The sequence below is a fragment of the Pseudomonas orientalis genome (genome assembly GCF_002934065.1).
GTDB lineage: Bacteria > Pseudomonadota > Gammaproteobacteria > Pseudomonadales > Pseudomonadaceae > Aquipseudomonas > Aquipseudomonas orientalis_A.
The window spans coordinates 813,338-869,137 of record NZ_CP018049.1 but is presented as its reverse complement, the minus strand read 5'-3'; the positions used below and the strand labels follow the sequence as shown (position 1 = coordinate 869,137).

59 protein-coding genes and 1 tRNA gene (2 of these 60 only partly in view) are annotated in these 55,800 nt (G+C 60.1%); 36 read left to right on the top strand and 24 right to left on the bottom strand.

The features are described from left to right. The 6 genes from ispH to murJ form a co-directional block, all read right to left on the bottom strand. Positions 1-16: the beginning of a 4-hydroxy-3-methylbut-2-enyl diphosphate reductase gene (ispH, locus tag BOP93_RS03810; RefSeq protein WP_057725850.1), read on the bottom strand. The gene continues 932 nt to the left of window position 1, outside the view; only the first 16 of its 948 coding nucleotides appear in the window; it begins with the start codon at positions 14-16; its stop codon lies beyond the left edge, outside the window. Positions 17-116: 100 nt separating this feature from the next. Then, complete coding sequence (locus tag BOP93_RS03805) at positions 117-557, bottom strand: FKBP-type peptidyl-prolyl cis-trans isomerase (RefSeq protein ID WP_205885811.1); 441 nt, start codon at positions 555-557, stop codon at positions 117-119. 7 nt (positions 558-564) lie between these two features. After that, entirely contained in the window at positions 565-1,077 is a 513-nt protein-coding gene (lspA, locus tag BOP93_RS03800) for a signal peptidase II (RefSeq protein WP_104501606.1), read from the bottom strand. Continuing rightward, a complete protein-coding gene (ileS, locus tag BOP93_RS03795) occupies positions 1,070-3,901 on the bottom strand; it encodes an isoleucine--tRNA ligase (RefSeq protein WP_104501605.1) in 2,832 nt (943 codons plus the stop codon). The genes lspA and ileS overlap by 8 nt, the downstream gene beginning before the upstream one ends. A gap of 14 nt (positions 3,902-3,915) precedes the next feature. Beyond that, positions 3,916-4,854, bottom strand: coding sequence for a bifunctional riboflavin kinase/FAD synthetase (ribF, locus tag BOP93_RS03790; RefSeq protein ID WP_065888011.1), 939 nt, complete (start codon positions 4,852-4,854; stop codon positions 3,916-3,918). Between the two features lie 119 nt (positions 4,855-4,973). After that, on the bottom strand, positions 4,974-6,512 hold the full coding sequence (gene murJ / locus BOP93_RS03785; RefSeq protein ID WP_104501604.1) for a murein biosynthesis integral membrane protein MurJ: 1,539 nt from the start codon (positions 6,510-6,512) through the stop codon (positions 4,974-4,976). A gap of 253 nt (positions 6,513-6,765) precedes the next feature. Here murJ and rpsT point away from each other — a divergent pair, with 253 nt between their 5' ends. Further along, positions 6,766-7,044 carry a 30S ribosomal protein S20 gene (rpsT, locus tag BOP93_RS03780; RefSeq protein WP_003171647.1) on the top strand — a complete coding sequence of 93 codons (279 nt, stop codon included), beginning with the start codon at positions 6,766-6,768 and terminating at the stop codon, positions 7,042-7,044. Between the two features lie 281 nt (positions 7,045-7,325). Here the strand turns inward: rpsT and BOP93_RS03775 are convergent, their stop codons facing one another. Further along, positions 7,326-7,811: an FKBP-type peptidyl-prolyl cis-trans isomerase gene (locus tag BOP93_RS03775; protein WP_003171645.1), complete on the bottom strand. Its 486-nt coding sequence runs from the start codon at positions 7,809-7,811 to the stop codon at positions 7,326-7,328. Here BOP93_RS03775 and BOP93_RS03770 point away from each other — a divergent pair. The 3 genes from BOP93_RS03770 to BOP93_RS03760 all read left to right on the top strand — a co-directional run bounded on the left by BOP93_RS03770 (position 7,810) and on the right by BOP93_RS03760 (position 11,179). After that, complete coding sequence (locus tag BOP93_RS03770; protein WP_104501603.1) at positions 7,810-8,100, top strand: DUF3565 domain-containing protein; 291 nt, start codon at positions 7,810-7,812, stop codon at positions 8,098-8,100. The genes BOP93_RS03775 and BOP93_RS03770 overlap by 2 nt on opposite strands. 79 nt (positions 8,101-8,179) lie before the next feature. Beyond that, on the top strand, positions 8,180-10,279 hold the full coding sequence (pta, locus tag BOP93_RS03765; protein ID WP_065888013.1) for a phosphate acetyltransferase: 2,100 nt from the start codon (positions 8,180-8,182) through the stop codon (positions 10,277-10,279). Further along, positions 10,280-11,179, top strand: coding sequence for an acyltransferase (locus BOP93_RS03760; RefSeq protein ID WP_104501602.1), 900 nt, complete (start codon positions 10,280-10,282; stop codon positions 11,177-11,179). A 381-nt stretch (positions 11,180-11,560) separates the two neighbouring features. Here the strand turns inward: BOP93_RS03760 and cysN are convergent, their stop codons facing one another. The 3 genes from cysN to BOP93_RS03740 all read right to left on the bottom strand — a co-directional run bounded on the left by cysN (position 11,561) and on the right by BOP93_RS03740 (position 15,404). Beyond that, the gene (gene cysN / locus BOP93_RS03750; RefSeq protein ID WP_104501600.1) at positions 11,561-13,459 is read right to left on the bottom strand and encodes a sulfate adenylyltransferase subunit CysN; all 1,899 of its coding nucleotides are present in this window, start codon (positions 13,457-13,459) and stop codon (positions 11,561-11,563) included. 9 nt (positions 13,460-13,468) lie between these two features. Then, entirely contained in the window at positions 13,469-14,386 is a 918-nt protein-coding gene (gene cysD, locus BOP93_RS03745; RefSeq protein WP_003171640.1) for a sulfate adenylyltransferase subunit CysD, read from the bottom strand. A 259-nt stretch (positions 14,387-14,645) separates the two neighbouring features. Further along, a complete protein-coding gene (locus BOP93_RS03740) occupies positions 14,646-15,404 on the bottom strand; it encodes a Nif3-like dinuclear metal center hexameric protein (RefSeq protein ID WP_104501599.1) in 759 nt (252 codons plus the stop codon). A gap of 101 nt (positions 15,405-15,505) precedes the next feature. Between BOP93_RS03740 and algW the strand changes: the two genes are divergently transcribed. Both algW and BOP93_RS03730 read left to right on the top strand, forming a co-directional pair. Continuing rightward, positions 15,506-16,666 (top strand): Do family serine endopeptidase AlgW, encoded by a 1,161-nt coding sequence (gene algW / locus BOP93_RS03735; RefSeq protein WP_057725862.1) that lies wholly within the window; start codon positions 15,506-15,508, stop codon positions 16,664-16,666. Positions 16,667-16,777: 111 nt separating this feature from the next. Continuing rightward, the gene (locus BOP93_RS03730) at positions 16,778-18,874 is read left to right on the top strand and encodes a TonB-dependent siderophore receptor (protein WP_104501598.1); all 2,097 of its coding nucleotides are present in this window, start codon (positions 16,778-16,780) and stop codon (positions 18,872-18,874) included. Between the two features lie 436 nt (positions 18,875-19,310). Here the strand turns inward: BOP93_RS03730 and hemH are convergent, their stop codons facing one another. After that, positions 19,311-20,336 (bottom strand): ferrochelatase, encoded by a 1,026-nt coding sequence (gene hemH / locus BOP93_RS03720; RefSeq protein WP_104501596.1) that lies wholly within the window; start codon positions 20,334-20,336, stop codon positions 19,311-19,313. A gap of 14 nt (positions 20,337-20,350) precedes the next feature. Continuing rightward, positions 20,351-21,250, bottom strand: a complete 900-nt coding sequence (locus tag BOP93_RS03715) for a TIGR01777 family oxidoreductase (RefSeq protein ID WP_104501595.1) — start codon at positions 21,248-21,250, stop codon at positions 20,351-20,353. A 212-nt stretch (positions 21,251-21,462) separates the two neighbouring features. Between BOP93_RS03715 and BOP93_RS03710 the strand changes: the two genes are divergently transcribed. The 12 genes from BOP93_RS03710 (at position 21,463) to BOP93_RS03655 (ending at position 31,474) form a co-directional block, all read left to right on the top strand. Next, complete coding sequence (locus BOP93_RS03710) at positions 21,463-22,449, top strand: NAD(P)/FAD-dependent oxidoreductase (RefSeq protein WP_104501594.1); 987 nt, start codon at positions 21,463-21,465, stop codon at positions 22,447-22,449. Next, a complete protein-coding gene (locus tag BOP93_RS03705) occupies positions 22,446-22,661 on the top strand; it encodes a TIGR02450 family Trp-rich protein (protein WP_065932425.1) in 216 nt (71 codons plus the stop codon). The genes BOP93_RS03710 and BOP93_RS03705 overlap by 4 nt, the downstream gene beginning before the upstream one ends. 113 nt (positions 22,662-22,774) lie before the next feature. Further along, on the top strand, positions 22,775-23,734 hold the full coding sequence (locus BOP93_RS03700) for a YbgA family protein (RefSeq protein ID WP_104501593.1): 960 nt from the start codon (positions 22,775-22,777) through the stop codon (positions 23,732-23,734). A gap of 3 nt (positions 23,735-23,737) precedes the next feature. Next, positions 23,738-24,667, top strand: coding sequence for a MerR family transcriptional regulator (locus tag BOP93_RS03695; protein WP_104501592.1), 930 nt, complete (start codon positions 23,738-23,740; stop codon positions 24,665-24,667). Then, positions 24,668-26,110: a deoxyribodipyrimidine photo-lyase gene (phrB, locus tag BOP93_RS03690; protein WP_104501591.1), complete on the top strand. Its 1,443-nt coding sequence runs from the start codon at positions 24,668-24,670 to the stop codon at positions 26,108-26,110. Beyond that, positions 26,103-26,525, top strand: a complete 423-nt coding sequence (locus BOP93_RS03685; protein WP_104501590.1) for a nuclear transport factor 2 family protein — start codon at positions 26,103-26,105, stop codon at positions 26,523-26,525. The genes phrB and BOP93_RS03685 overlap by 8 nt, the downstream gene beginning before the upstream one ends. Then, a complete protein-coding gene (locus BOP93_RS03680; protein ID WP_065891711.1) occupies positions 26,522-27,304 on the top strand; it encodes an SDR family NAD(P)-dependent oxidoreductase in 783 nt (260 codons plus the stop codon). Before BOP93_RS03685 ends, BOP93_RS03680 begins: the two co-directional genes overlap by 4 nt. Further along, a complete protein-coding gene (locus tag BOP93_RS03675; RefSeq protein ID WP_104501589.1) occupies positions 27,301-28,548 on the top strand; it encodes an NAD(P)/FAD-dependent oxidoreductase in 1,248 nt (415 codons plus the stop codon). The genes BOP93_RS03680 and BOP93_RS03675 overlap by 4 nt, the downstream gene beginning before the upstream one ends. Continuing rightward, positions 28,545-29,354: a DUF1365 domain-containing protein gene (locus BOP93_RS03670; protein ID WP_104501588.1), complete on the top strand. Its 810-nt coding sequence runs from the start codon at positions 28,545-28,547 to the stop codon at positions 29,352-29,354. Before BOP93_RS03675 ends, BOP93_RS03670 begins: the two co-directional genes overlap by 4 nt. Beyond that, positions 29,341-30,612 (top strand): SAM-dependent methyltransferase, encoded by a 1,272-nt coding sequence (locus tag BOP93_RS03665; protein WP_104501587.1) that lies wholly within the window; start codon positions 29,341-29,343, stop codon positions 30,610-30,612. Before BOP93_RS03670 ends, BOP93_RS03665 begins: the two co-directional genes overlap by 14 nt. Further along, positions 30,605-31,114, top strand: coding sequence for a DUF2878 domain-containing protein (locus BOP93_RS03660; protein WP_104501586.1), 510 nt, complete (start codon positions 30,605-30,607; stop codon positions 31,112-31,114). Before BOP93_RS03665 ends, BOP93_RS03660 begins: the two co-directional genes overlap by 8 nt. A 54-nt stretch (positions 31,115-31,168) precedes the next feature. Further along, the gene (locus BOP93_RS03655) at positions 31,169-31,474 is read left to right on the top strand and encodes a YkgJ family cysteine cluster protein (RefSeq protein ID WP_065891716.1); all 306 of its coding nucleotides are present in this window, start codon (positions 31,169-31,171) and stop codon (positions 31,472-31,474) included. Between the two features lie 152 nt (positions 31,475-31,626). On the opposite strand, the gene BOP93_RS03650 is transcribed toward BOP93_RS03655, so the two are convergent. The 6 genes from BOP93_RS03650 to hemA all read right to left on the bottom strand — a co-directional run bounded on the left by BOP93_RS03650 (position 31,627) and on the right by hemA (position 36,980). Beyond that, positions 31,627-32,145, bottom strand: a complete 519-nt coding sequence (locus BOP93_RS03650) for an acyloxyacyl hydrolase (RefSeq protein WP_065888032.1) — start codon at positions 32,143-32,145, stop codon at positions 31,627-31,629. Between the two features lie 99 nt (positions 32,146-32,244). After that, a complete protein-coding gene (gene murI / locus BOP93_RS03645) occupies positions 32,245-33,039 on the bottom strand; it encodes a glutamate racemase (protein ID WP_104501585.1) in 795 nt (264 codons plus the stop codon). After that, the gene (locus tag BOP93_RS03640) at positions 33,032-33,787 is read right to left on the bottom strand and encodes a molybdopterin-synthase adenylyltransferase MoeB (protein WP_104501584.1); all 756 of its coding nucleotides are present in this window, start codon (positions 33,785-33,787) and stop codon (positions 33,032-33,034) included. The genes murI and BOP93_RS03640 overlap by 8 nt, the downstream gene beginning before the upstream one ends. Then, entirely contained in the window at positions 33,781-34,611 is an 831-nt protein-coding gene (prmC, locus tag BOP93_RS03635; protein WP_104501583.1) for a peptide chain release factor N(5)-glutamine methyltransferase, read from the bottom strand. The genes BOP93_RS03640 and prmC overlap by 7 nt, the downstream gene beginning before the upstream one ends. Next, positions 34,612-35,694, bottom strand: a complete 1,083-nt coding sequence (gene prfA / locus BOP93_RS03630; RefSeq protein WP_065891721.1) for a peptide chain release factor 1 — start codon at positions 35,692-35,694, stop codon at positions 34,612-34,614. Then, complete coding sequence (gene hemA / locus BOP93_RS03625; protein WP_104501582.1) at positions 35,691-36,980, bottom strand: glutamyl-tRNA reductase; 1,290 nt, start codon at positions 36,978-36,980, stop codon at positions 35,691-35,693. The genes prfA and hemA overlap by 4 nt, the downstream gene beginning before the upstream one ends. A 319-nt stretch (positions 36,981-37,299) precedes the next feature. On the opposite strand from hemA, the gene BOP93_RS03615 reads away from it, so the two are divergent. The 18 genes from BOP93_RS03615 to BOP93_RS03525 all read left to right on the top strand — a co-directional run bounded on the left by BOP93_RS03615 (position 37,300) and on the right by BOP93_RS03525 (position 51,652). After that, positions 37,300-39,024, top strand: a complete 1,725-nt coding sequence (locus BOP93_RS03615; RefSeq protein ID WP_104501580.1) for a tetratricopeptide repeat protein — start codon at positions 37,300-37,302, stop codon at positions 39,022-39,024. Between the two features lie 4 nt (positions 39,025-39,028). Further along, a complete protein-coding gene (lolB, locus tag BOP93_RS03610; RefSeq protein ID WP_065891723.1) occupies positions 39,029-39,646 on the top strand; it encodes a lipoprotein insertase outer membrane protein LolB in 618 nt (205 codons plus the stop codon). Positions 39,647-39,695: 49 nt separating this feature from the next. Continuing rightward, positions 39,696-40,499 (top strand): 4-(cytidine 5'-diphospho)-2-C-methyl-D-erythritol kinase, encoded by an 804-nt coding sequence (ispE, locus tag BOP93_RS03605; protein ID WP_237140421.1) that lies wholly within the window; start codon positions 39,696-39,698, stop codon positions 40,497-40,499. A 37-nt stretch (positions 40,500-40,536) separates the two neighbouring features. Next, positions 40,537-40,611 (top strand) — tRNA-Gln (locus tag BOP93_RS03600). 46 nt (positions 40,612-40,657) lie between these two features. After that, positions 40,658-41,599 carry a ribose-phosphate pyrophosphokinase gene (locus tag BOP93_RS03595; RefSeq protein ID WP_003208392.1) on the top strand — a complete coding sequence of 314 codons (942 nt, stop codon included), beginning with the start codon at positions 40,658-40,660 and terminating at the stop codon, positions 41,597-41,599. A gap of 136 nt (positions 41,600-41,735) precedes the next feature. After that, entirely contained in the window at positions 41,736-42,338 is a 603-nt protein-coding gene (locus BOP93_RS03590) for a 50S ribosomal protein L25/general stress protein Ctc (RefSeq protein ID WP_065888041.1), read from the top strand. A 167-nt stretch (positions 42,339-42,505) separates the two neighbouring features. Further along, complete coding sequence (gene pth, locus BOP93_RS03585; protein WP_003188350.1) at positions 42,506-43,090, top strand: aminoacyl-tRNA hydrolase; 585 nt, start codon at positions 42,506-42,508, stop codon at positions 43,088-43,090. Between the two features lie 21 nt (positions 43,091-43,111). Beyond that, positions 43,112-44,212 (top strand): redox-regulated ATPase YchF, encoded by a 1,101-nt coding sequence (gene ychF, locus BOP93_RS03580; RefSeq protein ID WP_104501578.1) that lies wholly within the window; start codon positions 43,112-43,114, stop codon positions 44,210-44,212. Positions 44,213-44,514: 302 nt separating this feature from the next. Next, entirely contained in the window at positions 44,515-45,432 is a 918-nt protein-coding gene (locus tag BOP93_RS03575; protein WP_104501577.1) for a sigma 54-interacting transcriptional regulator, read from the top strand. A gap of 185 nt (positions 45,433-45,617) precedes the next feature. After that, entirely contained in the window at positions 45,618-45,800 is a 183-nt protein-coding gene (locus BOP93_RS03570) for a hypothetical protein (RefSeq protein WP_104501576.1), read from the top strand. 102 nt (positions 45,801-45,902) lie between these two features. Continuing rightward, positions 45,903-46,268, top strand: a complete 366-nt coding sequence (locus BOP93_RS27755) for a type III secretion apparatus protein RspB (protein WP_232790508.1) — start codon at positions 45,903-45,905, stop codon at positions 46,266-46,268. After that, positions 46,253-47,074, top strand: coding sequence for a type III secretion system inner membrane ring lipoprotein SctJ (sctJ, locus tag BOP93_RS03560; protein ID WP_065950597.1), 822 nt, complete (start codon positions 46,253-46,255; stop codon positions 47,072-47,074). Before BOP93_RS27755 ends, sctJ begins: the two co-directional genes overlap by 16 nt. 570 nt (positions 47,075-47,644) lie before the next feature. After that, on the top strand, positions 47,645-48,220 hold the full coding sequence (sctL, locus tag BOP93_RS03550; RefSeq protein ID WP_104501574.1) for a type III secretion system stator protein SctL: 576 nt from the start codon (positions 47,645-47,647) through the stop codon (positions 48,218-48,220). Positions 48,221-48,328: 108 nt separating this feature from the next. Next, positions 48,329-48,544 (top strand): hypothetical protein, encoded by a 216-nt coding sequence (locus tag BOP93_RS03545; protein WP_101218170.1) that lies wholly within the window; start codon positions 48,329-48,331, stop codon positions 48,542-48,544. 1 nt (position 48,545) lies between these two features. Beyond that, on the top strand, positions 48,546-48,938 hold the full coding sequence (locus BOP93_RS03540) for a type III secretion protein (RefSeq protein WP_065950594.1): 393 nt from the start codon (positions 48,546-48,548) through the stop codon (positions 48,936-48,938). 13 nt (positions 48,939-48,951) lie between these two features. Further along, a complete protein-coding gene (sctC, locus tag BOP93_RS03535) occupies positions 48,952-51,084 on the top strand; it encodes a type III secretion system outer membrane ring subunit SctC (protein ID WP_104501573.1) in 2,133 nt (710 codons plus the stop codon). Beyond that, the gene (gene hrpT, locus BOP93_RS27750; protein WP_082632091.1) at positions 51,081-51,284 is read left to right on the top strand and encodes an HrpT family type III secretion system protein; all 204 of its coding nucleotides are present in this window, start codon (positions 51,081-51,083) and stop codon (positions 51,282-51,284) included. The genes sctC and hrpT overlap by 4 nt, the downstream gene beginning before the upstream one ends. After that, positions 51,281-51,652 (top strand): transcriptional regulator, encoded by a 372-nt coding sequence (locus tag BOP93_RS03525; RefSeq protein WP_104501572.1) that lies wholly within the window; start codon positions 51,281-51,283, stop codon positions 51,650-51,652. Before hrpT ends, BOP93_RS03525 begins: the two co-directional genes overlap by 4 nt. Here the strand turns inward: BOP93_RS03525 and sctU are convergent, their stop codons facing one another. The 6 genes in view from sctU to BOP93_RS03495 are tightly spaced (at most 10 nt apart) and all read right to left on the bottom strand, a layout consistent with a single transcriptional unit that may run on beyond the window. Continuing rightward, positions 51,653-52,750 (bottom strand): type III secretion system export apparatus subunit SctU, encoded by a 1,098-nt coding sequence (gene sctU, locus BOP93_RS03520; RefSeq protein WP_104501571.1) that lies wholly within the window; start codon positions 52,748-52,750, stop codon positions 51,653-51,655. Further along, complete coding sequence (gene sctT, locus BOP93_RS03515; RefSeq protein WP_104501570.1) at positions 52,747-53,535, bottom strand: type III secretion system export apparatus subunit SctT; 789 nt, start codon at positions 53,533-53,535, stop codon at positions 52,747-52,749. The genes sctU and sctT overlap by 4 nt, the downstream gene beginning before the upstream one ends. A 10-nt stretch (positions 53,536-53,545) precedes the next feature. Beyond that, positions 53,546-53,809, bottom strand: coding sequence for a type III secretion system export apparatus subunit SctS (gene sctS / locus BOP93_RS03510; RefSeq protein ID WP_104501569.1), 264 nt, complete (start codon positions 53,807-53,809; stop codon positions 53,546-53,548). A gap of 7 nt (positions 53,810-53,816) precedes the next feature. After that, a complete protein-coding gene (gene sctR, locus BOP93_RS03505) occupies positions 53,817-54,470 on the bottom strand; it encodes a type III secretion system export apparatus subunit SctR (protein ID WP_104501568.1) in 654 nt (217 codons plus the stop codon). Next, on the bottom strand, positions 54,467-55,480 hold the full coding sequence (locus BOP93_RS03500) for a FliM/FliN family flagellar motor switch protein (protein WP_104501567.1): 1,014 nt from the start codon (positions 55,478-55,480) through the stop codon (positions 54,467-54,469). Before BOP93_RS03500 ends, sctR begins: the two co-directional genes overlap by 4 nt. Beyond that, positions 55,477-55,800: the 3' portion of a type III secretion system HrpP C-terminal domain-containing protein gene (locus tag BOP93_RS03495; protein WP_104501566.1), read on the bottom strand. The gene runs 135 nt beyond the window's last position; the window shows 324 of its 459 coding nt (coding positions 136-459); its start codon lies beyond the right edge, outside the window; its stop codon occupies positions 55,477-55,479. The genes BOP93_RS03500 and BOP93_RS03495 overlap by 4 nt, the downstream gene beginning before the upstream one ends.

Below are 55,800 nucleotides of genomic sequence, written 5' to 3'. Positions count from 1 at the left end.
CGAGTTTGATTTGCATGCTGTGCCTCGTGTCTTGCAGCCACATTGAGTCAATATTAACGCTGACTCAACAGATAATGGAGATCAAGGTGGGAGGGGAGCAAGTCCCCTCCCACATTTCAGACCAGCGCCTTGACGTTGATGATCTCGACGTCAAAGGTCAGCGTCTTGCCGGCCAACGGGTGGTTGAAATCGATGGTCACTTGCGTGTCATCGAAGGCTTTGACCACGCCGGGCAATTCCGTATTCGCCGCGTCATTGAAGATCACCAGCAGGCCTTCCGACAGCTCCATGCCTTCGAACTGCGAACGCGGGATGATCTGCACGTTTTGCGGGTTGGGCTGGCCAAAGGCGTTTTCCGGCAGGATCTGCAGGTTGCGCTTGTCGCCGGCCTTGAAGCCGAACAAAGCCGCTTCAAAACCCGGCAGCAGATTACCGTCACCGACCTTGAAGGTCGCCGGGGCTTTGTCGAAGGTGCTGTCGACCGTGTCGCCATTCTCCAGGCGCAATGCGAAATGCAAAGTGACTTCCGTGTTCTGGCCGATGCGTTGCTCAGCCAATACCTGATCAGTCATTGACGGTCTCTCCGGTTTTCTTGCTCTTGAACATGTCCAGCGCCAGCATGATTGCGCCGACGGTGATAGCGCTGTCGGCAAAGTTGAACGCCGGGAAGTAATGGCGGTTCTGCCAATGCACCAGGATGAAATCGATCACGTGGCCCAGGGCAACGCGGTCGTACAGGTTACCCAGCGCGCCGCCCAGCACCAGGGCCAGCGCGATGGCCAGCCAGGTGTCGTCCCGGCCCAGGCGCTTGAGCCAGACCACCAGCACCGCACTGACCACTACGGCGATCAGCGCGAACAACCAGCGCTGCCAGCCACCGCCATCAGCGAGAAAGCTGAAGGCCGCGCCGGTGTTATAGGCCAGGGTCCAACTGAAGTAATCCGGGATCACCACAATTTGCTGGAACATCTCCAGGCTGCCCTCGAAATGAGCCTTGCTGACCTGGTCGATGACCAGCACCAGGACGCTCAATACGAGCCAGCCCAGACGTCCGAAACGACTGGCAGCGTTAGGCATAGTGACGAACCTCGCCTTCACCGCTGATGTTATCGACGCAACGACCGCAGATTTCCGGATGCTCGGGGTTCACGCCGACATCTTCACGGCAGTGCCAGCAACGGGCGCATTTAGGGAAGGCCGACTTGACCACCTTGAGCTTCAAGCCCGGCACATCGGTGGCCACGGCATCTGCCGGAGCCTGGGCGAAGGGCGCCAGGCTTGCGGTGGAGGTGATCAACACAAAGCGCAGTTCGTTGCTCAGCTTGGCGAGGTCGGCGGTCAGGCCGTCCTCGGCAAACAGGGTGACTTCGGCTTGCAGGTTGCCACCCACGGCCTTGGCCGCGCGCTGCACTTCCAGCTCCTTGTTCACCGCAACCTTCACGGCCATCACGCCTTCCCAATACTCGCGGCCCAGTTCGAAGTCGGCCGGCAGTTCGGTCAAGCCTTCATACCAGGTGTTGAGCATGACGGACTCGTTACGTTCGCCCGGCAGGTACTCCCACAATTCGTCGGCGGTGAACGCCAGGATCGGTGCGATCCAGCGCACCAGCGCTTCGCTGATGTGGTACAGCGCGGTCTGCGCCGAACGGCGCGCCTTGCTGTTGGCACCGGTGGTGTACTGGCGGTCCTTGATGATGTCGAGGTAGAAACCACCGAGCTCCTGCACGCAGAAGTTGTGGATCTTGGAGTAGACATTCCAGAAGCGGTACTCGCCGTAGTGTTCCTGCAACTCGCGCTGCAGCAACAGGGCGCGGTCCACGGCCCAACGGTCGAGGGCGAGCATGTCCTCTGCCGGCAGGATGTCGGTGGCCGGGTTGAAACCGGTCAGGTTCGACAGCAGGAAGCGCGCGGTATTACGGATACGCCGGTAGGCATCGGCGCTGCGGGCCAGAATCTGGTCGGAGACGGCGATCTCGCCCGAGTAATCGGTCGAGGCGACCCACAGACGCATGATGTCGGCGCCCAGGGTGTCGTTGATCTTCTTCGGCTCGATCACGTTCTTCAACGACTTGGACATCTTGCGGCCGTTTTCGTCGACGGTGAAGCCGTGGGTCAACAGCTCCCGGTACGGCGCGTGGTTGTCGATGGCGCAACCGGTCAGCAGCGACGAGTGGAACCAGCCGCGGTGCTGGTCCGAACCTTCCAGGTACAGGTCGGCACGCGGGCCGGTCTCGTGGCCCATCGGGTGCGAACCGCGCAGCACGTGCCAGTGAGTGGTGCCCGAGTCGAACCATACGTCGAGGGTGTCGCTGATCTTGTCGTACTGCGGCGCTTCATCACCGAGCAACTCGGCAGCGTCCATCTTGAACCAGGCTTCGATGCCTTCCTGTTCAACGCGCTGGGCCACGAGTTCCATCAACTCGACGGTACGTGGGTGCAGTTCGCCGCTCTCCTTGTGCAGGAAGAACGGAATCGGCACGCCCCAGTTACGCTGGCGGGAGATGCACCAGTCCGGACGGTTGGCGATCATCGAGTGCAGGCGCGCCTGGCCCCAGGCCGGGACGAACTTGGTGCCTTCGACGGCCTTGAGCGAGCGTATGCGCAGGGTTTCGCCGCTGGTCGGCTCTTTGTCCATACCGATAAACCACTGCGCGGTAGCGCGGTAGATCAACGGGGTCTTGTGGCGCCAGCAGTGCATGTAGCTGTGCTGGATGGTGGCGGTTTGCATCAGCGCACCGACTTCACGCAGCTTTTCGATGATTGCAGGGTCGGCCTTGAAGATGAACTGGCCGCCGAAGAACTCCAGTGACGGCACGTACACGCCGTTGCTCTGCACCGGGTTGATGATGTCATCGTTGACCAGCCCGTATTTCTTGCAGATCACGAAGTCGTCCACGCCGTAGGCAGGCGAGCAGTGAACGATGCCGGTACCCGAACCCAGTTCGACGTAGTCAGCCAGGTACACCGGCGACAGGCGGTCGTAGAACGGATGACGGAAGTTGATCAGTTCCAGCGCGGAGCCGGTGGCGGTGGCGATCACCGAGCCTTGCAGCTCGTAACGCGCCAGGCACGGCTCGACCATTTCTTCGGCCAGCACCAGCAGGCGATCGCCAACGTCCACCAGCGCGTAGGTGAACTCGGGGTGCACGTTCAGCGCCTGGTTGGCAGGGATGGTCCATGGCGTGGTGGTCCAGATCACGATGGAAGCCGGCTTGGCCAGCGATGCCAGGCCAAAGGCCTCGGCCAGCTTGGCCTCATCGGCAATCGGGAAGGCCACGTCGATGGTCGAGGACTTCTTGTCTTCGTACTCGACTTCCGCCTCGGCCAGGGCTGAGCCGCAGTCGAAGCACCAGTTCACGGGCTTGAGGCCCTTGAACACGAAACCGCCCTTGACGATTTCGGCCAGGGCGCGGATTTCACCGGCCTCGTTCTTGAAATTCATGGTTTTGTAAGGGTTGTCCCACTCGCCCAGGACACCCAGGCGGATGAATTCGGACTTCTGCCCTTCGATCTGCTCGGTGGCGTAGGCACGGCACAGTTCGCGGGTTTTATCCGCGCCCAGGTTCTTGCCGTAGGTCACTTCGACCTTGTGTTCGATCGGCAGGCCGTGGCAATCCCAACCCGGGACATACGGCGCGTCGAAGCCCGACAGGGTCTTCGAACGCAGGATCATGTCCTTGAGAATCTTGTTCAGCGCGTGACCGATGTGAATGGTGCCGTTGGCATAAGGAGGGCCGTCGTGCAGGACGAATTTCGGACGATCCTTGCCAATTTCGCGCAACTTTCCGTACAGGCCAATACTGTCCCAGCGCTGCAGGATCTGCGGTTCGCGCTGTGGCAGGCCGGCCTTCATTGGGAAGGCGGTGTCCGGAAGGTTTAGCGTGGCTTTATAGTCGGTCATTTAAGGCTCTTCGGTTAGCGATGGGCGCTAGGTGCGGCTAGTGCACGGGCGGCGGCGACATCCGCATTGATCGCCGTTTTCAACGCCTCAAGGGAGGCGAAACGCTGCTCTTCACGCAGCTTCTGGTGGAAAACCACCGTTAAACGCCGGTCATACAAGTCACCGGCAAAATCCAAAAGATGAACTTCCAGGTGGGCCTTGCCATCACCTGCAACCGTGGGCCTGACGCCTATGTTGGCGACTCCCGGCCACGATTGGCCGTCGATGTCGACACTCACCAGGTAGACCCCGGTCAGCGGCACACGACGGCGCTTGAGTTGCACGTTGGCGGTTGGCGTGCCCAGTTGGCGCGCCAGCTTCTGGCCGTGCAGTACCCGCCCGGCGATGCGGAACGGGCGACCGAGCAAACGCTCGGCCAAGGCGAAGTCGGCAGCGGCCAGGGCGTTACGCACCTGGGTACTGCTCACGCGCAGGCCGTCCAGTTCGACGGTTTGCGCGGCTTCTACGGTAAAACCCTGGTTGACGCCGGCGTGTTGCAGGAAATCGAAATCGCCGACCCGGTCGCAACCAAAACGAAAGTCGTCGCCGACCTCCAAATGCTGCACGCCGAGACCATCGACGAGGATGCGGTCGACAAACTCGGCGGCGCTGAGGCTTTGCAGGCGCTGGTTGAAAGCCAGGCAGAGGACGCGGTCCACGCCTTCTTCAGCCAGCAGTTGCAGTTTGTCTCGCAGGCGGGCCAGGCGGGCCGGCGCCGTTTCCGGGGTGAAGAACTCCCGCGGCTGTGGCTCAAAAATCACCACGCAGCTGGGCACGCCCAACTCGACCGCACGCTCGCGCAGCCTGGCCAGGATAGCCTGGTGGCCACGGTGAACACCGTCAAAGTTGCCAATGGTGGCGACGCAGCCCCGGTGCTCGGGGCGCAGGTTGTGGAGACCTCGAACCAGCTGCATAACGCGCTTCTTGCTCATAAAGTGGTCGATTATAACCACACCCGGCCCCGGACGACAGGCAACAGCGCAGGCCAAATGGATCGATTCGGTAAAACAGCCGTTTTATCGCGGCAAACTCTCTACCCCAGTGACTTGCGATTGAAATCGCGCAGGCGGAAACCCTGCAGCAGCAACATCCCGAAGTACACCACCACGCCAGCCACTACCAGCACGCCCAGGCGCATGAAGCGCTCCAGCATATGGCCCTGGTCCCAGGCCGGCATAATGTGCATCAGCCCAAGCAGCACGGCCGACATCGCGGCGACCGCCACGAGCAACTTGAGGGTGAACGCGCCCCAGCCAGGCTGCGGTTGGTACATCTGCTGCTTGCGCAGTTGATAAAACAGCAGGCCGGCATTGATACAGGCGCCGACACTGATCGCGAGCGCCAGGCCGGCATGGGCCAGCGGGCCGATAAACACCAGGTTGAGCAATTGCGTGACGACCAGTGTGAAGATCGCGATCTTCACCGGTGTGCGGATGTTTTGCTGGGCATAGAAGCCCGGCGCCAGCACCTTGATCACGATAATGCCGAGCAACCCCACGGAGTACGCCACCAGCGCATGCTGGGTCATCAGGGCGTCGTGCGCGTCGAATTGCCCGTATTGAAACAGCGAGACCGTCAAGGGTTCGGCCAGGATTCCCAGGGCCAGGGAGCACGGCAGCACCAGCAGGAAGCACAGGCGCAGGCCCCAGTCGAGAATGCGCGAGTATTCCTGGCGGTCCTTGCTCGCATAGGTGCGCGCCAGGGTCGGCAGCAAAATGGTGCCCAAGGCCACCCCGAGCACGCCGGACGGCAATTCCATCAGACGGTCGGCGTAGTACATCCACGACACCGAACCGGATACCAGCAACGACGCGAACGCCGTATTGATAATCAGGGAAATCTGACTGACGGACACACCGAGGATCGCCGGCAACATATTGCGCATCACGCGCCAGACGCCGGTGTCCTTGAGGTTCAGGCGTGGCAGCACCAGCATGCCGATCTTTTTCAAATGCGGCAGCTGGTAGAGCAGTTGTGCCAGGCCGCCCGCCAGGACGGCCCACCCCAGGGCCATCACCGGCGGATCGAAGTACGGCGTGAGGAACAGCGCGAAGATAATCATGCTGACGTTAAGCAGCGTCGGCACGAAGGCGGGCACCGAGAAACGGTTCCAGGTATTGAGAATCGCCCCGGCAAGCGATGACAGCGAGATCAGCAATATATAAGGAAAGGTCACGCGCAGCAGATCAGTGGTCAGTGCGAACTTTTCCGGGGTATTGGCAAAGCCGGGGGCCGTGGCCCAGATCACCCAGGGCGCGGCGAGCATGCCGAGCACGGTCACCAGCATCAACACCAGTGTCAGAAGGCCCGAGACATAGGCGATAAAGGTGCGGGTCGCCTCCTCCCCCTGTTGAGTCTTGTATTCGGCCAGGATCGGCACGAAGGCCTGGGAGAACGCGCCTTCGGCGAAAATCCGGCGCAACAGGTTGGGCAGTTTAAAGGCAATGAAGAAGGCGTCCGTGGCCATGCTGGCGCCAAAAATGCGTGCCAGCAGGGTGTCACGCACGAACCCCAAAACCCGGGAGATCATCGTGATAGAGCTGACGGCAGCCAACGATTTGAGCAGATTCATTGAAAGAGTTTGCGCCTATAGATAAAGAGCAGGCGAACAAAGCGCCTACTTATGCGATACTGCGCGCCTGCAACAGCACAGCGCCAAAGCTCGCGAGTTTACAGGTCAAGCGCCGGAAATAAATCACCCGCCTCTTCAGATCGACCACTCAGCAGTTCGCATCAGCCGCTCTTGACAACCCATCAAGTCATCGGCATGATTCGCGGCCTATTTTGTTTGCTATTTCCTAAAAAGTCTTTCGAGGAGCTCGACGGTGGCCAACACACCTTCCGCCAAAAAACGTGCAAAACAGGCTGAGAAGCGTCGCAGCCACAACGCCAGCCTGCGTTCCATGGTTCGTACCTACATCAAGAATGTAGTTAAAGCCATCGACACCAAAGACGCTGAAAAAGCCCAAGCTGCTTACGTTCTGGCCGTGCCAGTTATCGACCGTATGGCCGATAAAGGCATCATCCACAAGAACAAGGCCGCTCGTCATAAGAGCCGCCTGAATGGCCACATCAAGGCTCTGAACGTTGCTGCTGCAGCCTAAGTGGTAACAACTGCCACGTGACCTCAGGTTGCGTTACAGTTAAGAAATGCCCCGTACCGAAAGGTCCGGGGCATTTTTGTTTGCTCCTGAAATATACCGAGATCCATATGTGGGAGGGGGCTTGCCCCCGATAGCGGTGTATCAGTACCGGATATTCTGACTGACACACCGTCATCGGGGGCAAGCCCCCTCCCACATTTGAACTCCAGTGTTTTCTTGAGCGCAAAAAAACGCCCCGAACCAGTCGGGGCGTTTTTTGCTATCTATTGATCAAGCCACAATCAATGGTGATGACCGCCTTCACCGTGGACGTGGCCGTGAGCCACTTCTTCCTGGGAAGCGTCGCGGATGGCAACGATCTTCACCTGGAAGTTCAGACGCTGGCCAGCGAGCGGGTGGTTGCCGTCGACGGTCACGTCGTCGCCGTCCAGGTCGCGGATGGTCACGATCTGCATCTGGCCGTCCGGGGCAGAAGCGTGGAACTGCATGCCGACTTCCAGCTCATCGACACCTTCGAACATGCTGCGGCTCAAGGTGCTGACCAGTTCGGCGGAGTATTCGCCGTAGGCATCTTCAGGCTCTACGGCAACAGTCAGTTCATCACCAACTGCCTTGCCTTCCAGCGCCTTTTCCAGGCCTGGGATGATGTTACCCGCGCCTTGCAGGTAGACCAGCGGCGCGCCGCCGGCTGAGCTGTCGATGACCTCACCAGCGTCGTTGGTCAGGGTATAGTCGATGGAGACAGCCTTGTTAGCGGCGATCGTCATGGGGCGAGACCTTTTGCATAAGAATGAAGAACGGACAAGTCTAAACAAGGATTTGCCCGAAAGCGAACAGAACCCGGACGGACGGGGCCGACCAACGGTCTCGACGATCAGCGGATTCCACCAGGACGACGACCTGCACTGGGTCGCCGAGCTGTCCTGCGGCCACACCCAGCATCTGCGCCACCAGCCGCCGTGGCAGTCGCGCGCCTGGGTGCTCGACCCCGCGCAACGCCTTGAAAAAATAGGCCAACCCTTTGCCTGCGGCTGGTGTGCGCAACAGCACGAATAACGATAACCTTGGCGCCTGATTCGCGGTAGGCACTCACGCATAGAGCGCCACCCCAGCCATGCACCTCCAGAGAATTCGCATGCAGACTTTTTTTATCGCGCCCACCGATTTTGGTGTGGGTCTGACCTCCATCAGCCTCGGGCTGGTGCGCACCCTGGAACGAGCCGGGCTGAAAGTCGGCTTCTTCAAACCGATTGCCCAGCCCCACCCTGGCGATACCGGCCCTGAGCGCTCGACCGAACTGGTGGCGCGCACCCACGGCCTGAAACCACCCCAACCCCTGGGCCTGGCCCATGTCGAGCGCATGCTCGGCGACGGCCAGCTGGATGAGTTGCTCGAAGAAATCATCACGCTGTACCAGCAAGCCGCCGTGGGCAAGGACGTGCTGATCGTCGAAGGCATGGTGCCGACCCGCAGCGCCAGTTATGCGGCCCGGGTCAACCTGCACCTGGCCAAGAGCCTGGATGCGGAAGTGATCCTGGTCTCGGCCCCGGAAAACGAAGTGCTCACCGAACTGTCCGGTCGCGTGGAACTGCAGGCTCAATTGTTCGGTGGTCCGAAAGACCCGAAAGTACTCGGCGTGATCCTCAACAAGGTGCGCACCGACGAAAGCATGGAAGCGTTCTCGGCGCGTCTCAAGGAGCACTCGCCGTTGTTGCGCAGCGGTGATTTCCGCCTGCTGGGCTGCATTCCCTACCAGCCCGAACTCAACGCGCCGCGCACCCGCGACGTGGCCGACCTGATGGGTGCGCAGATCCTCAATGCCGGTGACTACGAAACCCGGCGCATGACCAAGATCATCATTTGCGCGCGCACCATGCGCAACACCGTGGAGCTGCTCAAGCCCGGCGTGCTAGTGGTGACGCCCGGCGACCGCGACGACATCATCCTCGCCGTCAGCCTGGCCGCGATCAACGGCGTACCGCTGGCCGGTCTGCTGCTGACCAGCGACACCCTGCCCGACCCGCGCATCATGGAGTTGTGCCGTGGTGCGTTCCAGGCCGGGTTGCCGGTGCTGTCGGTGAGCACCGGTTCCTACGACACCGCCAACCAGCTCAATAGCCTCAACAAGGAAATCCCCATCGATGACCGCGAACGCGCGGAGATCATCACCGACTTCGTCGCCAGCCACCTCGATGCACGCTGGCTGCACCAACGCTGCGGCACGCCACGGGAGATGCGCCTGTCCCCTGCGGTATTCCGCTACCAGTTGATCCAGCGCGCCCAGGCCGCCAACAAGCGCATCGTGTTGCCCGAAGGCAGCGAGCCGCTGACCGTGCAGGCCGCTGCGATCTGCCAGGCGCGGGGCATCGCGCGCTGCGTGCTGCTGGCCAAGCCGGCGGACGTGGAAGCCGTCGCTCGCGCCCACGGCATCGATTTGCCCGAAGGCCTGGAGATTCTCGACCCGGACCTGATCCGCCAGCGCTACGTCGAGCCGATGGTTGCGCTGCGCAAAAGCAAGAGCCTGAATGCGCCGATGGCCGAGCAGCAGTTGGAAGACACCGTGGTGATCGCCACCATGATGCTCGCCCTGGACGAAGTGGACGGCCTGGTCTCCGGCGTTATCCACTCCACCGCCAATACCATCCGCCCTGCCCTGCAGCTGATTAAAACAGCGCCGGGCTGCACCCTGGTGTCGTCGGTGTTCTTCATGCTGTTCCCCGAGCAGGTGCTGGTGTACGGCGACTGTGTGATGAACCCGCACCCCAGCGCCGCGGAGCTGGCGGAAATTGCCCTGCAAAGCGCCGACTCGGCGGCCGCGTTCGGCATCGCCCCGCGCGTGGCGATGATCAGCTATTCCAGCGGCGATTCGGCCAGCGGCGAGGAAGTCGAAAAAGTCCGCGAGGCCACCCTGCTCGCCCACGAACAGCAAAGCTCACTGCTGATCGACGGCCCGCTGCAATACGACGCCGCCGCCAACGAAAGCGTGGCCCGGCAATTGGCGCCCAACAGCCAGGTCGCCGGCAAGGCCACGGTATTCGTGTTCCCCGACCTGAACACCGGCAACACCACCTACAAAGCCGTGCAGCGCAGCGCCGATTGCGTGAGCCTGGGGCCGATGCTTCAGGGCCTGCGCAAACCGGTCAACGACCTGCCACGCGGCGCTCAGGTGGACGACATCGTATACACCATCGCCCTCACCGCGATCCAAGCTGCCAACCGACCTATGGATATCTAAATGCTGGATTTTCTACCTGCCGCCGTACGTGGGGTGATCGCGTCCCTGCTGCTGGCGCTGAACACGATCCTGCTGTGCTCGTTCCTGTTTATCGTCGCACTGTTCAAGGCACTGCCCTTCGCCAAACGCTTCAGCGAATGGTTGATGAATCACACCCACGAAGCCTGGGTCACGAACAACAAGGGCTGGATGAACCTGGTGCGGCGCACGCGCTGGCACCTGAGCGGCCTCGAAGGCCTGGATTACCAGCATTCGTATCTGGTCACCAGCAACCACCAGAGCTGGGTCGACATCATGGTGCTGCAATACGTGCTCAATCGGCAGATTCGCCCGCTGAAGTTCTTCCTCAAGCAGGAACTGATCTGGGTCCCGGTGATTGGCCTGGCATGGTGGGCCCTGGGCTTTCCGTTCATGAAACGCTACAGCAAGGCTTACCTGGAAAAACACCCGGAAAAGAAAGGCAAGGACCTGGAAACCACGCGCAAGACCTGTGCGAAGTTTCGCGACAACCCGGTGGGCATCTTCAACTTCGCCGAGGGCACGCGGTTTACCCCGGGCAAGCACGCGCAACAGAAGTCGCCGTTTCGCTATCTGCTCAAGCCCAAGGCCGGCGGAATCGCGTTTGTGCTGGATGCCATGGGTGAGCAATTGAAGTCACTGGTGAATGTGACTATCCACTATCCGGCCGGGCGTCCGGGGTATTGGGATTTGCTGTGCGGGAATGTGAAGGACGTGGTGGTGCAGTTCGAAGAAGTACGGATTCCGGCCGAGTTTATTGGCAAGAATTATGAGCAGGATGGAGAGTATCGGTTGGCGTTCCAGGGCTGGATCAACCAGCTATGGGAAGACAAGGATGCCTTGCTGGACAAGCTTCACACCGATTTCCCGGACAGAAGATAATCAACATGTGGGAGGGGGCTTGCCCCCGATGGCGGCCTCTGAGCCGACCAGGATGTTGGATCAGACTGAGTACATATCCGTTTCTGCGGTAACGGCCACTTAGGGTTCCGCCCTGACGGCGGCTCACTTTTGAAAAGCGCAAAAGTAAGCAAAACGCTCTTGCCCCACCACTCGGCACCTCGCCTAGGCTCGGTGTGCCCGAGATCAAGATCAAAAGCAGATCAAGATCAAGAGCGGCTCGCTTCGCATCGTGGTTACGGTTGGGCGCTGCTGAGTTGTGTAGATACCTATGCCCGATAGCAGAGTGTCAGTCACTGCATCTTTTGACTGACACACCGCCATCGGGGGCAAGCCCCCTCCCACATTTGACCGAGTACTGGTTTAGATCGCGCCGCGCTGGCGCAACAGTTCCAGCACTTGCTTGACGCTGTCTTCCAGCGACAGGACCTGGGTGTCGATCACCAGGTCGGCATTCAATGGTACGTCGTACGGGAACGACTCACCCGGGATGTTATCCCCACCGGCAGCGTACAGCCCTTGCGGATCACGCTCGGCGCACACCAATGGCGACGCTTGCACGTACACCGTCAGCAGGCGATCGCTGCCAATCAGCGCCTTGGCCTGTTCACGGCCTTCGGCATCCGGGGCGACGAACGCGGCCAGGGTCAGCAGGCCGGCTTCGTTGAACTGGCGCGCCACGTGAGCGGCACGCCGCCAGTTTTCGGTACGCCCGGCGCGGTCCTGCGGCAGCCCCTTGTTCAGGTCGTGACGCAGGTTCTGGCCGTCCAGTACGAACACCGCACGGCCCATGTCGAACAGCTTGCGCTCAACCGCGTAGGCCAAGGTGCTCTTGCCGGCGCCGGACAGGCCGCTGAACAACACTGTGGCCGGCTGCTGGCCGAAGCGCAGGGCACGCTCTTCGGTGGCCACGTGGGCCAACTTGCCGTGCTGCGCCGCGCTGCCATGGGTCACGGGCGGGGCGATGATCATGCCCGCCGCGACGGTGCCATTGGTCAAACGGTCGATGACGATAAAGGCGCCGGTGGTGCGGTTGCTGTCGTAACCGTCCAGGGCGATGGCGGCGTCAAGGCTGACCTTGACCCGGCCAATCTCGTTCAACTGCAGGGAACTGGCCGGGCCTTCGGCCAGGGTGTTCACGTCCACACGGTGCACGATGCTGGTGATGGAACCCGGCACGTAGCTGGTGGCGCGCTTGATGTCGTATTTCTTGCCCGGCAGCATCGGTTCCTCGGCCATCCACACCAGCATGGCATCGAAGGCGTCGGTCACCTGTGGCACGTTGTCGGCGTGTACCAGCAGGTCGCCACGGGAGATATCGATCTCGTCTTCCATGGTCAGCGTCACCGCTTGACCGGGACCTGCGTGTTCCAACTCGCCCTCGAAGGTGACGATGGATTTGACGCGGCTGCTCTTGCCCGACGGCAGCACCACGACTTCGTCGCCCTTGTGCACGACGCCGCTGGCCAGGGTGCCGGCGAAACCACGGAAGTTCAGGTTCGGGCGGTTGACGTACTGCACCGGGAAACGCAGGTCGGTGTAGTTGCGGTCGTTGGCGATCTCGACGGTTTCGAGAATCTCCATCAGCGACTGGCCGGTGTACCAAGGCGAACGCTCGCTCTTGTTCACTACGTTGTCGCCCTTGAGCGCCGACATCGGCACAAAGGCCAAGGTGCTCGGCTTGAAGGCGATGCCCTCGGCAAACTTCAGGTAATCGGCCTTGATCGACTCGAACACGCTTTGGTCAAAGCCGTTGATGTCCATCTTGTTGATGGCGACCACGATGTGCTTGATACCCAGCAGCGAGGCGATGAAGCTGTGGCGACGGGTCTGGGTCTGCACGCCGTAGCGGGCGTCGATCAGGATGATCGCCAGGTCACAGGTGGAGGCACCGGTGGCCATGTTGCGGGTGTACTGCTCATGGCCGGGGGTGTCGGCGATGATGAATTTGCGCTTGGCGGTGGAAAAGTAGCGGTAGGCCACATCGATGGTGATGCCCTGTTCACGCTCGGCCTGCAGGCCGTCGACCAGCAAGGCCAGGTCGATGTCATCGCCAGTGGTGCCGGATTTTTTCGAATCGCGGGTGATGGCTTCCAGGTGATCTTCGTAGATCATCTTGGAGTCGTGCAGCAGGCGCCCGATCAGGGTGCTCTTGCCGTCGTCGACGTTGCCGCAGGTCAGGAAGCGCAACATTTCCTTGCGCTCGTGCTGGCCCAGGTAGGCGAGGATGTCCTCGCTGATCAAATCAGATACGTGCGACATGACAACCCCTTAGAAATAACCCTGACGTTTTTTGTCTTCCATCGAGCCTGCACCATCGTGGTCGATGACACGGCCCTGGCGCTCGGAAGTTCGCGTCAGGAGCATTTCCTGAATGATGTCCGTCAGCGTTTCGGCTTCGGACTCCACCGCGCCCGTCAACGGGTAGCAGCCAAGGGTACGGAAACGGACTTTCTTTTTGACGATGCGGGCTTTGTCTTCGTCGGACAGGTGCTCGAGGATGCGGTCGTCGTCGATCATGATCAACGTGCCGTTCTTCTCGATCACATCGCGCTCGGCGGCGAAATACAGCGGCACGATCGGGATGCCTTCCAGATAGATGTACTGCCAGATGTCCAGCTCGGTCCAGTTGGACAGCGGGAACACACGGATCGACTCGCCCTTGTTGACGTTGCCGTTGTAGACGTTCCACAGCTCCGGGCGCTGGTTTTTCGGGTCCCAGCGGTGCTTGCTGTCGCGGAATGAGTACACGCGCTCCTTGGCACGGGATTTCTCTTCATCGCGACGCGCGCCGCCAAAGGCAGCGTCGAAACCATGCTTGTCCAGGGCCTGCTTGAGGCCCTCGGTCTTCATGATGTCGGTGTGCTTGGCGCTGCCGTGGGTGAAGGGGTTGATGTTCTGCGCCACACCGTCCGGGTTGATGTGGGTGATCAGGTCCAGGCCCAGTTCCTCGACCATTTTGTCGCGGAACTTGTACATTTCCTGGAATTTCCAGCGGGTGTCGACGTGCATCACCGGAAACGGCAACTTGCCCGGGAAGAAGGCCTTGCGTGCCAGGTGCAGCATCACGGCGGAGTCTTTACCGATCGAGTAGAGCATCACCGGGTTGTCGAACTCGGCGGCGACCTCGCGGATGATGTGGATGCTTTCCGCCTCCAGCTGTTTCAGATGCGTCAGTTTGTCGACCATGGCTACTCACGGAAAAACGATCTTGTGGACGGCCAGCGGGCCGTGTTCGAGCGGGGCATGCTAGCACAGCACCTGCTTCTATTCAGGGCGCCAACTAGATCGAAACGGTATATGAATATACCCCTGAGTTTGGCCTGGAATGCGGGCAAGTGTGGGAGGGGGCTTGCCCCCGATAGCGGTGGATCAGTGAAATAGGTACTGACTGACACACCGCAATCGGGGGCAAGCCCCCCTCCCACATTGAGTCCCGCTGTATGGCTCAGATCGGGTTCGGGCAATCGATGAACAGGTGTTCCAGGGCAAAGCGTCGCGCCAGGTAATCGCCCAGTGCCTGCACGCCATAACGCTCGGTGGCGTGATGGCCGGCGGCGATGAAGCTGATGTCGTTTTCACGGGCGCTGTGGTAGGTCTGCTCGGAGGCTTCGCCGCTGATGAACAGGTCGACGCCCGCGACAATTGCATTGTCGATATAGCCCTGGCCGCCCCCGGTGCACCAACCGACGCGGCGGATCATTTCGCTGCCTTCGATCAGCAGCGGCTCACGGCCCATCACGTCCTGCACGCGACGGGCGAAGTCGCGCGGTGACAGCGGCTCGGCGAGCGAGCCGACCAGGCCAACCACTTTGGGGTTGCCGGGGTCCAGCGGGCCTTCGACGGTGATGTCCAGTTGCCTGGCAAGCTGCACGTTATTGCCGACATCGGGGTGCAGATCCAGGGGCAGGTGGTAGGCCAGCAGGCTGATGTCGTGCTTGAGCAAGGTTTTCAGGCGACGCTGCTTCATGCCGGTGATGCAGGGGTTTTCACCCTTCCAGAAATACCCGTGGTGCACCAGGATCAGGTCGGCCTGGGCTTCGACGGCGGCGTCCAGCAGGGCCTGGCTGGCGGTGACGCCGCTGACGATACGCATCACCTGCGGGCGTCCCTCGACTTGCAGGCCGTTGGGGCAATAATCGGCAATTTTTGCACTGCCAAGGTAGCGGTCCGCTTCCTCGACGAGGGTGGTAAGGGGGACGGCCATAAAAGACTCCTAAATATCCGGTTCGCAGGCGTCACAGCCTCGTATAATGCGCGACATTATGGGCGCTCCCGCGCCCCCTGCAACCTGTCAGGACTTACTTGATGCTCAAGGCACTGCGTTTTTTTGGATGGCCATTGCTGGCTGGCGTGCTGATCGCGATGCTGATTATTCAGCGTTATCCCCAGTGGGTTGGCCTGCCCAGTCTGGATGTGAACCTGCAACAGGCCCCGCAAACCAGCACCGTGGTGCAAGGCCCGGTGACCTATGCCGACGCCGTGGTCATCGCCGCCCCCGCCGTGGTCAACCTGTACACCACCAAGGTCATCAACAAGCCGGCGCATCCCCTGTTCGAAGACCCGCAGTTCCGCCGCTATTTCGGTGATAACGGGCCCAAGCAGCGCCGCATGGAGTCCAGCCTCGGTTCCGGGGTGATCATGAGCCCGGAAGGCTACATCCTCACCAACAATCACGTGACCACCGGCGCCGACCAGATCGTGGTGGCCCTGCGTGACGGCCGCGAAACCCTGGCCCGCGTCGTGGGCAGCGATCCGGAAACCGATCTTGCGGTACTGAAGATCGACCTGAAGGATTTGCCGTCGATCACCCTCGGCCGCTCCGACGGCCTGCGCGTGGGTGACGTGGCGCTGGCCATCGGCAACCCGTTCGGCGTCGGCCAGACGGTGACCATGGGTATCATCAGCGCCACCGGGCGTAACCAACTGGGCCTTAACAGCTACGAAGACTTCATCCAGACCGACGCGGCGATCAACCCCGGCAACTCCGGCGGCGCGCTGGTGGATGCCAATGGCAACCTGACAGGCATCAACACCGCGATTTTCTCCAAGTCCGGCGGCTCCCAGGGCATCGGTTTTGCGATCCCGGTGAAACTGGCGATGGAGGTGATGAAGTCGATCATTGAACACGGCCAGGTGATTCGCGGCTGGCTGGGCATTGAAGTCCAGCCCTTGACCAAGGAACTGGCCGAGTCGTTCGGCCTGACCGGGCGCCCGGGCATCGTGGTCGCGGGGATCTTCCGCGACGGCCCGGCGCAGAAAGCCGGCCTGCAACTGGGCGATGTGATCCTCAGCATCGACGGCGCACCCGCCGGTGATGGCCGCAAGTCGATGAACCAGGTGGCGCGGATCAAGCCGACCGACAAGGTGGCGATCCAGGTGATGCGCAACGGCAAGGAAATCAAGCTGTCGGCGGAAATCGGCCTGCGCCCACCGCCAGCCACGGCGCCCGTAAAAGAAGAGGAATAAGCGGCATCGCACAGGTGCCCGCTCGAGGGCACCTGTAAGATGATATTACATAACAATTCATCTCATTAGACATGTTATATTGTTTCAATACCGACATTGGAACGCTCTATCATGCCGTCTCGAAAGTTTGCCCCCCTGGCCGGCCTGGCCCTGGGTTTGCTGCTCGACCCCGCCTACGCCGAAGAAAACACCCTGGAACTGGACACCATCAGCGTCACCACCGACGCCTATGAGTCGGCGACCGGTCCGGTGCAGGGTTACCGCGCGACCCGCTCCGCGAGCGCCACCAAGACCGACACTGCTTTGCGCGATATCCCGCAATCGATCAGCGTGATTCCCGCCACGGTGCTCAAGGATCTGGGCAGCACCAGCGTGGAACGCGCCCTGGAATTTGCCGGCGGCGTCTCCAAGCAGAACAATTTCGGCGGCCTGACCCTTTACGAATACAGCGTGCGCGGCTTCACCACCTCCGAGTTCTACCAGGACGGCTTCAGCGCCAATCGCGGCTACCCGAGCACGCCGGACGCGGCGAACATCGAACGCATCGAAGTGCTCAAGGGGCCGGCCGCCAGCCTCTACGGGCGTGGCGATCCAGGCGGCACGGTGAATATCGTCAGCAAGAAACCCCAGCCCGAGGCCTTCACCACGCTGCAAACCAGCGCGGGCAACTGGGATCGCTACCGCACCGCGCTGGACGTGAATACGCCGCTCGACAGCGAAGGCCGCGTGCTGTCGCGTGTGAACCTGGCGGTTGAAGACAACCACAGTTTCCGCGATCACGTGGACGCCAAGCGAGTGTTCGTCGCACCGTCCTTCAGTTGGGAACTGGACCCGGATACCACTTTGCTGGTGGAAAGCGAATTCGTGCGCCACGCCTCCACCTTCGACCGCGGCATTGTCGCCAACACCGGCATGTCCCACTCCACGTTCCTCGGCGAGCCGGACGACGGCAATATCCGCAACCACAACAACCGCATCCAGGCCGCGCTGGAACATCACCTCAATGATGCCTGGAAGCTGCGCCTGGCCAGTCATTACAAACAAGGCAGCCTGTGGGGCGATGCCTCGGAAAGCCGTGCACTGAACGCCGATGGTCACTCCGTCAACCGCCGCTACCGCGAGCGCTCTACCGGTTGGCACGACAGCATCACCCAACTGGAACTGCGCGGGCTGTTCGATATTGGCAGCTGGCAGCATGAACTGCTGGTCGGCACCGAATACGAGGACTACCGCAAGAAGGAACGGGTGACCGCCATTGGCGGCAGCAACTACCCCATTGATCTCTACAACCCGGTCTACGGCCAGCCAAAACCCAATGGCACGCGCTCCGGTACCGATTTCTTCGAGCAGACCCAAAGCCATGCGTTGAACCTGCAGGACCAGATCGTCTTCACCGACCGCCTGCGCGGCATGGTGGGCGCGCGCTTCGAGCATTTCGACCAGAGCACCGACGACTTCACCCGCAACCACGCCAAAAGCCGGCAAACCCACGACGCCCTCACCCAGCGCGCCGGCCTGCTCTATCAACTCACACCGCAGGTTGGGGTATTCGCCAACGCCTCCACCTCATTCAAGCCCAACAGCGGCCTGGATGCCGGTGGCAAGACTTTCAAGCCCGAAGAAGGTGTGGGGTATGAAGTCGGGGTCAAGAGCGAGCTGTTTGACGACCGCCTCAGCGCCACCCTCGCCGCCTTCCATATCGAAAAGGAAAACGTGCTGACCCTGGACCCGGCGACCAACACCAACCGCGCCATGGGCAAGGCGCGCAGCCAGGGCCTGGACCTGCAACTGACCGGGCAGGTCACCGACGCCATCCGCGTGATCGGCGCGTTGGCCTACATCGACGCCGAAGTGACCAAGGGCGATAAAACCATTCCTGCCGGCAGCCGTATCCTCGGCGTCGCCAAACGCAGCGGCAGTCTGTTGGGGGTGTACCAATTCCAGGACGGCGCATTGCGCGGTTCGGACCTGGGGGCGGCGTTTACCTATGTCGGTGATCGCTCCGGTGAGGCGGGAACAGGTTTTGAACTGCCCGCTTACCACACCGTCGATCTGCTGGCGCATTACAAAGCGACGGAGAATGTCACCGTGGGGCTGAACCTCAACAACCTGTTCAACGAGAAGTACTACGAGCGGTCCTACAGCAGCTACTGGGTCAACCCCGGCGAGCCGCGCAACCTTACCGTCAGCCTGAGCCTTAACCTCTGACAGACATGAGACTAAATGTGGGAGGGGGCTTGCCCCCGATGGCGATGTGTCAGTCACTGATGTACTTACTGACTCTCCCTCATCGGGGGCAAGCCCCCTCCCACATTTGGATCGCGGACCGGCAAATGATACCGGTCGGCTCTAAGGTCGCCGCGCTTTTGCTTTTGATCTCAGGCGCCCCGTTAAACCACGCTGGCCGAACGCAGGCGAGGTGCCGAGTGGTGGGGCAAGAGCGTTTTGCTTACTTTTGACTGGGCCGGCATTCCGGCTTTTCAAAAGTGAGCCGCTGTAAAAGCGGAACCATTAGCAGCCGTTACCGCAGAAACGGATATGTACTCGGTCTGATCCAACATCCTGGTCGGCCCAGAGGCCGCCATCGGGGGCAAGTCGAATCGTCGCACCGCCCCTCCCACAATTGGATCACCGCAAGGCGTGATTACAGCGTAACCGGTGCTCTTTCGCAGAGGGTATTGAGCGCCGCCGCCCACTGCGGGTCATCGTTCAAGCACGGCACCAATATCAACTCCTCGCCTCCCGCCTCACGGAACTGTTCCAGCCCGCGATCACCGATTTCTTCAAGGGTCTCGATGCAATCGGCGACAAACGCGGGGCACATGACCAGCAGTTTTTTCACGCCTTGCTGCGCCAATGCCTCAAGACGCGCCTCGGTGTAGGGTTCGATCCACTTGGCGCGGCCCAGGCGTGACTGGAACGCCACCGACCACTTGCCATCCGGCAGCCCCAGCCGCTCGGCCACATCGCGGGCAACGCTGAAGCATTGCGCGCGATAACAGGTGGCAAGCACCTCAGGCGAGGCATTTTTGCAGCAATCGGCATCCTTGAAACAATGCTGGCCGGTCGGGTCGAGCTTGGTCAGGTGACGCTCGGGCAAACCGTGGAAACTCAACAGCAGGTGATCGTAAGCCTGCTCTACATGCGGCCGCACACTCGCGGCCAGGGCATCGAGGTACTCAGGCTGGTCGTAGAACGGCTGCAGGATCGAGAATTGCACCTTCAGTTTCTTGTCGCGTACCACACGCCTGGCTTCCTCTATCACGGTGGTCACGGTGCTGTCGGCAAACTGCGGGTACAGCGGCGCCAGCGTCACGTTCTGAATGCCCTGGGCGGCCAGGCGCGTCAGCACCGTTTCAAGCGAAGGCTCGCCATAACGCATCGCCAGTTCGACGGGGCCCTGGGTCCATTGCGCGGTCATCTGCTGCTGCAGGCGACGGCTGAGGACTACCAGTGGCGAGCCTTCGTCCCACCAGATGGACGCATAGGCATGCGCCGACTGCTCGGGGCGTTTGATCAGGATCAGCGACACCAGCAAGCGACGTACCGGCCACGGCAGGTCGATCACATAAGGGTCCATCAGGAACTGATTGAGGTAGCTGCGCACATCGGCCACCGAAGTGGACTTTGGCGAGCCCAGGTTGACCAGTAACAACGCGTGATCGGTCATGCAACATCCTATCTTTAGAGGCGGCTGGACAAGTCGTCCAGGGCCGCACGCAATTCAGTGAACTGGAAAGTGAAACCTGCGGCCAGCAACCGCTCAGGCAGTGCCTTTTGCCCGCCAAGCAATAAACCCGACAACTCGCCCAAACCAACCTTCAGCGCAAAGGCCGGCATCGGCATGAACGCCGGGCGGTGCAGCACCTGGCCCAGCGTCCTGGCAAACTCGCGGTTGCGCACCGGGTGTGGCGCGCAGGCATTATAAGGACCACGGACGTCAGCCTTGTGCAGAAGAAAATCAATCAGAGCGATTTGATCCTGAATATGCACCCACGGCATCCATTGCCGGCCATTGCCGATCGGCCCGCCCAGCGCCAGTTTGAACGGCAGCAACAGGCGCGACAAAAAGCCGCCCTCGGCCGCCAGCACCAGACCGGTGCGCACCAGTACCACGCGAATGCCCAGGGCCTCGGCACGCGCGGCGGTTTCTTCCCAGGCGATACACAACTGACTGGGAAAATCATCCTGCACCGGGCCGCTGTCTTCAGTCAGTTCGCGCTCGCCGCCGTCGCCATACCAGCCCACGGCGGAACCCGAGATCAGCACCGCCGGTTTCTGCTCCAGGCGTTCAAGCCACGCCAGCAGACTTTCGGTCAGGCTGATGCGACTGCTCCACAGCAATGCCTTGCGCTTGTGAGTCCAGGGACGGTCGGCAATCGGCGCACCGGCCAGGTTGACCACCGCGTCCACCGCGCCGATCACGTCCTGCAGGCGCCCAACGCCCAGCACCTGCGCGCCGCAAATACGCGCCACGGATTCGGGTGCACGGCTCAACACGGTCAAGCGATGGCCCTGGGCAAGCCAGTGCCGGCACAGTTGACGGCCGATCAAGCCGGTACCGCCGGTCAGCAAAATATGCATGGGACTCTCCTCATGTAACGTTCGCCGCCGCTCACTGGTCTATTTTATAAGCAGGGATCGATTTGATATTCGAGCGTGACGATCGTTTAGCCTGTTGGCTTAACCATAGGTCACGCCACACAATCAGGCACGCCAAAACTTATACCAAAAAACAATATTGTACAGCTATTGGTGTCGGCGTAGTCTGTACCCAAAGGTAAACGAGGCCTCCCATGACTGTCCCCATCGCGATCATAGGTGCCGGCATTGCCGGTCTCTCCGCCGCCCGAGCGTTACGAGACGCGGGGCACGCTGTACAACTCTTCGATAAAAGCCGCGGCAGCGGCGGCCGTATGTCCAGCAAGCGCAGCGACGCCGGCGCGCTGGACATGGGCGCCCAGTACTTCACCGCCCGCGACCGGCGCTTCGTCAACGAGGTGCAGCGCTGGCAAAGCCATGGCTGGGCCGAACAGTGGAAACCCCAACTGTACAACTTCAAGGCCGGCCAGCTGACGCCCTCCCCCGATGAACAGATCCGCTGGGTCGGTACCCCGCGCATGAGCGCCATTACCCGCGCCCTGCTCGATGACCTGCCGGTGGAGTTCGGTTGCCGCATTACCGAAGTATTCCAGGGCACCCGGCACTGGAACCTGCTCGATGCCGATGGCGGCAGTCACGGCCCGTTCAGCCATGTGATCATTGCCACGCCGGCGCCCCAGGCCACCACCCTGCTGGCCGCCGCACCGAAGCTGGCGAGCGCCGTGGCCGGAGTGAAAATGGAGCCGACCTGGGCCATCGCCCTGGCCTTCGACACGCCCCTGCATACGCCGATGGAAGGCTGCTTCGTGCAAGACAGCGCCCTCGACTGGCTGGCGCGCAACCGCAGCAAACCCGGGCGTGACGTCAGCCTCGACACCTGGGTGCTGCATGCCACCAGCACCTGGAGCAAGGCGCACCTGGACCTGCCCAGGGAAGCCGTGATCGAACACCTGCACGGCGCCTTCGCCGAATTGCTGCACTGCGCCATGCCCGCGCCGTCATTCAGCCTGGCCCACCGCTGGCTCTACGCCAGGCCGTCCAGCAGTCATGAGTTCGGCGTGCTGGCCGATGCCGACCTTGGCCTGTTCGTCTGCGGCGACTGGTGTCTGTCCGGGCGCGTCGAAGGCGCCTGGCTCAGCGGCCAGGAGGCGGCGCGACGGTTGATCGAGCACCTGCAATGAACCGCTTGAATCCGGCCAAATTGCTGCTGTCGAAATGGACCGCGACATCCCCGAAAAACAAGGAAAAACACTTCCTCGTCACCGAACTGTTCCGTGACGAGGAAGGCACTGTGCTGGAAATCGAACTGCAAGCGGTGATGACCCGGCGCAGCGAACGCCTCCCATGGCAGGCCCTTCAGAACCCTGAACGTTGGAAAATGGGCTGGACGTAAATCCGGGCAAAAATACCTATACAAAATTATTGACTTGTACAAGATCAAATCTATGATGAGATTTAGTTGTACAGGGATAAAAAACTGTACAGGAATTTCGCAGAGGTTTACCCATGCCCCATTCCGTGAAACCCAAGATCGGCATCAGCGCCTGCCTGCTGGGCGAGAACGTGCGTTTCAACGGCGGGCATAAGCAGTCCCTCCTGTGCACCCAGACCCTGGCCGATTACTTCGACTACGTGCCACTGTGCCCCGAAGTTGCCATCGGTCTGGGCATCCCCCGCGAAACCATTCGCCTGGTCGGCGACGCGGCCAGCCCGCAAGCTGTAGGCACCGTGCACCGCGAACTCAACGTGACCCAGCCGCTGGATGAATACGGCCAGCAGATGGCGGCCGAGCACACCGACCTGTGCGGCTACATCTTCATGCAGAAGTCGCCGTCCTGCGGCCTGGAGCGGGTCAAGGTGTACCGTGAGAACGGCGCACCGGTGGATGGCGGCGGGCGCGGTATCTACGCCCAGGCGTTCTGCGCGCGCCACCCCAACCTGCCGGTGGAAGAGGACGGTCGCCTGAATGATCCGGTATTGCGTGAAAACTTCCTCACCCGCGTATTCGTCTACGCCAACTGGCAACAATTGCTTGCCGAAGGGCTGACGCGTCACCGCCTGCTGGCCTTCCATTCGCGCTACAAATATTTATTGATGGCCCACAGCCCGGCGCATTACAAAAGTCTCGGCCACCTGCTGGGCAGCATGACCAAGGACACCCACCTGGACGAATTGGCCAGTTGCTACTTCAGCGACCTGATGACCGGCCTGACCAAGTGCGCTACCCGTGGCACCCACACCAATGTGCTGCAACACATCAGTGGCTACCTCAAGCAGGCGATCAGCGCCGATGACAAACAGGAAATGCAAACCGTCATCAGCCAGTACCGCCAAGGCATCGTGCCGCTGGTGGTGCCGCTCACGCTGCTCAAGCATCACTTTCGTCAACACCCGGACCGCTACATTGCGCAGCAGGCCTACCTGCAACCGCACCCGGAAAACCTCAGCCTGCGCAATGCGATCTAGACCATGACAGTTGCCCTGCAAGACGAACCCGGCGAAGACATTGCCCAAGCCCTGCAGGACGGCTGGCTGCCGATCCGCGAAGTGGCGCGCCAGACCGGCGTCAATGCCGTGACCCTGCGCGCCTGGGAGCGCCGTTACGGCCTGATCGTGCCCCAGCGCACGCCCAAAGGGCACCGGCTGTTCAGCGCCGAACACGTGCAGCGCATCCATGCCATCCTCACCTGGCTCAATCGCGGGGTGCCGGTCAGCCAGGTAAAAGTCTTGATCGACTCGGCCCAGGCCAACCCGGAACCGATGGAAAACGAATGGCACGCCTTGCGCCAAACGTTGGTGACGGCCATCGCTGAGCTGGCTGAGCGCCGGGTCGACGATGCCTTCAACCAAGCCATGGCGCTCTACCCGCCACGCACCTTGTGCGAGCAATTGATGCTGCCACTGCTCAGCGAACTCGAACAGAAGTGGCAGGGTCAGTTTGGCGCACAGATGGAGCGGGTATTTTTCCTGTCCTGGTTGCGCAGCAAGTTCGGCGCACGCATTTACCACAACAACCGGCAACTCCACGGCGCCCCGCTGCTGCTGGTCAACCACTCCGACTTGCCCCTGGAGCCGCACCTGTGGCTCAGCGCCTGGCTGGCCAGCAGCGCCGACTGCCCGGTGGAGGTGTTCGACTGGCCGCTGCCCCCCGGCGAACTGGCGCTGGCGGTGGAACACCTGCAACCGCGCGCCGTATTGCTGTATTCCAGCAAGGCGCTGCAGGTCGCGGCACTCACGAAACTGCTGGCGGGCATTGCTTGCCCGATATTGATTGCCGGACCGGCGGTCTGCATCCACCACGCCGAGTTGGCCGTATTAACCCGTGACATCCCCGAGTTGTTCGTCGCCGAAGACCCGTTGGCGGCCCACCAGATATTGATCCAGCGTGGAATCGTCTAAATGCACTTGATCTGGCTGCGCACCGACCTGCGCCTTCACGACAACACCGCCCTGACTGCCGCCAGCCAGCGAGGCCCGGTCGCGGCCATTTACCTGATCACGCCGCAACAATGGCTGGCCCACGATGATGCGCCGTGCAAGGTCGATTTCTGGCTGCGCAACCTGCACGCCTTAAAGCAAGCGCTCGCAGACGTGAACATCCCGCTGCTGATCCGCCACGCCGACACCTGGGACCAGGCGCCAGGCGTGTTGAGCCAGCTATGCCGGGAGCTCAAGGTCGAGTCGGTGCATGTCAACGAGGAATACGGGATCCACGAGAGCCGTCGCGACAGCGCCGTGGCCCGGGCGCTGGAAGCAGACGGCGTGACCTTCCACAGCTACCTCGACCAGCTGTTCTTCCAGCCGGGCAGTGTGTTGACCAAATCCGGCACCTACTTTCAAGTGTTCAGCCAGTTCCGCAAGGTCTGCTACACCCGTCTGCACAGCGCCTTGCCGCCTTTGGTGGCAAGCCCCAAGGCCCAGGCCGTGCTCGACCTGCAAAGCGATGCCATCCCCACCCGCGTTGAAGGTTTCGAGCCGCCCAGCGAAACCTTGCGCGCGCTCTGGCCCGCCGGTGAAGACGAGGCGCGCCGGCGCCTCGACGCCTTCGCCGATGAGCAGATCAGTTACTACAAGGACGAGCGCGACTTTCCCGCCAAGCCCGGCACCAGCCAGCTGTCCGCCTACCTTGCCGCCGGGGTCGTGTCGCCGCGCCAGTGCCTGCACGCCGCGTTGCAGTCCAACCAAGGCGAGTTCGAAAGCGGTGACATCGGCACGATCACCTGGATCAACGAACTGCTGTGGCGCGAATTCTACAAACACATCCTCGTGGGCTACCCGCGCGTTTCCCGCCACCGTGCGTTCCGCCCCGAAACCGAGGCGGTGGCCTGGCGCGACGCCCCCGAGGACCTGGCCGCCTGGCAACAGGCACGCACCGGCTTGCCGATCATCGATGCGGCCATGCGCCAACTGCTGGAAACCGGCTGGATGCACAACCGTCTGCGCATGGTGGTGGCGATGTTCCTGACCAAGAACCTGCTGATCGACTGGCGCGAGGGCGAGCGCTTCTTCATGCGGCACTTGATCGACGGTGACCTGGCGGCCAACAACGGCGGCTGGCAGTGGAGTTCCTCGACGGGCACCGACTCGGCGCCGTATTTCCGGATTTTCAGCCCGCTGAGCCAGTCGGAAAAATTCGACAGCGAAGGGTTGTTCATCACGCACTGGCTGCCGGAACTGGCCGCGCTGAATAAAAAAGAAGTACACAACCCCGAAGCCTCTGGCGGGCTGTTCGGCGTGGCCGACTACCCGCGCGCCATTGTCGACCTGAAGAAATCCCGCGAACGTGCCCTCGCCGCCTTTCGCAGCCTGCCTTCGCGTCAGGAGATGGCCGAACATGAGTGACTTCCTGCGCCATTTCGGCCACACCTTTGCCACGCTGGACAAGCACAACCTGTATCTGCTCGACAGCCTGTACAGCGACGACATCGTGTTTGTCGACCCGCTGCATGAAGTCCACGGCCTGCCCGAGCTGCATCGCTACTTCGCGCAGTTGTACAGCAACGTCAACCAGCTGACCTTTGATTTCCACGGCTTCGACCAGACGGCCGAAGGCGAAGGCTACCTGCGCTGGACCATGAATTTCCGCCACCCGCGCCTGGCCGGCGGCGAACTGATCCAGGTGCAAGGCTGCTCCCACTTGATGTGGCGCGACAAGGTTTACCGACACCGCGACTACTTCGATGCCGGCGCGCTGCTTTACGAACACCTGCCGGTCCTCGGCGGCGTCATCAGTTGGCTGAAAAGGAGAATCGGATGAGCCTGACACCGCCCCGTCGTTATTGGTTGACCGGCGCCAGCAGTGGCATCGGTGCCGCGCTCGCCGTGGAGTTGCTCAACAGCGGCGCCCATGTGGCGCTCAGCTCGCGCACCAAGGGCCCGCTGGAGGCGCTCGCCCAGCGTTATCCGGGGCAAGTGCTGGTGGTGGCCGGCGACTTGACCAACAGCCAGACCGTACGCGAAATCGGTAAACGGATCAGCGAAGTCTGGGGCTCGCTGGATACGGTGATTCTCAACGCCGGCACCTGTGAATATGTCGACGCCCGGCAGTTCGATGCGTCGATCATCGAACACGTGGTGCGCACCAACCTGCTGGCCAGCAGTTATTGCATCGAAGCGGCACTGCCGTTGTTGCGTGCCGGGCGTACGCCGCACCTGGTGGGCGTGGCCAGCGCCGTGACCTACCTGCCCATGCCCCGCGCTGAAGCCTATGGCGCCTCCAAGGCGGGGCTGCGCTATTTGTTCGAGTCCCTGCGCATCGGCCTGTCGCCGGAGAATATCGACGTTACGGTGATCAGTCCGGGGTTTGTCGACACGCCACTGACCGAACGCAATGATTTCCCCATGCCCCTGAGCTGGCCCGCCGACAAGGCCGCCAGGCATATCTTCGCCAAGCTGGAAAAGCGCCCCCTGGAGATCGCCTTTCCGGCCTTGTTCATCGCTACCCTGTGGCCGTTGTCGAAGCTGCCTAACCGCGCACAGCTGATCATCGGCAAACGCATGTTGCGCAGCCCACCGCCGCAAAAGGACGACCTGTGAAGATCGCCATTATCGGCAGCGGCATCGCCGGGCTGACCAGCGCCTACCTGCTCAGCCGTCGTCACGACATCACGCTGTTCGAAGCCGGTGACTGCCTTGGCGGGCATACCCATACCGCCAACGTGACGGTCGACGGCAAAAGCTATGCGGTGGACACCGGTTTCATCGTGTTCAACGACTGGACCTACCCCAATTTCATCCGCCTGCTGGGTCAGATCGGGGTCAGCTTCAAACCCACCGAAATGAGTTTTTCGGTGTGTGACCAGAACCTGGGGTTCGAATACAACGGCAATAACCTCAACAGTTTGTTTGCCCAGCGCCGCAACATTCTGTCGCCGGGGTTCTGGGGCATGCTGCGCGATATTCTGCGCTTCAACCGCCAGGCGCCGCTGGATCTGCAAGAGCAGCGCATCAACGCCGACATGACCCTTGGCGAGTATCTCGAAGCCGGCGGCTACGGCCCGCGGTTTATCCGCCACTACATCGTGCCGATGGGCGCGGCGATCTGGTCGATGTCCCTGGCCGATATGCTCAAGTTCCCGCTGCAGTTCTTCGTGCGTTTCTTCAAGAACCACGGCCTGCTGTCGGTGAGCAACCGTCCGCAATGGTGCGTGATCGAAGGAGGCTCCAGCCGCTATATAGAGCCCTTGACCCGCAGCTTTCGCGAACAGGTACGCCTCAATTGTCCTGTGCATAGGGTGCAGCGCACCGACGCCGGGGTGGTTATCCACAGCCCGGCCGGCAGCGAGACCTTCGACCGCGTGGTGTTCGCCTGCCACAGCGACCAGGCCCTGGCGTTGCTCGCCGACCCGAGCGAGGCCGAACAGCAGATCCTTGGCGCCCTGCCCTACGCGGATAACGACGTGGTGCTGCACACCGACACGCGCCTGCTGCCCGAGCGCAAGCTGGCCTGGGCCAGTTGGAACTACCGGCTGGGCGGCAATCAACAGCAGCAGGCCGCCGTCACCTATGACATGAACATCCTGCAAGGCATCGACAGCGCCACCACCTTTTGCGTGAGCCTCAACCAGACATCGGTGATCAACCCGCTGAAGATCCTGGCGCGCTACACCTACGCCCATCCGCAATACAGCCTGGCGGCGGTGGCCGCACAGGCGCGCTGGGAAGAATTGCACGGCGTGCGCAACACGTTCTACTGCGGCGCCTATTGGGCCAATGGTTTCCATGAAGACGGCGTGGTCAGCGCCCTGCGCGTGGCCCAGGCGTTTGGGGAAACCCTGTGAACAGCGCCCTGTACAGCGGCTGGATCGCCCATCGCCGGTTTGCGCCCAAGGCCCATGCCTTTCGCTACCGCATCGGCCTGCTGTACCTGGACCTCAGCGAACAGGACGCCGTGCTCGCGCTCTCGCCCCTGGCAGGCAGCAGCCGCCTGGCGCCCTTCGGCTTTCGCCAGCAGGACTACCTGCGCGCGTTCACCCGCCACGGCATGTCCTTGAGCGACGCGGTGCGCCATGCAGTCGGCAAGGCCCTGGGACGCACGCCACAGGGTGCTATCTGCCTGCTGACCCAGGCCCGCAGCTGGGGCCTGGCGTTCAATCCGGTGAGCTTCTTCTATTGCTTCGAAGCCGACGGGCAACTGGCGGCGATCCTGTGCGAAGTCACCAACACTCCGTGGCGCGAGCGCTATCACTACGTGCTGCCGGCCCAGTCACTGGGCGCCGATGAACACCAGCACTTCGCCGTGGCCAAGGCGTTCCATGTGTCGCCGTTCCTGCCGCGCGACCTGGAATACCGCATGAGCTTCAGCCCGCCCGGCGCCAGGCTCGGCGTGCACATGGCCGATTGGCAGGGCGCGGATAAAGTCTTCGACGCCACCTTGAGCCTGCAAAAAGAAGCCCTGAACCGCGCCAGCCTGCATCGCTATCTATGGCGCTTTCCGTGGATGACCGCCAAGACCTGCCTGGCGATTTACTGGCAGGCCATGCGCCTGTTGCTCAAACGCACACCGATTTTTTCCCACCGAGCCGCCGATGGCGCCTCCAGCACCGCCGTCGGGTACACCAAGGATCGCCGCCATGAAATCCCCTAGCTTATCGGTCAAGACCCATCGCCTGAACGTCAATGGCATGACCGCTGCGCTGCTGCGCAAGGGCGTGTTGCGCCAACTCGGCCAATTGCGCCACGGCCAATTGGTGATCGTCGAGGACGGCGAGCGACACGTGTTCGGCGCACGGGAGGCGCACCTGCTGGGGGAAATCCAGATCCTCGACTCGGCGGTGTGGGGCCTGGTGGCTGCCAACGGTTCGATCGGTGCCGGCGAAGCGTTTATCCACGGCTACTGGAGCAGCCCGGACCTGACCGCCGTGGTGCGTGTGATGGTCAGCAACCTGGAGGTGCTCGATGCCATGGAGGGCGGCCTGGCCCGCCTGGCGCGGCCGTTCACCCAGGGCCTGCATTGGCTCAACCGCAATACACGCAAGGGCTCGCGGAAAAACATCGAAGCCCATTACGACCTGGGCAACGACCTGTTTCAGGAGTTTCTCGACCCGACCATGATGTATTCGGCGGCGCAATTTCTCAGCGCCGACGACACCCTGGAACAGGCGCAACTGAACAAGCTGGAACGCATCTGCCAGAAACTGTCGCTCAAGCCTACCGACCATCTGCTGGAAATCGGCACCGGGTGGGGCAGCATGGCGCTGTATGCGGCGCAGCATTACGGTTGCACGGTCACCACCACGACCCTGTCCAGGGAACAGTTCGCCTACACCGCGCAGCGCATCGAAGCGGCGGGCCTGCAAGAGCAGGTGACATTGTTGCTGCAGGACTACCGCGACCTGACCGGTAAGTACGACAAGCTGGTGTCCATCGAAATGATAGAAGCGGTGGGCCATCGCTTCCTGCCCACGTATTTCAAACAGTGCGCGCACTTGCTCAAACCCGACGGCCTGATGCTGCTGCAAGCCATCACCATCCGCGAACAACGCTATGAGCAGGCCAGGAACAGCGTCGATTTTATCCAGCGCTACATCTTTCCCGGCGGCGCCCTGCCCAGCGTGCAGAACATGCTGCAGATCGTCTGCCGCGACACCGACATGAACCTGCTGCACATGGAAGATTTCGGGCTGCACTACGCGCGCACCCTGCGCCTGTGGCATGACAACTTTCGCCGCGCCCATGGGCGCCTGGCGGAGCTTGGCTATGACGAGTACTTCCTGCGTTTGTGGGAGTTCTACCTGTGCTACTGCGAAGGCGGCTTCATGGAGCGTACGATCGGCACCGCGCAGTTGCTGCTGGCCAAGCCCGCAGCCATCAACCCGCCGTTGCTCGGGCGCTTTAATGCTTAAATCCCTGGCCAACGCCGCGCTGTTTCAATGCGGCTGGTTTGCCTCTGTGCTCGGCGGCGACAGCCCGTGGTTGCTGGCAGGGTTGGCGGTACTGCTCATCCATCTGCTGTGGATCAGCTCATTGACCGATGAAGGCGCGCTGATCATCGGCGTGACACTCGCCGGCACGTTGCTCGACACGCTGTTGCGCACCCTCGGGGTTTTCCACTTCAGCGAGCCGGGGCCGCTGATTCCCTTCTGGTTGATGCTGCTATGGGCCTTGCTGGCCACCACCTTGCGCCATTGCCTGGCCTGGAGCGCCCGCCCCTGGTGGCGCGCCGCGCTGTTGGGCGCAGTGGGCGGACCGCTGTCGTATTACGCCGGCAGCCAACTGGCCGGCGTGCAGTTCGGCTATGGCCTGGGGCCGACAATGGCCGGGCTGGCGGTACTCTGGGCCGTGGTTTTCCCGCTGCTGGCAGCAGCAGCCACGAGCGGCGAACTTCCAACAACGCTTAAAAGATGAAGCCGGTCGGCTTCTGCTTGCAGCTTGCCGCTTAAAGCTTGAAGCTGCCGGCCTATGACCAACATCCCTCACACCCAAATCACTGAACCTGCCGTCACCTGCTCGACGTGCGCGGCCTGCTGCTGCCAGTTGGAAGTGATGCTGATCACCGACACCGGCGTGCCGCCGCGCTATATCGACACCGATGACTGGGGCGGCGAAGTGATGCTGCGCCTGGATGATGGCTGGTGTGCGGCGTTGGACCGGGACACGATGATGTGCACGATCTATGAGCTTCGGCCGTTGATATGCAGGGAGTTCGAGATGGGGGCGCCGGAGTGCCTTGAAGAGCGTGCAGGCATTGCCACGGTGTATCGCTGATACTCAAATGAGTAGAGATCCAAATGTGGGAGGGGGCTTGCCCCCGATTGCGGTGGGTCAGTCAAATTATAGGTGACTGACACAACGCCATCGGGGGCAAGTCGAATCGTCGCACCGCCCCTCCCACATTGGTTTTTCGGTGTTCTTGAACGTTACAGCGGCATGGTGTAGTGCAGCGCGTAGCTCTCTACCCCATCGTTATTGCTGCTGATACCGGCGTTGGAATAGTGCGTGGCACGAATGCCCACTTCATGCCCGCCGGCAAACCGCAGGCCGAAACCCAGGCGGTCTTCGAACTGGAAGGACTGGCCGATGTTGTTGTCTTCCAGCTTGGTGCGGGAGAACAACGCTACCCCGATCCCGGCCTCGATGTAAGGTTTGACCGATTCCCCGGCAAACTCATATACGAACACCGGCGAGAACGACAGGCTGCTGGCGCCTGCACGGTCATCACCTTCCCAATACGTATAAGCGCCGCTCCAGTAGCCCGTCAGGCGACCGACATTGCTCTGCATCCAGCTTTTGTCCCAATCGGAGGTCAGGCCCAGACGGTACGTCAGCGTTGAATCGCTGGTGCTGCCCAGCCCGAACTCCAGGCCGGCGGCCTGGGTGGTAATAGAGTGTCCCACCATCACAGCCGCAATAGCAGCCATACAGAACAAGCGCTTCATAGAAACTACCTTTGCGAACGAAGTTATTGATTATTTACAGGCCATCTCGCAATAGAAGCCAGCGTAGAGCCAGAAGTTCAGCGAGATTTCACGAAATTTTCACGAGGCGAAGCTTCGCACAACTCCAGGGTATTTCCAAAGTGTCGGTAGGATATTTCTGAGGTGACTGACATCACCGCTGGTCCAGAACTGCGCTGGGCGAGGTGCACAGCCGGCCAGCAAGTCCCGCTCACCCAGTAGACGCTTGAGTTGGCGCGCGACGGCGGCGCCGGTGTCGATCAGGATGATGCTCGCGGGGAGCATCTGCGCCAGCAGTGGTTTGAGGAAGGGATAGTGGGTGCAGCCGAGGATGATGGTGTCGCAACCGGCGCTGAGCAGCGGTTCGACGTAGCCCTGCAATAACTGGCGCAGGGCCGGGCTGTTCAGGTCGCCGGTTTCAATCAACTCCACCAGGCCCGGACAGGGTTGGGTAATCACCCGCACGTCAGTGGCGAAGCGGTCGAGCAAGGCGGCGAACTTGGCACTTTGCAGGGTGCCGGTGGTGGCCAGCACGCCGACCACGCCACTGCGCGTCGCGGCAGCCGCCGGTTTTACCGCAGGCTCCATGCCGACCAAGGGCCAATCGGGGTAGTCCTGGCGCAAATCGGCAACGGCGGCAACCGTCGCCGTGTTACAGGCAATCACGAAGGCCTTGGCGCCCTGCCGGTGAAAAAACTCGGCAACCCGCCGCGAACGCTCGCGGATGAAGACCGGGGTTTTCTCGCCATAGGGGATATGCCCGCAATCAGCCACGTACAAGAGTGACTCATGGGGCAATAACTGCTGGATTTCGTCCAGTACCGACAAGCCGCCGACCCCGGAATCGAACACACCGATGGGCGCGTCCTTAAGCATGGTGCGTCCCGCACACGCTGCAAGCCGGGTCGCGTTTGACGCGCAACTCACGAAACCGCGTGGTCAGCGCATCGATCAGCAACAAGCGCCCCACCAGCGGCTCGCCAAATCCGGCCAGCAGCTTCAAGGCTTCCAACGCTTGCAGGCTGCCGACCAGCCCCACCAGCGGGCCGACGACGCCGGCTTCGCTGCAGGTCAGTTCGGTGTCGCTGCCGTGCCCGTACAAGCAGTGGTAGCAGGGGCTTTCGGGGCGCCGTGGGTCGAAGACCGACAACTGCCCTTCAAGGCGAATCGCCGCGCCACTGACCAACGGTTTGCCGGCGACAACGCAGGCAGCATTGACCGCTTCGCGGGTGGAAAAATTGTCGCTGCAATCGAGTACCACATCCACCGCTGCAACGGCCGCGGCCAATGATTCGGCATCCAGCGCGGCGCGATGGGCGACCAGCGTGACTTCGGGGTTGATCGCGCTCAGCCGACGCAGGGCCGAATCAACCTTGGTCTGCCCGACGCTGTCAGTGTCATGGATGATCTGGCGTTGCAGGTTGGTCAGGTCGACTGTGTCGAAATCCGCCAGATGCAGCTCGCCGACCCCGGCGGCGGCCAGGTACAGCGCGACCGGCGCACCCAGCCCTCCCAGGCCGACGATCAACGCGCGGCTGTTTTTCAGGCGCAATTGGCCGTCGATGTCGACCTGCTGCAACAGGATCTGCCGGCTGTAGCGCAACAGCTCGTGGTCGCTCAGCACGGGCGGCGTCCCAGGGTGATACGTTCATGGCCGCCGAGGTCGATACGGCTGTGCACCTGTTCAAAGCCTTCACTGAGCAACAGGTCACGCACGGCAGCGGCCTGGTCGTAGCCATGTTCCAGCAACACACGGCCGCCGGCATTCAAGTGGGCCGGGGCCTGCTGGATGATCAGGCGCAGGTCGTCCAGCCCGTCATGGCCGGCCACCAGTGCGCTGGCCGGCTCAAAGCGCACGTCGCCTGCGGCCAGGTGCGGGTCGTTGGCGGCGATATACGGCGGGTTGCTGATGATCAGGTCATAGGTATGGCCTTGCAGCGCATCGAACCAATGGCTGTTGAGCACCACCGCATTATTGAGGTGCAGCCGCTGGCGGTTGCGCTCGGCCAGGGCCACGGCCTCCAGCACGCGGTCGACCGCCGTGACCTGCCACATCGCACGCTCACTGGCCAGGGCCAGGGCGATGGCACCGCTGCCGGTGCCCAGGTCCAAGACCTTGGCAGGCATGCCCGGCAACAATTCCAGGGCAGCCTCCACCAGCAGTTCGGTATCCGGACGCGGGATCAGCGTGTGGGGCGCCACCTCCAGGTCCAGCTTCCAGAAGCCTTGCTGGCCGAGGATATAGGCCACCGGCTCACCGCCGCGACGGCGTTGCAGATAATCGGCAAACGTCAGGGCGTGCTCGCTGCTGACGATCTTTTCCGGCCAGGTGTGCAAGTAGCTGCGGGACTTGCCCAGGGCAGCGGCCAGCAGCAGCTCGGCATCCAGGCGCGCGGAGGGCGAGTCGGGCAGGTCGGCGGCGCGCAACAGGCTGGCAATGATGGTCATTTATTCACCTATCGCCGCCAATTGATCGGCCTGGTATTCGGCGAGCAGCGGCTCGATCACCGCATCCACGCCACCGGCCAGGATTTCATCCAGGGAATACAGGGTGAGGTTGACCCGATGGTCGGTGACCCGGCCCTGGGCAAAGTTGTAGGTGCGGATGCGTTCGGAGCGATCGCCCGAGCCCACCAGCAGCTTGCGCTCGCTGGCAATCGCGTTGGCGGCGGCGCTGGTCTGCTGGTCATTCAACTTGGCCGACAGCCAGGACATCGCCCGCGCACGGTTCTTGTGCTGGGAACGTTCTTCCTGGCATTCCACCACGATGCCCGACGGCAAGTGGGTGATGCGGATCGCCGAGTCGGTCTTGTTGACGTGCTGGCCGCCCGCGCCCGACGAGCGGTAGGTGTCAACGCGCAAGTCCGCCGGGTTGATCTCGATCGCTTCCTGCTCGTCCGGCTCGGGCAACACCGCCACGGTACAGGCCGACGTGTGGATACGGCCTTGGGACTCCGTCGCCGGGACGCGCTGCACACGGTGCGCGCCGGACTCGAACTTGAGCTTGCCGTAGACATTATCGCCTTCAACCCGCGCGATGACTTCTTTATAGCCGCCGTGCTCGCCTTCGTTCTCGGACAGGATTTCCACACGCCAGCCGCGACGCTCGGCGTAACGCGAGTACATGCGAAACAGGTCGCCGGAGAAAATCGCCGCCTCGTCGCCGCCGGTGCCGGCGCGGATTTCGAGGTACACGTTGCGCCCATCGTTAGGGTCTTTGGGCAGCAACATCCGTTGCAGGTCGCCTTCCAGTTCGGCGAGTTTTTCCTTGGCCTCGCGCACTTCTTCCACGGCCATTTCGCGCATGTCCGGGTCGTTGTCCTTGAGCAGCGCCTGGGCGCCCTCGAGGTCGGCCTGCACTTTCAGCAGGTCTTTGTAGGTGGTCACGACCGGTTCAACTTCGGCGTATTCCTTGGAATAAGCGCGGAATTTGCTTTGATCGGAGATGACCTCGCCATCGCCGAGCAAGGCGGTCAGTTCTTCGAAACGGTCCTGGAGCACGTCCAGTTTATTGAGCAGTGACGCTTTCATTGCGGTTTTTTATCCGAAGAGCTATCTGACGCGCCCTCACCGAGGGCAAAGAGTTCCTGGGCCATGGCCAGCGCATCGAGGCGGCCTTCGGCGGTAAGCTTTTTCAACTGTACGCTAGGCGCGTGGAGCAGCTTGTTGGTCAGGCCACGGGCCAGCTGCATCAGCACCTCCTCGGCGCTGCTGCCATTGGCCAACAGCCGCTGGGCCTTGATCAGTTCCTCATCGCGCAGGCGTTCGCCCTGCTGACGATACGCCTTGAGCACATCCACCGCCGCCAGCTCGCGCAGGCGCACCATGAAATCCTCAGCGCCGACGCTGACCATTTCCTCGGCGGCCTGGGCAGCGCCCTGGCGACTCTTGAGGTTTTCGGCGACCACTTCGTGCAAATCATCGACGCTATAGAGGTAAACGTCGTCCAACTCGCCGACTTCAGGCTCGATATCCCGGGGAACGGCAATATCCACCATAAAGATCGGCTTGTGCTTGCGCAGCTTCAACGCGCTCTCGACCGCGCCTTTGCCCAGAATCGGCAACTGGCTGGCGGTGGAGCTGATGACGATGTCGCTGCGCACCAGTTCGGCCGGGATGTCCGACAGCAACACGGCATGCGCGCCGAACTGCTCGGCGAGGATGCTCGCGCGCTCAAGCGTGCGGTTGGCCACCACGATACGCTTCACGCCCAGCTCATGCAGGTGGCGGGCGACCAGGGTAATGGTTTCGCCGGCACCGATCAGCAGCGCCTGGCTGCGCTGCAAGTCGCTGAAAATCTGCTTGGCCAGGCTGACGGCGGCAAACGCCACGGACACCGGGTTCTCGCCGATGGCCGTGTCGGTGCGCACTTGCTTGGCGGAATTGAAGGTGGCCTGGAACAGACGCCCCAGCAGCGGGCCGACGGTGCCGGCCTCGCGGGCCACAGCATAGGCTGACTTCATCTGGCCCAGAATCTGCGGCTCACCCAACACCAGTGAGTCGAGACCGGCCGCCACGCGCATCATGTGACGAACGGCCGCATCCTCTTCATGCACATAAGCGCTGGCGCGCAGGTCGTCGAGGTCCAAATGGTGATAATCGGCCAGCCAGCGCAGCACGACATCCGCCGAGAGATGCTCCTGCTCTATATAAAGCTCACTGCGATTGCAGGTCGAAAGGATCGCAGCTTCGCGACTGTCGGTGAGCCGGCAGAGCTGCTGCAAGGCCTCAACCAACTGCTCCGGCGTAAACGCCACGCGCTCGCGCACGTCTACTGAGGCAGTCTTGTGGTTAATACCGAGTGCGAGGAAGGCCATTCAATATCGCTGATGATGTCGGGAAGCCGACAATTGTCCTACTTCGAAAGATCCAGAACAACCACCGTCGTCTATTGTCCCTATACCTTATGCCTATCAATGCCACTTTGTAGGAGCGAGCTTGCTCGCGAAAATCGTCAACGATAACGCGGAAAGCCTGGAGCTCAGCGGCGCTCTCAGGTTTTTCGCGAGCAAGCTCGCTCCTACAAAGGCAAAAAGGCAAAAGGCAGCAATAGTCGTATTCCGAGTGCCCCGGTTATGTTTGGCCGAAGGCTTGTGTCATGATGATCCGACCGCAGGTTAGTCGTCCTCTTCCTATATGAATAGATCTTCCGCGTTGCTCCTTGCTTTTGTCTTCCTCAGCGGCTGCCAGGCCATGGCCCCCGTGGCGCCGGACGCTGCGCAGCCGGTGGAAGACAGCTCCCCCGTCCCTGAAAAGCCCAAGGTTTATTCCTCGTTCAGCGAAGAAACGGTCTACAGCCTGCTGACCGCAGAACTGGCCGGCCAGCGTAATCGCTTCGATATTGCGCTGGACAACTACGTCACCCAGGCCATCAATACCCAGGACCCCGGTATCTCGGAGCGCGCGTTTCGCATCGCCGAGTACCTGGGGGCCGACCAGGCTGCGCTGGACGCCTCGTTGATCTGGGCGAAAAACGCCCCGGACGACCTGGAGGCTCAACGTGCAGCCGCCGTGCAGTTGGCACGCGCCGGGCGCTATGACGACTCCATGGTCTACATGGAAAAAGTCTTGCAGGGCAAGGGCGACACGCATTTCGACTTCCTGGCGCTGTCGGCTGCCGATACCGACCAGGACACGCGCAATGGCCTGATGAAGAGTTTCGACCGCCTGCTGCAAAAGCATCCGAAGAACAGCCAGCTGATTTTCGGCAAAGCGCTGTTGCTGCAACAGGACGATGAAGCCGACGCCGCCCTCAAGCTGCTGGAGCAGAACCCGCCGGAGGAAGGCGAGATCGCACCGATCCTGCTGCGCGCACGCCTGTTGCAAAACCTCAACCGCGGCAAGGAAGCGATTCCGCTGCTGGAAAAAAGCATCAAGAAATACCCGGACGACAAGCGCCTGCGCCTGACTTACGCGCGGATGCTGGTTGAGCAGGACCGCATGGAGGACGCCAAAGTGCAGTTCGCCAACCTGGTCCAGCAATACCCGGACGACGACGAGCTGCGCTACTCCCTCGCACTGGTGTGCCTGGAAGCCAAGGCCTGGGACGAGGCCAAGGGCTATCTGGAAGAGCTGGTGGCGCGCGAAAGCCATGTGGATTCGGCGCACCTGAATCTCGGCCGCATCGCTGAAGAGCGCAACGACCCGCAAGCGGCGCTGCTTGAATACGCCCAGGTCGGCCCAGGCAACGATTACCTGCCGGCCCAGTTGCGCCAGGCCGACATCCTGATGAGCAACGGTCGTACCGACGAAGCGGAGAAACGCCTGGCCGCGGCCCGCGATGCCGAACCGGACTACGCGATCCAGTTGTACCTGATCCAGGCCGAGACCCTGTCGGCCAACAACCAGAGCGAACGCGCCTGGAAATTGTTGCAACAAGCGTTGCTGCAATACCCCGACGACCTCAACCTGCTCTATACCCGCGCCATGCAGGCGGAAAAACGCAATGACCTGGCGCAGATGGAAAAAGACCTGCGCCTGATCATCAAGCGTGACCCGGACAACGCCATGGCCCTCAACGCCCTGGGGTACACCTTGTCCGACCGCACCACGCGCTACGCCGAAGCCAAGGCGCTGATCGAACAGGCCCACAAGCTCAACCCGGAAGACCCGGCCGTGCTCGACAGCCTGGGCTGGGTCAATTATCGCCTGGGCAACCTCGACGAGGCCGAGCGCTTGCTGCGCCAGGCCCTGGAGCGCTTCCCCGACCATGAAGTCGCCGCTCACCTGGGCGAAGTGTTGTGGGTCAACGGCAAGCAACGCGAAGCGCGACAGATCTGGGAAAAATTCCTCAAGGAACAACCCGAAAGCCCTATCCTGCGCAGCACCATCAAGCGCCTGACCGGATCCGAGACCCTATAAGCTTATGTTTTTGCGCCACGTTATCGTTTTCAGTTTCATCGCCCTGCTCGCCGGTTGCGCGGGTTTTGGTTCCCGCGAATCCGTTGAAGGCCAGGGCAACCCGGCACAGTGGCAACAGCACAAGGACCAGCTCAGCAGCATCGACGGCTGGCAGATCGAAGGCAAGGTCGGGGTGCGCGCGCCAAAGGATTCCGGCAGCGGCACCTTGTTCTGGCTGCAGCGCCAGGATTACTACGATATTCGCCTCTCCGGCCCGCTGGGTCGCGGTGCGGCCCGCTTGACCGGACGCCCCGGGCAAGTGAGCCTTGAAGTGGCCAACCAGGGCCGCTACGAAGCGACCTCCCCGGAAGAACTGCTGGAGCAGCAGATCGGCTGGAAACTGCCGGTCTCGCACCTGGTGTGGTGGGTGCGCGGACTCCCGGCGCCGGACAGCAAAAGTCGCTTGAGCCTCAATGGCGACAGTCGCCTGGCCTCCCTGGAGCAGGATGGCTGGCAGGTCGAGTACCTGAGCTACGTGCAACAGAACGGTTACTGGCTGCCCGAGCGCATCAAACTGCACGGCACCGACCTTGACGTCACGCTGGTGATCAAGGACTGGCAACCGCGCAAGCTGGGGCAATAACGTGACAGTCGCAAAACTCACACTGCCCTCCCCCGCCAAACTCAATCTGATGCTGCACATCCTTGGTCGCCGTGAAGACGGCTACCACGAGTTGCAGACGCTGTTTCAATTTCTCGACTACGGCGATGAACTGACGTTCGCCGTGCGTGACGATGGCGTGATCAAGCTGCACACCGAATTTCCAGGCGTGCCCCACGACAGCAACCTGATCGTGAAAGCGGCGAAAAATCTTCAGCAGCAATCGGGCTGCCCACTCGGCATTGATATCTGGATCGATAAAATCCTGCCCATGGGCGGCGGTATCGGCGGCGGCAGCTCAAATGCCGCCACGACATTGCTCGGGCTCAACCACCTGTGGCAGCTGGGCTGGGACCAGGATCGCCTGGCCGCGCTGGGCCTGGCGCTCGGTGCCGACGTCCCGGTTTTCGTGCGTGGGCATGCCGCATTTGCCGAGGGCGTGGGGGAGAAACTGACCCCTGTAGACCCCGAAGAGCCGTGGTATCTCGTGCTGGTGCCGCAAGTATCTGTAAGTACAGCAGAAATTTTTTCAGATCCGTTGTTGACACGTAACTCTTCTCCCATTAAAGTGCGCCCCGTTCCCAAGGGAAACAGTCGAAATGACTGCTTACCGGTTGTAGCAAGGCGTTATCCAGAGGTACGTAACGCTTTGAATTTGTTAGGTAAATTTACCGAAGCAAAATTAACCGGAACTGGAAGTTGTGTGTTTGGGGGCTTCCCAAGCAAAGCTGAAGCTGATAAAGTCTCGGCCCTTCTTACAGAGACCCTTACAGGGTTTGTAGCAAAGGGAAGCAACGTTTCGATGTTGCATCGCAAGCTGCAAAATCTGCTCTAAAAGGAATCGAGTGTTAGGCACTCGTTGCAACAGATACAGGGGCGTCGCCAAGCGGTAAGGCAGCAGGTTTTGATCCTGCCATGCGTTGGTTCGAATCCAGCCGCCCCTGCCATTTTCTAATACTCATCCAGGTTACCCTCAGCCTCTAGGTACTGCGCGTGTCCAAGATGATGGTCTTTACGGGGAATGCCAACCCCGATCTGGCTCGACGTGTCGTACGTCAGCTGCATATCCCTCTCGGTGACATCTCTGTCGGTAAATTCTCCGACGGCGAAATTACAGCCGAGATCAATGAAAATGTCCGCGGTAAAGACGTCTTCATTATCCAGCCGACCTGCGCTCCGACCAACGATAACCTGATGGAACTCGTCGTGATGGCTGATGCCTTCCGCCGCTCCTCAGCGACTCGAATCACAGCTGTAATCCCTTACTTTGGTTATGCCCGTCAGGATCGCCGTCCGCGTTCCGCACGTGTGGCCATCAGCGCGAAAGTCGTTGCTGACATGCTGACCGTGGTAGGTATCGACCGTGTGCTCACGGTTGACCTGCACGCTGACCAGATCCAGGGATTCTTCGATATTCCAGTAGATAACATCTACGGCTCCCCCGTTCTGGTGGATGACATCGAAGACCAGCGCTTTGAAAACCTGATGATCGTGTCCCCGGACATTGGTGGCGTCGTGCGTGCACGAGCGGTTGCCAAATCCCTGGGCGTGGACCTCGGTATCATCGACAAACGCCGCGAGAAAGCCAATCACTCTGAAGTGATGCATATCATCGGTGATGTCGAAGGGCGTACCTGTATTCTGGTTGATGACATGGTCGACACCGCCGGCACCCTGTGCCACGCGGCGAAAGCCTTGAAGGAGCACGGTGCAGCAAAAGTCTTCGCCTACTGCACACACCCTGTGCTGTCGGGTCGAGCGATCGAAAACATCGAGAACTCCATGCTGGACGAACTGGTGGTGACCAACACCATTCCGTTGTCCGCTGCAGCTCAAGCCTGTTCGCGTATCCGTCAACTGGATATCGCACCGGTAGTTGCCGAAGCGGTTCGCCGCATCAGTAACGAAGAATCGATCAGCGCGATGTTCCGCTAAGGGTCAGACCTGCGGACCATCCACTGACGAAAAGCGCCCCGCCCCAGCATTCCGCTGGGGCGGGGCTTTTTTGCCCATATCGAGTTCGGCGCTGGTCGCAAACGCCCCTCGATGATGGCTATTTTGGAGATACAACATGAACGATTTTACTCTGAACGCCCAAGCGCGTACTGACCTGGGGAAAGGTGCGAGCCGCCGCCTGCGTCACGCCGCCAACATCCCAGCCGTTGTCTACGGTGGTAACAAGCCTGCTGAATCCGTGACCATTCTGGCCAAGGAAATCGCCAAGCTGTTCGAAAACGAAGCGGCCTACAGCCACGTTATCGAATTGAACGTCGATGGCGCCAAGCAGAACGTGATCGTTAAAGCGATGCAGCGTCACCCTTCCAAGCAGTTCATCATGCACGCTGACTTCGTTCGCGTTGTAGCGGGCCAGAAACTGACCGCTATCGTGCCTGTGCACTTTGTGGGTGAAGAAGCTCCGGTCAAGAAAGGCGGTGTTGTTTCCCACACCACCACCGAGATCGAAGTCAGCTGCCTGCCGAAAGACCTGCCTGAGTTCATCGAAGTCGACCTGTCGAACGCTGAAATCGGCACCATCATTCACCTCTCCGACCTCAAGGCGCCTAAAGGCGTTGAGTTCGTTGCACTGGCTCACAACGACGACAAGGCTGTTGCCAACGTCCACGCGCCACGTGTTGTAGCTGAAGATGAAGCTGAAGAACCCGCTGCAGAGTAATACGCTCTGTAACGAAGGAGCTTGAGGAAACATCGCGGACCGAAACGTAGCGAGAAAGCGGGCGATAACGCGGCGTTTACTCTTGAGTAAATGATGTAATGTTGTCCACTTTCGCCGCACTCAAGTCAGGCGATGTTATCCACAACTCCAAAGGAAGGGCCCCTGTCGTGACTGCCATTAAACTGATCGTTGGCCTGGGAAATCCAGGCGCCGAATACGAACAGACCCGGCATAACGCGGGGGCCCTTTTTGTTGAGCGCATCGCCCACGCCCAAGGCATCAACCTTGTGGCCGATCGCAAATATTTTGGCCTGACCGGGCGTTTCTCGCACCAGGGTCAGGATGTTCGTCTGCTGATTCCCACCACCTACATGAACCGCAGCGGCCAGGCTGTCGCGGCGCTTGCGGGATTCTTCCGAATCAAGCCCGAAGAAATCCTGGTGGCCCATGACGAACTGGACCTGCCACCCGGCGTTGCCAAACTCAAGTTGGGCGGCGGGCATGGTGGGCACAATGGCCTGCGCGACATCATCGCGCAGCTGGGTAATCAGAATAATTTCTACCGTCTGCGGCTCGGCATTGGCCACCCAGGCGTTGCCAGTATGGTTTCAAATTTCGTCCTGGGTCGTGCGCCACGCGCCGAACAGGAAAAACTCGATGCCAGCATCGATTTTGCCCTCGGCGTGCTGCCGGATATCTTCGCCGGTGAATGGAACCGTGCGATGAAAAACCTGCACAGCCAGAAGGCCTGACTTTTACCGAGGGGAAACACCATGGGATTCAATTGCGGCATCGTCGGCCTGCCCAACGTCGGCAAATCCACCTTGTTCAACGCCCTGACCAAGTCCGGTATTGCGGCGGAAAACTTTCCCTTCTGCACCATCGAGCCCAACAGCGGTATCGTGCCGATGCCGGACCCACGCCTAGACGCGCTGGCAGCGATCGTCAACCCAAAGCGCATCCTGCCAACCACCATGGAATTCGTCGACATCGCCGGCCTGGTCGCCGGCGCGTCGAAAGGTGAAGGCCTGGGCAACAAGTTTTTGGCCAACATTCGCGAAACCGATGCCATCGCCCATGTGGTCCGCTGCTTTGAAGACGAGAACGTGATTCACGTTTCCAACAGCGTCGACCCGAAACGCGACATCGAAATCATCGACCTGGAACTGATCTTCGCCGACCTCGACAGCTGCGAGAAGCAACTGCAGAAAGTTGCGCGCAACGCCAAGGGCGGCGACAAGGATGCCGTGGTTCAGAAAGGCCTGCTGGAACAGCTGATCGCTCACTTCACCGAAGGCAAGCCTGCGCGCAGCCTGATGAAGAGCATGGGCACCGACGAGAAGGCCGTGATCAAGGGTTTCCACCTGCTGACCACCAAACCTGTGATGTACATCGCCAACGTCGCTGAAGACGGCTTCGAGAACAACCCGCTGCTCGACGTGGTCAAGGCCATCGCCGACGAAGAAGGTGCCATCGTGGTCCCGGTGTGCAACAAGATCGAAGCGGAAATCGCCGAACTCGATGACGGCGAAGAAAAGGACATGTTCCTTGAGGCCCTGGGCCTGGAAGAGCCTGGCCTGAACCGCGTGATCCGTGCCGGCTACGAGATGCTCAATCTGCAGACCTACTTCACTGCCGGTGTTGAAGAAGTCCGCGCGTGGACCGTCAAAGTCGGCGCCACGGCGCCACAGGCCGCTGGCGTGATTCACACCGACTTTGAGAAAGGCTTTATCCGTGCTGAAGTGATCGCTTATAACGACTTCATTCAATACAAGGGTGAGGCAGGGACCAAGGAAGCCGGTAAGTGGCGTCTGGAAGGCAAGGAATATATCGTCAAGGATGGCGACGTGATGCACTTCCGTTTCAACGTGTAAGTATCAACTGCCGTACACGCCGCAACTAAAAAGCCGATGTATTGCATCGGCTTTTTTGTGGGCGACGGATCACCCGGTCAAAAACATTTTTACTAAATTCCCGATTTTTTTCAGAATTACCCTACACACTTTATTCTTTTCTTGTTACAGCACATCAAATCCAAGTTAAACACAAACTTATCCTACACAACACCGGCATCTGACTTCATCAATGACAAGTGACAACGCTTATAAATTTCGATTTACTAGGCTGAGCCTACACATCAATAGTGAAGCAGTAGCGATTATGGAGTAATCACTCAATGTCGGCCCCCGACCATATGGATAATGACGCAGATAGTTCACTGCTTGAAGGCCCTGATATTGAAAATATGTTGAGCAGCATTGCCCCGCTCAACATTGACATTCTGTTGCTGGGAGAAACCGGCACCGGCAAGGATACCCTGGCAGGGCGAATTCATCGTTTATCAGGCCGACGGGGCAGCTTCATTCCTGTGAACTGTGCGGCCATTCCAGAGACGCTCGCGGAAAGCCAATTGTTCGGCGTCAATAGCGGTGCGTACACCGGCGCCGTGCAGTCCAGGGCGGGCTTTATCGAAGCTGCACACTTGGGCACTCTGTATCTGGATGAAATCGACAGCATGCCGCTGTCTTTACAAGCCAAGCTACTTCGGACACTGGAGTCACGTGGCGTAGAGCGCCTGGGCTCAACTCGATTCATCCCGGTAGACATGCGAGTCATCGCATCGGCCCAGCGATCGTTGTATGAAATGGTCGAGCGAGGGACTTTCCGGCGCGACCTGTATTTTCGTTTGAGTGTCGTCAACATCCAGCTCCCGTCGTTGCGAGAGTGCCGAGATCGAATAATCCCGCTTTTTTTGACCATGATCCGACAACAAGCAGAATCTTTTAAATGCCCCTCCCCCCAACCTCCAAACTCCTTGTTTCAACAGTTGTTATGCCATACCTGGCCCGGCAACGTTCGCGAACTGAGCTCCACCGCTAAACGCTTTGTATTGGGGCTTCCTCCGCTGTCGGTAAAGGGAGAGGACCATGAGGCATCTGAAGCAGGCCTCAAAGAACACTTACAACGTATCGAGAAATCACTGATTGAAGAATCACTGCGTCGGCACAATGGCAATGTGGATCTGGTAGCGGTTGAGTTAAGGGTCGCCAAACGCACACTTTATTACCGAATGAAACAACTTAGGATTGGCTGAACGGATGTTGAAAACGCTCGCGCATCAGACGCCTTCTGGGAACGTTAGGTTTTTTGTAAATGATGGGAACCACTTAACTACCGGCTGCCACACAGTTAGTGCCAGACATCATGTTGTAAATCGATGCAAAAAACATGGGGACTGTGCAACGTGATATTTTTCAACTAGCGAAGTGGAGAAGATCTATGAATCCAATTAACGGCAATTCCTCCTATTCATCCTACTACGGTGCCGGCGACACCGCCGGGAACCCCGCCCTTAATGCAGAGAGCGAGCGGGCGAAGAAGATACAGGCTGACGGATTGAGGTTGAACAACGACGCCCAGCAAGATACCAACGTTAAAGAGGCTGCTGGTAAAAGGCGTTAATGCAAGTACCTCCTCGGATCACCAGCCGAGGAGGCGCTTCTCGTATTGAGCGGGTACTTCAAGCCAGCGTAAAACCCCATCACTCACCTATCGAGGTTACCCATGCTTGTGGAAAACAATAGCTCAATCGCGCCTACCGGCCTTATACGCGCCGTTCAAGCGTCTGATCGTTCACCATCAAGTACTGATGCGGACTTTTTTACCTCCCAACTTGAACGTTCTATTTCGACAGGGCCTGTAGCAGCACCACTCGAGACGATGAATGTGCTGACAAATGCAGCAGCGGCGCTCGAAACAACAAAAAACAAAATAACACGAGACCTCAGTAGACTTAGCAAAAATACCGACAGGGACGCGTTACGTAAGTACCCGGATGATCTTTCCAACGCATTGCTCATGTCACATTTGCTAGTAAAAACCCTCGGCAAAGCAACCCAGTGCGTCGACAAAATATGCAACCTGCAGTAGCAAACAGACGCTTCCCGCGGTTAACCCTGGTGGCGCTCACCTTTCTTTTTATGTTGAGTGGTTGCGGTGACCGTGTCGAATTGCATCGACAACTCTCCGAACAAGAGGCCAATGAAGTTATTGCAGAACTGGCAGACAAACATATTCGAGCTCAAAAAATTCCTGCCAAGGATGGGGTAACGGTAAGTGTTGATACAAGCGACCTAGGCCGAGCTGTTCGCACTTTGGAGGCCGTAGGCCTGCCCAGACTCGCTCGCGCCACACTAGGCGATACGTTTCGGAAGGAGGGCGTAATTTCTACACCGCTGGAAGAGCGCGCCCGCTACATCTACGCCTTATCCCAGGAACTTGAAGCCACCCTCTCGAACATCGATGGTGTGATAGTTGCCCGGGTGCATGTGGTGCTTCCCGAGCGCATTGCGCCTGGAGAACCGGTGCAGCCTGCATCCGCCTCCGTGTTCATCAAACACGATCCTCGCCTTGATCCCGATAATATCCGAGCCCGTGTTCGCAAAATGGTCGCAAGCAGTATTCCGGGAATGACGACAGCAGTGGACAACCCGCAAAAACTTACCGTCATATTCGTGCCCGCTACGGCTTACCAGGGACAAAGGCGACTGGTCTACTTCGGACCGTTCCTGATCCCGGCAGATGACCGCAGTTTTTGGTCGACCAGCCTCATCATTTTGCTGGGTGGTTTGATTTTGACGGTGGCCGGAACATTGTTCCTGTTAAACCGGCGGCAGCGGTCGAAACAGGTAATACCTGCGCCTGACGTAACTGAAGGTTCTGCGCGTGGTCATTAACCATTCTCTATCAAGGAGTGAACATCTGGCTTGGGCTCAATGGTGGGCATTTCCTTGGAGATCCGCCCACGAAAGCTGGCGGTTTTTTTACCCTGAGATTGCTTTGATTCATTGCTGTGAGGCCTTGATGAAGAACGAACTTGCAGGTGCCGCCCCCTGCTTGCCTCCCCAACCTCAGTTTGCCGTGCTTCGACTGGCAATTGCCTCAACGGAACAACTCAACTTGGCGCTCCAATTGGTTCACCTGACCGTCATTCCCCAATCCGCACCTTCCTTGAGCGAAAGCCATGAACAATGGTGCAGGAGCCTCTCCAAAGCCCTCTCACCTGACATGCTTCTGCCCGAAGATGACCCTTTGCAATTACTGTGCAATTGGGTAGCGCCCACCGTCTGGCAGCGGCTTCGATTACGCTTTCCCTTTGAGCGAGTGCTCGCAGTGGAAAAAAGATCTCCAGTATTCGAAAACGCGTGCAGCCGATTGATCACACTCTGGCAAGCCGTGGTTTGGCGAGTCACATCCACGTCTGACCATGACACACGTCCTGATACGCACGCACCAGGCGACCGATAATGCTCCAACTGCGCAAAATCGAGTTACACCAGAACGCTGCCTGCGTTCCAACCCCCTTGGTTCCCCGAGAAGCGCTCGTAGATGTCGAAATTGCCAATCAGCACTTGGTGCAAGCACAAGCGAAGGCTGACGAGCTTATAAGAAAAGCGAGTGAACAATGTGAGGCCATGCAGGAAAAAGCTTCAGTGGAAATCTGGCAACGCGCCGATAAGCAACTCAAATGCTGGGAACAAGAGCGTGAGGAAATACTCGCAAGTCTTGAACACCGCGCGACCTTGGTCATTAACCAAGCCATCAGGTGCATTTGTGACGAAACTGTCGAGCCACAGCGCCTAAGCGCTCTTATAAAGCAGTTGCTGGCCAGTCAAATACCGCAGGTCAACGCAACGCTGCTCTGCTGCCCAAACGAATTCGAGTGCGTAAAGCGGAACCTCGTTTCTCACGGGGCGACACTCTGGAGGCTACAACCAGACGCCACTGTGCCCCCTCACACCCTGACATTAAGGACAGATGAGGGAGATTTCCTTATCAACTGGCACTCGATGCTCGACCTGTTTCTCAAGCAGAGCCGATAAAACTAAAAGCGCGCCGCCTCATTGGTTTACCACGTATCAAATAGTTTCTTGTGTATGGAACTGACTGGCTACGACAAACCACAATACAAAAAACAATGAGGAATCATCATGCGATCTTTCAGCGACTTATCGCTTCGACTTGCGAGAAACAGCAGCACCGCTAACCACAAAGTCGAGCAGGCAGGTCAAGACCCTGCAACAGCTGAAGATATTGATGCGTTCTATGCCCTAATAATAAAACAAGACTTTTCCAACTTTGCCTATCTGGAGCAAGGACGGGTTGTACACGAAATGATCAAAACAACGATCGAGAGCTTTCAGTGATTTGAAAGACCTCATTATTCATTGGCTGAAGAGCGGCGAAGAACAAATCACCCTGATTGAAGGCCAAGATGAAATTGTCGTCAGCCTTCAAGGTAGTGGAGTGTTGGTATGCGCCAAACTTACTTCAACTTCACCTCACAACACCGAACTGCAATGCTGGGTGCGGCTCGGCGCTGCGAGTCTGACCCACTTTCAGGGCGCACTGGCGCGAGCATCCAGCAGTGGCGATCTCTGGATTACCCAGAGTCTACAGGGTGCACCTCAAGCGGATCGCGTGCTCGGTAGCGTCGAATCGCTGCTCAATCAACGTGATACCTGGCGCGCCGTCTACGCACGCCTGAATAAGCAAGCCCACCAGCTCAAACCGACCTCGCTCCGTTCGTTGCGGCACTAATCAGGAAAGTCCTATGCACGAGATCTACAAGCACAGACGCTTGCACATTGACCCGCCCGAAACTTCATCCAGACGCGCAAACTGGCAATACCTGGCCCTGTTTTTGGCCTGCATACTGGCCCCGGTGCACAATCCCCTTGCCGCCACTCCCCCCGAATGGAAAAACACCGCCTACGCCTATGAAGCCGAACACAAACCGCTGCGCGAAGTACTCGAAGACTTCGCCCAGACCTTTGGCACGCGACTGCAGATTGAGGGTCTGCTGGAAGGCGACGTCAATGGCAAGATCCGCGCGAATACACCGCAGTCGCTGCTGGACAGGCTTGGCGTCGAACACCGCTTCCAGTGGTACATGTACAACAACACTCTGTTCATCAGCACGCTCGACCAACAGGAATCCGCACGCCTGGAGGTCTCGTCCGAAACTGTTTCCGACCTCAAGCAGGCGCTGACGGATATCGGCCTGCTCGACAGTCGTTTCGGCTGGGGTGAGTTGCCGGAAGACGGCATCGTTCTGGTTTCCGGTCCCAAAAGCTACATCGAACAGATCAAGCAATTCAGCAGCCAGCGTCGCCCTGCGGATGAAAAACAGAGCGTGCTGACGTTCCCGCTGAAATTCGCCAATGCCGCAGACCGCCAGATAGAGTACCGCAGCGAAAAAATCATCATTCCTGGCGTCGCTGCCATGCTGCGTGGGCTGTTGGATCCGCGCTCCGCCTCGACGCTTTCCGGCCTCGCTCAACGTTCCGCATCCCAGTCCCAACCCGCACCCGTCACACCCAGCTTCCCACGCCTGAATAACCCGCTGCTGGGGCAAATGCTCAGCGCTCCTGCGCCCCCGGATGCAGGCACGTCGATTACGCCTCGAGCGCCCGTCAGCAGCAGCCGGATCCGCGTTGAAGCTGACGTGCGTAATAATGCCATCCTGATTTATGACTTGCCGGAACGACAAGCGATGTATCGCGAGTTGATCAGCCAACTGGATGTGGCGCGCAAGCTGGTGGAGATCGACGCAATCATCCTCGACATCGAGCGCACGCAACTAAACGAATTCGGTATCAAATGGGGTTTTCAGAACAGTCGCTTCCGAGGCGGCGTCAACATGGCCCCCGGTACCGCATCGCAATTGAGGATCGGAAGCCGTGATCGCTTTTATGCCGATATCCGTGCGCTGGAATCCCGCGGGCTGGCCACCATGGTATCCAACCCCTCGGTACTGACCCTGGAAAACCAACCGGCAATCATCGACTTCAACCGCACTCAATACCTGACTGCCGGCACTGAAAACGCGACGATCCTGCCCATCACCGTGGGTACCAGTTTTCAAGTGGTTCCTCGGGTGATTACCAGTCGAGGCAGCCACCAGATCCACCTGGCGATAGACATTGAAGACGGTAACTTCGACGAGTCCAACCCCGAGCGTATCGGCCCGGATGTGCGCCGAGGCAAGGTCAGTACCCAGGCGGTAATGGCAGAGAAGCGCTCGCTGGTCGTGGGTGGGTTCCACGTCACTGAAAGCACCGACAAACAAAACAAAGTCCCTGTGCTGGGGAATATACCGTTGCTGGGCAAGGCGCTGTTCTCCTCGACCGAACGACAGAACAACCGGCGTGAGCGGCTGTTCATTCTGACCCCGCGTGTGCTCGGCGATCAGTCTGACCCTTCGCGCTATTTGCCTCAGGAAGATCAAGTCGAGTTGCAGGCCGCGCTCAAACCCTTGGCCCGCCGCTACGCACCCCATCAGCCGGTGATCAACCGCAGCGACATCACCAGCACCCTGGCGCATCTGGTCAGTGGCGAAGTGCCCAAAGCGTTCAAGGCCGAGCCAATGCCCCTGGGGCTGAATACGTTGTGCAGCACCCGCGACTTGCTGGCGTTGAATACGGAACGCAGCCAGTGGTACGCGGGCCCGCAATACAACGTGGCGGTGGTGGTGCTGCGCAATCAGTTCAAGCGCAATGTTCGCATCGACGAAAAGGAATGCAGCAATTCGCAGACGCTGGCGGTCACCGTCTGGCCACGCGCCTGGCTCAAGCCTGGCGAAGAAGCTGAAGTGTTTATCGCCATGCGTCCGGTCATCAAGGATGAACATCTGAGCGAGCCACGCCCTTCCCTACTCACCCCAACGCGGACGATCTCACCATGAACCACACACTGCTGTACGCCACTTTGCTGGGCATCGTATTGCTTGTCACTGGTTGCACACCTACTTGCAAAGGCGACTCCTGCTCACGCCCGCAATCGACCAAGGACAAGATGGTCGTCTGGTGGCCACCCCAGATGCGCGTCGAACCCGGGCCCGCCGGCGAACGCTCAGATTATCAAACGATCTCTCTGGAACGATGAGTGTGAAGGGGTCGGCAGACGATTATCTGAAACGCCAGATACTTATCGACGACCTGGTGAGCGGCCGCCCCACTCACCAGCAACTGGGCGCGGGAATCACATTGCGTTCGTGCGATGCCGGCGCGCGCAAGGGTGTGGCGCTACACATCGCGAACATGGCCCTGCAATCGGGCCAGTTGGAACGGGCATTGGAGCGTCGCTTTGAACAGGCGCTGGCGTTTGACGGCTATTACATTTATCTGGACAAACAGAGCGCGCTGGTTATCTGGCACGCACTGCCCACCCAGCGCCAGGCGCTGGACAACATCATCAGCCGAATGATGGCCCTGGCCAACTTAAACGCGCTGGATCTCTCGGCTACCCTTTGATCAACGCTGCTCAAGCTCCGGCAACGTGAGGGTTTCACGCTTGGCCTCATCGTCAAGCTCACGCAAGGTACGGTAGATCAATGCTACGGCCTGCAACGTCTCACGCGGAATCGGCGCGCCAAGTTTTTTCTCGTAAATCGTGCGGGCCAGCCATACGCATTGGATGACCGGCACCTCAGCGGCCTTGGCACGGTCGATGAGTTTACGCGCCTGCGCGTCCGTGCCCTTGGCCACCAACTGCGGCAACGGCGTCTTGCCGCGACGGTAATACAAGGCGACGGCAAAGTGGGTCGGGTTGACCACCAACATGTCCGACTCTTCCAGCTTGGGCAACTTGACCTTCGGCTCTTCCTGGGCCAACTGATAGGCCAGCGAGCGGCGCTGGCCCTTGACGTGAGGGTCGCCCTCCATGTCTTTGTACTCTTTGGTGACTTCGACCTGGGTCATGCGCATGCGCTTGGCGAAAAAGTACTTCTGCATTGTCAGGTCGGTCAGTGCCAACACCAGCAGCAATCCGAGACAGGCGTGGAGCAGATGGCGGAACAGCGCAATCAGTGCCAGGAGGTAACTTTGCAGGTCGCTGTTGGCCAGATTGATCAGAGCGTCCAGAGAGGGCCAGACCACCAGATACACGATCAGCCCCAGGAGAAATGCTTTGGCCACGCTCATCAACAGGTTCATCACCGACTGGGCGGAGAACATTTGCTTGAGCTGGCTCATGGGGTTGACCCGATTGAAGTCGAGCTTGAGCGCTTCAGGGGCGAATAGAAACCCGATTTGCAGCCAGCTGCTGATCAGCTTCGTGGCAATCGCTACCCCGACCGCCAACAGCGCGAACGACAGGAAAACCACCAGCCCGTCGAACAGCACCTCTTCCAGCGCGCGCACAAAAGGCTGATTGATGCGTGAAATCGGCAACACCATCATTTGCTCGAACCGTTGCAAGCTGCGCTGCGCGGTATACAGCGCGATTTCGCTGATGGCAGTCAGCACCAGCAACTTGCTCACATCCTGGCTTTGGGAGACCTGGCCTTTCTTACGCTGATCACGCAGTTTTTTGGCCGAGGCGGGGTGTTTTTTCTCCCCCGAGTCACTCATGGCATCGCTACCTTGAACAACAGTCCGAGGGAATGTTTGAGATCACCCAGCAAGTTCATACGCCCCACCATCAAGTCCTGCAGCAACGCAAAATACAGCAAAAGAATGCCAATACCCGCCAGGCTCTTGAGCGGCGGAGCCAGCGTACTCACCTGCAATTGCTGACTGTAGACCCCCAGTAGCGCGATGCCGAACTCAAGCAACAGCAGCACGGCGATGAAGGGCGCGGCATAGAGCATCATATGCGTGAACGTATCCCCGAGCAGGGCGATAAACACGCTGAAACCGTTGGGCCCCGGCAGCGGAAACCACACCGTCGGCGGCCAGATCAGATAACTGTCCCAGATCACCTGGGTCAATGCACCCAGCCCCAGCGTGACCATCAACAGAAAAATCGCCAGCTGCTTGAGCATGTGCCCGACAGGCGTCGCGTCCGGGCCCAGGGATGGGTTGAGCTGGCCTCCGGCCAATGCGCCTCGCTGGTTATCCAGCAGCGCTCCCACCGACTCAAACATCCAGAACGGCATCGATAGCAACACGCCCAGCAATATCCCAAGGGCCAACTCCTTGAGCGCCAGGCCTGCGAACATGAGCGCCGAGTAATCCAGGCCCTCCAACGCGGCATGGATGCCTGGCGCGGGGATCAATGCCATCACCATCACAATCGTGTGCCGGGGCATGCCTCGTATATGTTGAAAGCTGAAGGCCGCTACCAGAAAAGCACAGGGATAAATGCGCGCCATGGCGATGATAAGACTCGGCAGGTACTCAAGGTACAGCAGCACAGACGCAACCTCAGTGGAGGGCCGAGCGGCCGATCATGTCGAACGTCAGATTGATCAGTTGAATCAATTCCACGCCAATCCAGCGCCCGGTCATGATCAGCGTGACGCCCACCGCTACCAGCTTGATACCAAACGGCAACGTCTGGTCCTGTACCTGCATCAGCGCCTGCACCAGCGAGGTCAGCACCCCGACCACCACAGCCACGATCAGCGGCGGCGCCGTCAATACCACCACCAGCAGCATGCCCTGCTTGAATAATACGATCGGTTCCATGGTCGGCTCAGAGATAAGAAAGGAACAGGCTGTCGAGCAGCCGCGACCAGCCGGACACCATTACAAACAGCAGCAATTTGAGCGGCAGGGAAATGGTCATGGGCGAAACCATCTGCATCCCCAGCGCCAATAAGAGATTGGAGACGATCAGGTCGATCACGACGAAGGGGATGTAGATCAGAAAACCAATCTCGAAGCCCGCCTGCAGTTGCGACAAGACATAGGCGGGAATCAGCAGGATCAGGTCTTCACGCCGGACCTCCTGAGCCATTTGCGCGGGCCAGAGGCGTTGCGTGTTCTCCAGCAGATGGGTGAGTACGTCGGGGTCGAGATTGCGCAGCATGAATGCACGCAACGGCTTGATGGCCTCTGCGCCTGTCTGCAGCACGGTCTGCACATTGCTCGTGTCCAATGGAGAAGTCTTCAGACTCTCAGCGATCTGGTAGCCCACCGGTGCCATGATAAATAGCGACGCGGCCAACGCGATGCCGTTAATCGCCATACTGGGTGGCACCTGCTGCACGCCGATGGCATTACGGGTGATCATCAACACAATCACGATCTTCAAAAACGATGTGCAGATGATCAACAGCATGGGCATCAGCGTCAGCGTGGCGAGAAACAGCGCAAGGACGAGGGGGTCCAGCCCCTGAAGTATCATCGGCCGAAAAGCACGCGGGACAACTGCAACCCCAGGCGACCGTCCACCTCCACCAACTGGCCCTGTCCAATCGGCCGGTCGCCGTAATACAGGCCCGCCAGGCCAGGCGCGTAACCGGTAATGCCCAACACGGAGCCAGGGCCCAGGTTGCGCAACTCGCCCAGCGTGAGATTCAGCGTGCCGCAGCGAACATTCAGCCCCATGCTCAACTCATCGAATGGCTCGTGACCAAAGATATCCACAACGGGTTCATCCTGCGCATCCTCGGAGTAAGGGTGCGGTGCAAAATTCTCGTCCACAGACGTGTCCTCGATAGAAGAAAGGGTCAGGCGCATGGTGCCGTTTTCATCGTCAATACAGCCCCGCAACCTATGCCTGCCAACCTGGATATACCCGCTGCCCTGCGCCTGGAACAGGGCGAGTTCAGGGACCAGCACATCACCGTTGCGCAGGCTGCGTACCTGAGCGATGGTCAGGCCCACGCGCCCCAGGGTTACGGCAATCGCCAGTTGAAGCCGCCCCGGCAGCGGTGCGGCGATGGAACGCCATGGGGCAGCTTCGCACAACGCGAGGAAGCTCTCAGCGCTCAACCACACGTAGCCCATGGCCCGCGAAGCGCCCAGGGACACGCTGAGCCGGCAGCCGAAGCCCTCGGGGCGACCGGTATCCAGCAGCCGCATATAACCAAACAGGTCACGTATCTGCGGGCTCAGATAGTGCTGAAGTAAGGCCCAGAACCAGGAATCCGGATCGTTGCCGGTCTGGGCCAATGTCACCGGGCATTCGCCCATCAAGCTCAATTGCGGCCCCGGCTCACTGAACGCCAATACCCCACAGGTGGTTTCGAAGCATAAAGACTGAGCGCCAGCCGGCTCGGTGCCAGGCTCGAGGCGCAATTCGCCACGCTGCTCAGCAACCTGGAACGGCATACGCAGCCCGCGTCCCAATCGTCGCCGGGCAGCCACTGCATCAGCCCTCACCGTGCGCAAGGCCAGAGAGGGCAACATCATGCCGGCGCCGAATTTGCCACGTACAGCTCCACCGGTAACGCCAGGCTTTCGGCGAGCCTGCGCTCACACTGCTGGCGTACGTCATGGAGCCAACTTGCCGTTGTTAGCTGCTGCGCCTCCAGCTCGATATCCCATCCAGCCTTTTTTCGACGAATACTGGCGTTGATCCGCCCAAGGCGAGGCAAGTACATGGCCACCGACAGCGGCAATGTTGAAACGCTTTGCAGCCGCGGCAGCAATTGCTCCGTCAACGCCTGGACCATGACGAGGTCACTCGACCCCTTCATTTCGGCCTGTGAGGCGCTACGTCCCGAGCCCTC

What these genes read in the sequence shown, in the direction of transcription:
- lspA (WP_104501606.1), bottom strand. Translation starts at nt 1,077, where the DNA reads ATGCCTAACGCTGCCAGTCGTTTCGGACGTCTGGGCTGGCTCGTATTG.
- ileS (WP_104501605.1), bottom strand. Translation starts at nt 3,901, where the DNA reads ATGACCGACTATAAAGCCACGCTAAACCTTCCGGACACCGCCTTCCCA.
- ribF (WP_065888011.1), bottom strand. Translation starts at nt 4,854, where the DNA reads ATGCAGCTGGTTCGAGGTCTCCACAACCTGCGCCCCGAGCACCGGGGC.
- murJ (WP_104501604.1), bottom strand. Translation starts at nt 6,512, where the DNA reads ATGAATCTGCTCAAATCGTTGGCTGCCGTCAGCTCTATCACGATGATC.
- BOP93_RS03770 (WP_104501603.1), top strand. Translation starts at nt 7,810, where the DNA reads ATGGGGCGAGACCTTTTGCATAAGAATGAAGAACGGACAAGTCTAAAC.
- BOP93_RS03775 (WP_003171645.1), bottom strand. Translation starts at nt 7,811, where the DNA reads ATGACGATCGCCGCTAACAAGGCTGTCTCCATCGACTATACCCTGACC.
- pta (WP_065888013.1), top strand. Translation starts at nt 8,180, where the DNA reads ATGCAGACTTTTTTTATCGCGCCCACCGATTTTGGTGTGGGTCTGACC.
- BOP93_RS03760 (WP_104501602.1), top strand. Translation starts at nt 10,280, where the DNA reads ATGCTGGATTTTCTACCTGCCGCCGTACGTGGGGTGATCGCGTCCCTG.
- cysN (WP_104501600.1), bottom strand. Translation starts at nt 13,459, where the DNA reads ATGTCGCACGTATCTGATTTGATCAGCGAGGACATCCTCGCCTACCTG.
- cysD (WP_003171640.1), bottom strand. Translation starts at nt 14,386, where the DNA reads ATGGTCGACAAACTGACGCATCTGAAACAGCTGGAGGCGGAAAGCATC.
- BOP93_RS03740 (WP_104501599.1), bottom strand. Translation starts at nt 15,404, where the DNA reads ATGGCCGTCCCCCTTACCACCCTCGTCGAGGAAGCGGACCGCTACCTT.
- algW (WP_057725862.1), top strand. Translation starts at nt 15,506, where the DNA reads ATGCTCAAGGCACTGCGTTTTTTTGGATGGCCATTGCTGGCTGGCGTG.
- BOP93_RS03730 (WP_104501598.1), top strand. Translation starts at nt 16,778, where the DNA reads ATGCCGTCTCGAAAGTTTGCCCCCCTGGCCGGCCTGGCCCTGGGTTTG.
- hemH (WP_104501596.1), bottom strand. Translation starts at nt 20,336, where the DNA reads ATGACCGATCACGCGTTGTTACTGGTCAACCTGGGCTCGCCAAAGTCC.
- BOP93_RS03715 (WP_104501595.1), bottom strand. Translation starts at nt 21,250, where the DNA reads ATGCATATTTTGCTGACCGGCGGTACCGGCTTGATCGGCCGTCAACTG.
- BOP93_RS03710 (WP_104501594.1), top strand. Translation starts at nt 21,463, where the DNA reads ATGACTGTCCCCATCGCGATCATAGGTGCCGGCATTGCCGGTCTCTCC.
- BOP93_RS03705 (WP_065932425.1), top strand. Translation starts at nt 22,446, where the DNA reads ATGAACCGCTTGAATCCGGCCAAATTGCTGCTGTCGAAATGGACCGCG.
- BOP93_RS03700 (WP_104501593.1), top strand. Translation starts at nt 22,775, where the DNA reads ATGCCCCATTCCGTGAAACCCAAGATCGGCATCAGCGCCTGCCTGCTG.
- BOP93_RS03695 (WP_104501592.1), top strand. Translation starts at nt 23,738, where the DNA reads ATGACAGTTGCCCTGCAAGACGAACCCGGCGAAGACATTGCCCAAGCC.
- phrB (WP_104501591.1), top strand. Translation starts at nt 24,668, where the DNA reads ATGCACTTGATCTGGCTGCGCACCGACCTGCGCCTTCACGACAACACC.
- BOP93_RS03685 (WP_104501590.1), top strand. Translation starts at nt 26,103, where the DNA reads ATGAGTGACTTCCTGCGCCATTTCGGCCACACCTTTGCCACGCTGGAC.
- BOP93_RS03680 (WP_065891711.1), top strand. Translation starts at nt 26,522, where the DNA reads ATGAGCCTGACACCGCCCCGTCGTTATTGGTTGACCGGCGCCAGCAGT.
- BOP93_RS03665 (WP_104501587.1), top strand. Translation starts at nt 29,341, where the DNA reads ATGAAATCCCCTAGCTTATCGGTCAAGACCCATCGCCTGAACGTCAAT.
- BOP93_RS03660 (WP_104501586.1), top strand. Translation starts at nt 30,605, where the DNA reads ATGCTTAAATCCCTGGCCAACGCCGCGCTGTTTCAATGCGGCTGGTTT.
- BOP93_RS03655 (WP_065891716.1), top strand. Translation starts at nt 31,169, where the DNA reads ATGACCAACATCCCTCACACCCAAATCACTGAACCTGCCGTCACCTGC.
- BOP93_RS03650 (WP_065888032.1), bottom strand. Translation starts at nt 32,145, where the DNA reads ATGAAGCGCTTGTTCTGTATGGCTGCTATTGCGGCTGTGATGGTGGGA.
- murI (WP_104501585.1), bottom strand. Translation starts at nt 33,039, where the DNA reads ATGCTTAAGGACGCGCCCATCGGTGTGTTCGATTCCGGGGTCGGCGGC.
- prmC (WP_104501583.1), bottom strand. Translation starts at nt 34,611, where the DNA reads ATGACCATCATTGCCAGCCTGTTGCGCGCCGCCGACCTGCCCGACTCG.
- prfA (WP_065891721.1), bottom strand. Translation starts at nt 35,694, where the DNA reads ATGAAAGCGTCACTGCTCAATAAACTGGACGTGCTCCAGGACCGTTTC.
- hemA (WP_104501582.1), bottom strand. Translation starts at nt 36,980, where the DNA reads ATGGCCTTCCTCGCACTCGGTATTAACCACAAGACTGCCTCAGTAGAC.
- BOP93_RS03615 (WP_104501580.1), top strand. Translation starts at nt 37,300, where the DNA reads ATGAATAGATCTTCCGCGTTGCTCCTTGCTTTTGTCTTCCTCAGCGGC.
- lolB (WP_065891723.1), top strand. Translation starts at nt 39,029, where the DNA reads ATGTTTTTGCGCCACGTTATCGTTTTCAGTTTCATCGCCCTGCTCGCC.
- ispE (WP_237140421.1), top strand. Translation starts at nt 39,696, where the DNA reads ATGCTGCACATCCTTGGTCGCCGTGAAGACGGCTACCACGAGTTGCAG.
- BOP93_RS03590 (WP_065888041.1), top strand. Translation starts at nt 41,736, where the DNA reads ATGAACGATTTTACTCTGAACGCCCAAGCGCGTACTGACCTGGGGAAA.
- ychF (WP_104501578.1), top strand. Translation starts at nt 43,112, where the DNA reads ATGGGATTCAATTGCGGCATCGTCGGCCTGCCCAACGTCGGCAAATCC.
- BOP93_RS03575 (WP_104501577.1), top strand. Translation starts at nt 44,515, where the DNA reads ATGTCGGCCCCCGACCATATGGATAATGACGCAGATAGTTCACTGCTT.
- BOP93_RS03570 (WP_104501576.1), top strand. Translation starts at nt 45,618, where the DNA reads ATGAATCCAATTAACGGCAATTCCTCCTATTCATCCTACTACGGTGCC.
- BOP93_RS27755 (WP_232790508.1), top strand. Translation starts at nt 45,903, where the DNA reads ATGCTTGTGGAAAACAATAGCTCAATCGCGCCTACCGGCCTTATACGC.
- sctJ (WP_065950597.1), top strand. Translation starts at nt 46,253, where the DNA reads ATGCAACCTGCAGTAGCAAACAGACGCTTCCCGCGGTTAACCCTGGTG.
- sctL (WP_104501574.1), top strand. Translation starts at nt 47,645, where the DNA reads ATGCTCCAACTGCGCAAAATCGAGTTACACCAGAACGCTGCCTGCGTT.
- BOP93_RS03545 (WP_101218170.1), top strand. Translation starts at nt 48,329, where the DNA reads ATGCGATCTTTCAGCGACTTATCGCTTCGACTTGCGAGAAACAGCAGC.
- sctC (WP_104501573.1), top strand. Translation starts at nt 48,952, where the DNA reads ATGCACGAGATCTACAAGCACAGACGCTTGCACATTGACCCGCCCGAA.
- hrpT (WP_082632091.1), top strand. Translation starts at nt 51,081, where the DNA reads ATGAACCACACACTGCTGTACGCCACTTTGCTGGGCATCGTATTGCTT.
- BOP93_RS03525 (WP_104501572.1), top strand. Translation starts at nt 51,281, where the DNA reads ATGAGTGTGAAGGGGTCGGCAGACGATTATCTGAAACGCCAGATACTT.
- sctU (WP_104501571.1), bottom strand. Translation starts at nt 52,750, where the DNA reads ATGAGTGACTCGGGGGAGAAAAAACACCCCGCCTCGGCCAAAAAACTG.
- sctS (WP_104501569.1), bottom strand. Translation starts at nt 53,809, where the DNA reads ATGGAACCGATCGTATTATTCAAGCAGGGCATGCTGCTGGTGGTGGTA.
- sctR (WP_104501568.1), bottom strand. Translation starts at nt 54,470, where the DNA reads ATGATACTTCAGGGGCTGGACCCCCTCGTCCTTGCGCTGTTTCTCGCC.
- BOP93_RS03500 (WP_104501567.1), bottom strand. Translation starts at nt 55,480, where the DNA reads ATGATGTTGCCCTCTCTGGCCTTGCGCACGGTGAGGGCTGATGCAGTG.